At 56.9% G+C, this 46767-nt stretch carries 44 protein-coding genes and 1 tRNA gene; 21 read left to right on the top strand and 24 right to left on the bottom strand.

Annotation, left to right across the window (positions count from 1 at the left end):
- The 4 genes from recG to ACEQWH_RS10680 form a co-directional block, all read right to left on the bottom strand.
- On the bottom strand, nucleotides 1–1679 hold a 1679-nt coding region (gene recG / locus ACEQWH_RS10695; RefSeq protein WP_370230630.1), incomplete at its 3' end, for an ATP-dependent DNA helicase RecG.
- A complete protein-coding gene (ligA, locus tag ACEQWH_RS10690; protein WP_370230628.1) occupies nucleotides 1676–3802 on the bottom strand; it encodes an NAD-dependent DNA ligase LigA in 2127 nt (708 codons plus the stop codon). The genes recG and ligA, both read right to left, overlap by 4 nt.
- Before the next feature lie 71 nt (nucleotides 3803–3873).
- A complete protein-coding gene (gene ctrA, locus ACEQWH_RS10685) occupies nucleotides 3874–4593 on the bottom strand; it encodes a response regulator transcription factor CtrA (RefSeq protein WP_370230625.1) in 720 nt (239 codons plus the stop codon).
- A gap of 104 nt (nucleotides 4594–4697) precedes the next feature.
- The gene (locus tag ACEQWH_RS10680) at nucleotides 4698–4976 is read right to left on the bottom strand and encodes a DUF1153 domain-containing protein (RefSeq protein WP_370230623.1); all 279 of its coding nucleotides are present in this window, start codon (nucleotides 4974–4976) and stop codon (nucleotides 4698–4700) included.
- Between the two features lie 125 nt (nucleotides 4977–5101).
- Between ACEQWH_RS10680 and mnmA the strand changes: the two genes are divergently transcribed.
- Nucleotides 5102–6244 (top strand): tRNA 2-thiouridine(34) synthase MnmA, encoded by a 1143-nt coding sequence (gene mnmA / locus ACEQWH_RS10675; protein WP_370230621.1) that lies wholly within the window; start codon nucleotides 5102–5104, stop codon nucleotides 6242–6244.
- Between the two features lie 34 nt (nucleotides 6245–6278).
- Here mnmA and lpxB read toward each other — a convergent pair whose 3' ends face one another.
- The 13 genes from lpxB to pyrH form a co-directional block, all read right to left on the bottom strand.
- Nucleotides 6279–7451, bottom strand: a complete 1173-nt coding sequence (lpxB, locus tag ACEQWH_RS10670) for a lipid-A-disaccharide synthase (protein ID WP_370230618.1) — start codon at nucleotides 7449–7451, stop codon at nucleotides 6279–6281.
- A complete protein-coding gene (locus tag ACEQWH_RS10665; RefSeq protein WP_370230615.1) occupies nucleotides 7452–8252 on the bottom strand; it encodes an LpxI family protein in 801 nt (266 codons plus the stop codon).
- A gap of 3 nt (nucleotides 8253–8255) precedes the next feature.
- Nucleotides 8256–9053, bottom strand: coding sequence for an acyl-ACP--UDP-N-acetylglucosamine O-acyltransferase (gene lpxA, locus ACEQWH_RS10660; RefSeq protein ID WP_370230614.1), 798 nt, complete (start codon nucleotides 9051–9053; stop codon nucleotides 8256–8258).
- 3 nt (nucleotides 9054–9056) lie between these two features.
- A complete protein-coding gene (gene fabZ, locus ACEQWH_RS10655) occupies nucleotides 9057–9518 on the bottom strand; it encodes a 3-hydroxyacyl-ACP dehydratase FabZ (protein ID WP_209356506.1) in 462 nt (153 codons plus the stop codon).
- Between the two features lie 195 nt (nucleotides 9519–9713).
- Nucleotides 9714–10280, bottom strand: a complete 567-nt coding sequence (locus tag ACEQWH_RS10650) for an OmpH family outer membrane protein (protein ID WP_370230611.1) — start codon at nucleotides 10278–10280, stop codon at nucleotides 9714–9716.
- A gap of 1 nt (nucleotide 10281) precedes the next feature.
- The gene (gene bamA, locus ACEQWH_RS10645) at nucleotides 10282–12486 is read right to left on the bottom strand and encodes an outer membrane protein assembly factor BamA (RefSeq protein ID WP_370230608.1); all 2205 of its coding nucleotides are present in this window, start codon (nucleotides 12484–12486) and stop codon (nucleotides 10282–10284) included.
- A 303-nt stretch (nucleotides 12487–12789) separates the two neighbouring features.
- Nucleotides 12790–12930, bottom strand: a complete 141-nt coding sequence (locus ACEQWH_RS10640; RefSeq protein ID WP_370230606.1) for a hypothetical protein — start codon at nucleotides 12928–12930, stop codon at nucleotides 12790–12792.
- A 79-nt stretch (nucleotides 12931–13009) separates the two neighbouring features.
- Nucleotides 13010–14356, bottom strand: a complete 1347-nt coding sequence (gene rseP / locus ACEQWH_RS10635; protein WP_370230603.1) for an RIP metalloprotease RseP — start codon at nucleotides 14354–14356, stop codon at nucleotides 13010–13012.
- A 3-nt stretch (nucleotides 14357–14359) separates the two neighbouring features.
- Nucleotides 14360–15532: a 1-deoxy-D-xylulose-5-phosphate reductoisomerase gene (dxr, locus tag ACEQWH_RS10630; RefSeq protein WP_370230601.1), complete on the bottom strand. Its 1173-nt coding sequence runs from the start codon at nucleotides 15530–15532 to the stop codon at nucleotides 14360–14362.
- 43 nt (nucleotides 15533–15575) lie between these two features.
- The gene (locus tag ACEQWH_RS10625) at nucleotides 15576–16334 is read right to left on the bottom strand and encodes a phosphatidate cytidylyltransferase (protein ID WP_370230599.1); all 759 of its coding nucleotides are present in this window, start codon (nucleotides 16332–16334) and stop codon (nucleotides 15576–15578) included.
- Nucleotides 16331–17056 (bottom strand): isoprenyl transferase, encoded by a 726-nt coding sequence (locus ACEQWH_RS10620; RefSeq protein WP_370230596.1) that lies wholly within the window; start codon nucleotides 17054–17056, stop codon nucleotides 16331–16333. The genes ACEQWH_RS10625 and ACEQWH_RS10620 overlap by 4 nt, the downstream gene beginning before the upstream one ends.
- A gap of 30 nt (nucleotides 17057–17086) precedes the next feature.
- The gene (gene frr, locus ACEQWH_RS10615) at nucleotides 17087–17650 is read right to left on the bottom strand and encodes a ribosome recycling factor (protein ID WP_370230593.1); all 564 of its coding nucleotides are present in this window, start codon (nucleotides 17648–17650) and stop codon (nucleotides 17087–17089) included.
- A 63-nt stretch (nucleotides 17651–17713) separates the two neighbouring features.
- Nucleotides 17714–18448, bottom strand: coding sequence for a UMP kinase (gene pyrH / locus ACEQWH_RS10610; protein ID WP_370230590.1), 735 nt, complete (start codon nucleotides 18446–18448; stop codon nucleotides 17714–17716).
- A gap of 126 nt (nucleotides 18449–18574) precedes the next feature.
- Here pyrH and miaA point away from each other — a divergent pair, with 126 nt between their 5' ends.
- From miaA to ACEQWH_RS10585, 5 genes are all read left to right on the top strand, one after another.
- Complete coding sequence (gene miaA, locus ACEQWH_RS10605; RefSeq protein WP_370230589.1) at nucleotides 18575–19462, top strand: tRNA (adenosine(37)-N6)-dimethylallyltransferase MiaA; 888 nt, start codon at nucleotides 18575–18577, stop codon at nucleotides 19460–19462.
- A gap of 122 nt (nucleotides 19463–19584) precedes the next feature.
- Nucleotides 19585–20382 carry a helix-turn-helix transcriptional regulator gene (locus ACEQWH_RS10600; protein ID WP_370230586.1) on the top strand — a complete coding sequence of 266 codons (798 nt, stop codon included), beginning with the start codon at nucleotides 19585–19587 and terminating at the stop codon, nucleotides 20380–20382.
- 350 nt (nucleotides 20383–20732) lie between these two features.
- Nucleotides 20733–21815, top strand: a complete 1083-nt coding sequence (locus ACEQWH_RS10595) for an ABC transporter permease (RefSeq protein ID WP_370230583.1) — start codon at nucleotides 20733–20735, stop codon at nucleotides 21813–21815.
- Between the two features lie 12 nt (nucleotides 21816–21827).
- Nucleotides 21828–23279: an ABC transporter permease gene (locus tag ACEQWH_RS10590; RefSeq protein ID WP_370230580.1), complete on the top strand. Its 1452-nt coding sequence runs from the start codon at nucleotides 21828–21830 to the stop codon at nucleotides 23277–23279.
- A gap of 94 nt (nucleotides 23280–23373) precedes the next feature.
- Entirely contained in the window at nucleotides 23374–25461 is a 2088-nt protein-coding gene (locus ACEQWH_RS10585) for a dipeptide ABC transporter ATP-binding protein (RefSeq protein ID WP_370230578.1), read from the top strand.
- A 64-nt stretch (nucleotides 25462–25525) separates the two neighbouring features.
- Here the strand turns inward: ACEQWH_RS10585 and ACEQWH_RS10580 are convergent, their stop codons facing one another.
- Nucleotides 25526–26098, bottom strand: a complete 573-nt coding sequence (locus tag ACEQWH_RS10580; RefSeq protein WP_370230576.1) for a lytic transglycosylase domain-containing protein — start codon at nucleotides 26096–26098, stop codon at nucleotides 25526–25528.
- 156 nt (nucleotides 26099–26254) lie between these two features.
- Here ACEQWH_RS10580 and ACEQWH_RS10575 point away from each other — a divergent pair, with 156 nt between their 5' ends.
- Together ACEQWH_RS10575 and ACEQWH_RS10570 are read left to right on the top strand one after the other, a co-directional pair.
- Nucleotides 26255–26779: a single-stranded DNA-binding protein gene (locus ACEQWH_RS10575; protein WP_370230574.1), complete on the top strand. Its 525-nt coding sequence runs from the start codon at nucleotides 26255–26257 to the stop codon at nucleotides 26777–26779.
- Between the two features lie 149 nt (nucleotides 26780–26928).
- Nucleotides 26929–27798: a PHB depolymerase family esterase gene (locus tag ACEQWH_RS10570; protein WP_370230573.1), complete on the top strand. Its 870-nt coding sequence runs from the start codon at nucleotides 26929–26931 to the stop codon at nucleotides 27796–27798.
- Here ACEQWH_RS10570 and aroB read toward each other — a convergent pair.
- Both aroB and ACEQWH_RS10560 read right to left on the bottom strand, forming a co-directional pair.
- Entirely contained in the window at nucleotides 27795–28904 is a 1110-nt protein-coding gene (aroB, locus tag ACEQWH_RS10565; protein ID WP_370230571.1) for a 3-dehydroquinate synthase, read from the bottom strand. The genes ACEQWH_RS10570 and aroB overlap by 4 nt on opposite strands.
- The gene (locus ACEQWH_RS10560) at nucleotides 28905–29441 is read right to left on the bottom strand and encodes a shikimate kinase (RefSeq protein ID WP_370230568.1); all 537 of its coding nucleotides are present in this window, start codon (nucleotides 29439–29441) and stop codon (nucleotides 28905–28907) included. It abuts the gene before it with no gap.
- Nucleotides 29442–29578: 137 nt separating this feature from the next.
- Between ACEQWH_RS10560 and ACEQWH_RS10555 the strand changes: the two genes are divergently transcribed.
- Genes ACEQWH_RS10555 through ACEQWH_RS10545 form a run of 3 tightly spaced genes read left to right on the top strand, consistent with a single transcriptional unit; the run spans nucleotide 29579 to nucleotide 32152 of the window.
- On the top strand, nucleotides 29579–29728 hold the full coding sequence (locus ACEQWH_RS10555) for a hypothetical protein (RefSeq protein WP_370230567.1): 150 nt from the start codon (nucleotides 29579–29581) through the stop codon (nucleotides 29726–29728).
- Nucleotides 29718–31232, top strand: coding sequence for a hypothetical protein (locus ACEQWH_RS10550; RefSeq protein WP_370230566.1), 1515 nt, complete (start codon nucleotides 29718–29720; stop codon nucleotides 31230–31232). The genes ACEQWH_RS10555 and ACEQWH_RS10550 overlap by 11 nt, the downstream gene beginning before the upstream one ends.
- Nucleotides 31229–32152, top strand: a complete 924-nt coding sequence (locus tag ACEQWH_RS10545; protein WP_370230564.1) for a tyrosine recombinase — start codon at nucleotides 31229–31231, stop codon at nucleotides 32150–32152. The genes ACEQWH_RS10550 and ACEQWH_RS10545 overlap by 4 nt, the downstream gene beginning before the upstream one ends.
- Nucleotides 32153–32178: 26 nt before the next feature.
- On the opposite strand, the gene ACEQWH_RS10540 is transcribed toward ACEQWH_RS10545, so the two are convergent.
- Nucleotides 32179–32979 carry a metallophosphoesterase gene (locus tag ACEQWH_RS10540; protein ID WP_370230562.1) on the bottom strand — a complete coding sequence of 267 codons (801 nt, stop codon included), beginning with the start codon at nucleotides 32977–32979 and terminating at the stop codon, nucleotides 32179–32181.
- 73 nt (nucleotides 32980–33052) lie between these two features.
- Between ACEQWH_RS10540 and ACEQWH_RS10535 the strand changes: the two genes are divergently transcribed.
- The 6 genes from ACEQWH_RS10535 to ACEQWH_RS10510 all read left to right on the top strand — a co-directional run bounded on the left by ACEQWH_RS10535 (nucleotide 33053) and on the right by ACEQWH_RS10510 (nucleotide 42166).
- On the top strand, nucleotides 33053–34363 hold the full coding sequence (locus ACEQWH_RS10535) for an HlyC/CorC family transporter (RefSeq protein ID WP_370230561.1): 1311 nt from the start codon (nucleotides 33053–33055) through the stop codon (nucleotides 34361–34363).
- 9 nt (nucleotides 34364–34372) lie between these two features.
- Complete coding sequence (locus ACEQWH_RS10530) at nucleotides 34373–34741, top strand: hypothetical protein (RefSeq protein WP_370230560.1); 369 nt, start codon at nucleotides 34373–34375, stop codon at nucleotides 34739–34741.
- Between the two features lie 132 nt (nucleotides 34742–34873).
- Entirely contained in the window at nucleotides 34874–37291 is a 2418-nt protein-coding gene (locus tag ACEQWH_RS10525) for an FAD-dependent oxidoreductase (RefSeq protein ID WP_370230557.1), read from the top strand.
- A 108-nt stretch (nucleotides 37292–37399) separates the two neighbouring features.
- Nucleotides 37400–38005, top strand: a complete 606-nt coding sequence (locus ACEQWH_RS10520; protein WP_370230556.1) for an NTP transferase domain-containing protein — start codon at nucleotides 37400–37402, stop codon at nucleotides 38003–38005.
- Between the two features lie 424 nt (nucleotides 38006–38429).
- A complete protein-coding gene (locus ACEQWH_RS10515) occupies nucleotides 38430–41030 on the top strand; it encodes a Hint domain-containing protein (protein ID WP_370230553.1) in 2601 nt (866 codons plus the stop codon).
- Between the two features lie 278 nt (nucleotides 41031–41308).
- A complete protein-coding gene (locus tag ACEQWH_RS10510; protein ID WP_370230552.1) occupies nucleotides 41309–42166 on the top strand; it encodes a polysaccharide pyruvyl transferase family protein in 858 nt (285 codons plus the stop codon).
- 87 nt (nucleotides 42167–42253) lie between these two features.
- Here ACEQWH_RS10510 and ACEQWH_RS10505 read toward each other — a convergent pair.
- A tRNA-Leu gene (locus ACEQWH_RS10505) sits at nucleotides 42254–42339 on the bottom strand.
- A gap of 126 nt (nucleotides 42340–42465) precedes the next feature.
- On the opposite strand from ACEQWH_RS10505, the gene ACEQWH_RS10500 reads away from it, so the two are divergent.
- Nucleotides 42466–43044, top strand: a complete 579-nt coding sequence (locus ACEQWH_RS10500) for a YqaA family protein (RefSeq protein ID WP_370230551.1) — start codon at nucleotides 42466–42468, stop codon at nucleotides 43042–43044.
- Between the two features lie 17 nt (nucleotides 43045–43061).
- Nucleotides 43062–43505: a disulfide bond formation protein B gene (locus ACEQWH_RS10495; RefSeq protein ID WP_370230549.1), complete on the top strand. Its 444-nt coding sequence runs from the start codon at nucleotides 43062–43064 to the stop codon at nucleotides 43503–43505.
- On the opposite strand, the gene ACEQWH_RS10490 is transcribed toward ACEQWH_RS10495, so the two are convergent.
- The gene (locus ACEQWH_RS10490) at nucleotides 43502–43924 is read right to left on the bottom strand and encodes an Lrp/AsnC family transcriptional regulator (RefSeq protein ID WP_370230547.1); all 423 of its coding nucleotides are present in this window, start codon (nucleotides 43922–43924) and stop codon (nucleotides 43502–43504) included. The two genes, ACEQWH_RS10495 and ACEQWH_RS10490, sit on opposite strands and share 4 nt — an antisense overlap.
- Before the next feature lie 116 nt (nucleotides 43925–44040).
- Between ACEQWH_RS10490 and rocF the strand changes: the two genes are divergently transcribed.
- Nucleotides 44041–44964 carry an arginase gene (rocF, locus tag ACEQWH_RS10485; protein ID WP_370230544.1) on the top strand — a complete coding sequence of 308 codons (924 nt, stop codon included), beginning with the start codon at nucleotides 44041–44043 and terminating at the stop codon, nucleotides 44962–44964.
- Nucleotides 44964–46022, top strand: a complete 1059-nt coding sequence (locus ACEQWH_RS10480) for an ornithine cyclodeaminase (protein WP_370230542.1) — start codon at nucleotides 44964–44966, stop codon at nucleotides 46020–46022. Before rocF ends, ACEQWH_RS10480 begins: the two co-directional genes overlap by 1 nt.
- Before the next feature lie 82 nt (nucleotides 46023–46104).
- On the opposite strand, the gene ACEQWH_RS10475 is transcribed toward ACEQWH_RS10480, so the two are convergent.
- Nucleotides 46105–46689 carry an HNH endonuclease gene (locus ACEQWH_RS10475; RefSeq protein ID WP_370230633.1) on the bottom strand — a complete coding sequence of 195 codons (585 nt, stop codon included), beginning with the start codon at nucleotides 46687–46689 and terminating at the stop codon, nucleotides 46105–46107.
- Between the last annotated feature and the right edge of the window lie 78 nt (nucleotides 46690–46767).

The following is a 46767-nucleotide window of genomic DNA, read 5'->3' as shown; positions in this document are numbered from 1 at the left end:
ACCATGATTGTCGCCTTGGGCACATCCACGCCGACCTCGATCACAGTCGTCGCCACAAGGATCTGCGTCTCACCGCGCTGAAAGGCCTTCATCGCCGCGTCTTTGTCAGCAGGCGACATCTGGCCATGCACAAGGCCCACGACCCCTTCGCCAAGGGTCGCGCGAAGGTGCTTGAACCGTTCTTCTGCCGCCGTCAGTTCCAGCACTTCGCTTTCATCAACCAACGGGCAGACCCAATAGGCCTGTTTGCCCTCATGGACGGCTTTACGCAGCCGCTCGACCACCTCTGGCGTGCGCTCGTCCGACACCATAACCGTTTGAATTGGCTGACGTCCTGGCGGTTTTTCGTCCAAAATAGACACATCCATATCGCCATATTGCGCAAGCGCCAAAGACCGTGGAATAGGTGTTGCCGTCATCACCAAGACGTCCGCAGCAGCCCCCTTTTTGCCCAGCTCAAGCCGTTGTCGCACGCCGAACCGGTGCTGTTCATCAACAATCGCAAGACGCAGATCCTGAAAGACGACGTCTGCCTGAAACACGGCGTGCGTGCCGACCAGAATATGAATGTCGCCCCGCGCTAAGGCCGCCAATTTTGCAGCCCTGTCTTTCCCTTTGTCACGTCCCGTCAGGATTTCAACGACGACACCCGCCTGCTCTGCCAGCGGTTGCAGCCCTTCCATGTGTTGACGCGCAAGAATCTCTGTCGGAGCCATCATGACGCCCTGCCCGCCCGCCTCGATCGCCACCAGCAACGCCATAAAAGCCACCAGCGTTTTCCCGGCACCCACGTCGCCCTGCAGCAGGCGATTCATCTTGATAGGTCGTGCCATATCATCAGAAATCTCTGAAATCGCACGTGTTTGTGCGCCAGTTGGGCGATATGGCAGCGCCTGCAAGACTTTGGACTGCAGTCGTCCATTGGCGCGGCTTTCCACCCCTTTGGCGCGGCGCGTCTGTTGCCGGGCCAAAGCGAGTGTCAGCTGATGGGCCAGAAACTCATCATAGGCCAACCGTTCTCGCGCCGCTGACGTCGCTGCCATGTCCGCCAGCCCTTGTGGGCGATGCGCGGTCGTGATGGCGTCTTTCCAATCGGGCCAGCCGGCCTTTTCCTTTTGGGTCGGATCAATCCATTCGCCCAAGTCTGGTGCCAGCCCAAGGGCCGAGGTTGCGGCCTTTGTCATGGTCTTTTGCGTGACCCCGGCGGTCAGCGGATAAACCGGTTCAAACTCGGGAATCTGCGCGGCCTCTTCAAGCGGCAGCATATGATCGGGGTGCACCATCTGCGCGACGCCATCAAACAGCTCGACACGGCCGGATACCAATCTGACAGAGCCTTCTGGCAATTGCTTTTTCAGATAGTCCCCACGCGCGTGAAAAAACACCAGCTGAAACGAAGTCTGCGCGTCCTGAACAGTCACACGATACGCACCGCTGCGATTGCGTGGGGCGCGGTGCGTGCCAATTTCCACCTCGACCGTCACAACACCCGGCAAATCCGCGCCCTGAATTGTCTCGCGCCTGCGTCTGTCGACTAAGGAATAAGGCAATGAAAACAAAACATCACGCGGCTTTTCCAACGCCAGAGATGTCATGTTCTGCGCGATCTTGGGGCCTACGCCATCAAGGTTGGTCAGTGCCCCAAACAGGGGAAACAGGATCTCGGGACGGCTGCTCACAGCCCCTCGATCATGGCAAGCCACGCGTCCTCGTCTATCGTTTCAACGCCAAGATCGGATGCTTTCTTGGCTTTCGATCCCGCACCGGGGCCCGCGACCAAAAGGTCTGTCTTTTTGGACACCGAGCCCGCAACTTTCGCGCCAAGCCGTTCGGCGCGCGCCTTGGCCTCGTCCCGCGTCATCTTTTCCAGCTTGCCGGTGAAAACGACGGTTTTTCCAGCCACAGGGCTGCCATCGGCCTTAGGTTTTTCGGCGGCCTGAATGGTCAGCTGACCTATCAAGTCATCAATAACCGCCCGCTCTTTTTCCTGCGCAAAGGCCGTAACCAGTGAGCGTGCCATAGCCTCGCCAATGCCGTCCATCGCCAGCAGGTCATCCCACTCCGGGCCCTCAAAACTGGCAGCAGCCGTGACCGCGGCCTCAAAACTCTGCCAGTCGCCATAATGGTTCGCGATCAGGTTCGAGGCGGCCTCTCCGACATGGCGAATACCCAGGGCAAACAGGGCGCGGCCAAAACCGATGCTGCGTTTTTCAGTGATGGCCGCAAACAGGTTGGCGGCGCTTTGATCGCCCCATCCTTTGCGGTTCTTTAGCTTGGTCAGGTTGCTGGCATCCAGCGTCTCAAGGCGGAAAATGTCAGCGGGCGTACGTACCGGAAGATCAGGATCGTCAAAGAACATCTCGATCTGTTTGGCACCAAGCCCTTCGATATCGAATGCTTTGCGAGAGACAAAATGCTTCAGTTTTTCAATCGCTTGCGCGGGACAAATCATGCCGCCCGTACAACGCCTGACCGCGTCGCCTTCTTCGCGAACCGCCTCAGATCCGCATTCAGGACAGCGGGTCGGAAAGACGTAGGGCTGCGCATCATCGGCGCGTTTGGTCAGATCTACGTCGGCGACCTTCGGGATCACATCGCCTGCGCGATAGACCTGAACCCAGTCGCCTTCGCGAATGTCTTTGCCCGCACGGATCTGTTCACCCTTGCTGTCCAGACCGGTAATGTAGTCCTCGTTGTGCAGCGTCGCATTTGACACGACGACCCCACCGACGGTGACAGGTTTTAGACGCGCGACCGGGGAAAGCGCGCCCGTGCGTCCCACTTGAATGTCGATCGCCTCAAGCGTCGTCCAGGCCAGCTCGGCCGGGAATTTATGCGCGATGGCCCAGCGGGGCGTGGTGGACCGGAACCCCAATCTGCGCTGCAGTTCCAGATCGTCAACCTTATAGACCACCCCATCGATGTCATAACCAAGAGCTGCGCGGCGCTCTTCGATGTGGCGATAATGAGCGATCATCTCAGCGGGGCCATCGCAGAGTTTCGTCAGGTCATTGGTCACAAACCCAAGGTTCGCAAGCCGCTCGATCGCGCCCTTCTGGGTCTCGGCCAACGGCGCCGATAGATCCCCCCAGGCATAGGCAAAAAACTTCAACGGTCTGGACTTTGTGATATCTGAATCCAGTTGCCTTAACGATCCCGCCGCCGCGTTGCGCGGGTTGGCAAATGGTTTGTCCCCTTTCGCCTCTTGCGCCGCATTCAAGGCCGCAAAATCCGCATGGGCCATATAAACCTCGCCGCGCACTTCCAGAACGTCGGGCGCATCTGACAACTGTTGTGGAATGTCAGACATGGTGCGCGCATTTGCCGTCACATTCTCGCCCGTTGACCCATCACCACGGGTGGCCGCTTGCACCAGTTTTCCCGCCTCGTATCGCAATGACAGGCTTAGGCCGTCAATTTTTGGCTCTGCGGTAAAATGCAAAGGGGCGTCGGCAGAAAGACCCAGAAAGTTCCGAATCCGGCCATCAAAATCCAGCACGTCTTCATCGGTAAAGGCATTGCCCAAAGACAACATAGGAACCACGTGCTCGATTTTTGAAAATCCAGACGCGACTGGGGCACCAACTTGATCGCTGGGGCTGTCGGCCCGCTTGAGGGCAGGAAATGCCGCCTCTATCGCCGCATTTCGCTGTTTAAGAGCGTCATAATCCGCATCGGAAAGCTCCGGCGCATCGTGAGTGTGATAAGCCGCATTCGCCTGCGCCAGAACTTTGGCCAAGCGCGCCAGCTCTTCGCGCGCCTCGGCTTCTGTAAGTTGAGAGATGTCTTTGTCTGGCTGCACCGGGCCTGCTCCTGCATTTATCTTTTTGATAAATCGGGCGTCAGCCTGCGTCCAGCCAGAATACGTCCTCTCTAGGCGCGCAGGGCCATCGGTTCACTCGCCTGCGCATCCACAACCTCGGGATCGCGCAGCACATAGCCCCGCCCCCAGACCGTCTCGATATAGTTCTCGCCACCGGTGGCCACCGACAATTTCTTGCGAAGTTTGCAGATAAAGACGTCGATGATTTTCAATTCAGGCTCATCCATGCCGCCATAAAGGTGGTTCAGAAACATCTCTTTCGTCAGCGTCGTCCCTTTGCGCAGCGACAACAGCTCGAGCATTTGGTATTCCTTGCCGGTCAAATGCACGATCGCGCCGTCAACATCGGCCGTCTTGGCATCCAGATTAACGGCAACACGGCCGGTTTTGATGATGGACTGCGAATGCCCCTTGGATCGACGAATGATCGCGTGAATGCGCGCCACCAGCTCTTCGCGATGGAAAGGTTTGGTCAGATAGTCATCCGCGCCAAATCCAAATCCCTTCAGCTTGCTGTCCGTGTCATCCGCGCCTGACAGAATGAGGATCGGCGTTTCAACCCGTGCACGACGAATCTGGCGTAGCACCTCATGGCCCGCCATATCCGGAAGACCCAGATCCAGAAGGATCAGATCGTAGTCATAGAGCTTAGCCAGATCGATGCCCTCTTCGCCCAGATCGGTGCAATAGACGTTCAGATTGGCGTGGCTGAGCATCATTTCGATGCTTTTTGTCGTTGTCGGGTCGTCTTCGACCAACAGAATACGCATAAAAAACTACTCCAAAAAAATGGGAACTCACTACGGTCAGCGACCTAAGAGTCGAAAAAACAAGTTAATTTCAAATTAACAGTGCGAAACTATTACAAATACGCCTAAAGAGCGCGGAATTTTTGAAGCGCTGTCGTCTTGAGCGCCTCTTCGCCGTGGGAATGAATCGCGGCTGACCACTGCATAAACTCTTCATTGCTAAGATGATAGCGGGCCAGCGCCTCTTCTTTGCTGATCAACCCATAGGCCACCCCGCGCACCACAGCAGCCTTGCGCGAGGCCACCCAACGCGTCGTGCCCTTTGGCGGCAAATCTGCTTGTGAAAACACTTTGCCGTTGGGCAACTTAACCGTCCGATGACCGTTCACTTTTTTCAGAAACATGATCCCACCTCTTTTGTCCAACGACAGAATGTGGAAAACGCACTTAACGCCGCATGAAGCGACCCCTTGAGAGTATCTAGGATTTTCCTATATTCCTTTCTTTCTTGCCCTCTACGGAGCCTAAAATGGACGTCACAACCGATCATCCGGTCAACTCACTTGGCTTTGCAAAACCGCCCGCGGAAACGCGTGTGGTTGTTGCCATGTCGGGCGGCGTGGACAGTTCCGTGGTCGCCGCGAAACTGGCCGACGAAGGCTATGACGTCGTGGGCGTGACGCTCCAGCTTTATGACCACGGGGCAGCGCTTGCCAAAAAAGGCGCCTGCTGTGCGGGGATCGACATTCATGACGCGCGCCGCGTGGCCGAAGAAAAGGGCTTTCCGCATTACGTACTGGACTACGAGAACATCTTTCAAGATGCGGTAATCGACGAGTTCGCAGACAGCTATCTGGCAGGCGCGACGCCGGTGCCCTGTATCCGCTGCAACGAACGGGTCAAATTCAAAGACCTGCTGGAAACCGCCAAGGATCTGGACGCGGACTGTATGGCCACCGGCCACTACATCCAGCGCAAAATGGGCGCCAACGGAGCCGAACTGCATTCGGCCGCAGACGCGCGCCGCGATCAAAGTTATTTCCTGTTCTCAACCACGCCGGAACAGCTGGACTATCTGCGGTTTCCGCTTGGCCATTTGCCGGACAAGGACGCCACGCGCGCTTTGGCCTCGGAATATGGGCTGGCCGTCGCGGATAAACCCGACAGTCAGGACATCTGTTTTGTACCCAACGGGGACTATGCCTCGGTGATCGAAAAACTGCGCCCGGGTGCTGCGGAACCGGGCGAGATCGTGGATCACACCGGACGCGTTCTGGGCCAGCACAACGGCGTTATTCACTACACCATCGGTCAACGACGCGGGCTTGGCATTGGTGGGCTGGAAGAGCCGCTTTATGTTGTCAAACTGGACGTGGATGCAAAGCAAGTGATCGTTGGGCCGAAATCCATGCTGGCGACCCGCGTGGTGCCTGTGCGTGAAATCAACTGGCTTGGCGACAAACCTCTGACGTCGCAAAGCGAATGGCATCTTTCGGTTAAGGTGCGATCCACGCGCCCCCCTCGCGAGGCCATTTTGCGCCCGCTGAGTGACACAACCGCCGAGGTCGAGCTTTTGACGCCAGAAGAAGGCGTTTCACCGGGACAAGCCTGTGTGTTTTACGAAAGCGAAGGAAGCCGCATTTTTGGCGGTGGATGGATCTGGAAAAGCTGAGGCCGCAGGCCATTAGCCACCTAGTTAAACGACCTTAAGCCGTACGACCGCCAAGCCCATCCAGAACGGCCCTCGCCGCGCGCAGCCCTGGATCTTCCTCGCCGCGCCCAAGGCGTGACATGGTCAGATCCAGCGCATCGGCCTGCTCTTTTGGTGCGTCCAAAAGCGCGAGCATCGCTTGTGTGATCGCGGCGGGGTCACAGTTTTCGGCGATAAACTCTGGCACTACGCGGGTCTCACTGACCAGATTGACCAACGTAACCGTGTCAATCCGCAGCATCCGCTTGAAAATCTGCCGTGACAGCCAACTGACGTCATATGCGATGACCATCGGCGTGCCGGCTGCTGCCAGCTCGAGCGACACGGTTCCCGAGGCTGCAAGTGCTGCATCTGCGGCCTGAAATCCGGCCCGCTTGCGCATCATCGCTTCGTGCGAGGACAGGCCTGTAGGTTCAATCAATGTCGGTGGCATGGCCATGTCTTTGACCAGATCGCGCACCAGCTCCACCACTGGCCCTGCGGCGGGCAGAACAAAACGCAGCTCTGGGCGCAGCTGCCGCATACGTTCCATCACGTCGATGAAAATCGGCAATAGGCGCGTCACCTCGGACCGTCGGCTGCCGGGCAAAACCAGCACCACTGGATCCTCGCTCACGCCCGCTAACCCGTCGCGAAGCTGCGCAACGGCCTCATCTGGTGCCAACGCCTCGTTCACCACCGGATGCCCAACGAAATCGCATCGCATGCCCTCCGCTTCCATATAGGGCGGCTCAAAGGGCAACAGCGCGAGAACATGGTCAATGTGCTGCGCCATCTTTACCGCGCGTTTCGGACGCCAGGCCCAGACGGACGGCGCTACATAATGCACCGTTCTGATGTCACTGCGCTCGCGCACCAATTTGGCAACGCGCAGGCAAAAGTCAGGACTGTCGATCGTGATCAGAACGTCAGGTTGCCACTCAAGAACCGCCTCCGCACATTCGCGAATGCGGCGCTTCAGATGGAAGTACTTCGGCAAGACTTCGGCGATGCCCATGACCGAGAGTTCATTCATCGGGAACTGGCTGGATAGGCCGGCCTCGGCCATCAAAGGCCCGCCAACGCCGCGAAACTCGATCTTATCGTCAGAAAGCGTCTGCAAGCCAGCCATCAGCGCGGCCCCAAGACGGTCGCCTGACAGCTCTCCGGCAATCAGGTAGATCTTCACCTAGATCTCCTCCACGCCATAAATGAATACCCCCAAGGACGCCGCCAGTCCAAGCGTACGAATGCGGTCTAGGATCAAGACACGTCCTGCGGCAAGCGCGATGCCCGCAAGGCCAGCCTCGGCGACCTTACGCACCGTGTCCGGCCCAATGGCAGGCATATCCACGCGCAAATCCTGCCCCGCTTTGGGAGCTTTGACAAACGTGCCAGCAACACGGTGCAAATGCGCAGGCGTCCGCGCCACAAAGTCCAGCATCGCATCCGTGCCTTGCAGGGTTTCAATCCCCAGGCATAGCCCCGAAGCAACCACACACCCCTGCCCCAGATCCAAAGGCGCAAGCTGGGTCAGAATCTCTTGACCACGCAGGGCGTCTGCAAGGTTCTGATCATTCGGCGTAGGCCCAGTTATCAGCCCCGCAGAGGCCTTTGACTCAGGCACCAGATCATGCGCTGCGCGGATGGTCAGCCCCTGTTCCTCAAACAAGGTCAAGATCAAGCGCAGAAGCTGGTCGTCCCCCTGTTGAAACGCCGCCATAAGCCGAGGCGCTGTTTCCGCCACAAAGGGGTCAAAGGCGCCCGGATCCAGATCAGGGCGTGACATACCACCGGCAAAGGCGACCTCGCTCACCCCCTGAGCCTTTAGATCGTCAAACAGCCCGCCCAGTTTTTCAAACCTGTGATCTTGCGTGTCCTGCAGATCGTGCGGCATGCCAGCCAATGTCACCAGCAAAGCATCTGGATACGCCTGTGACAGCTCGACCGGCAGAGCACCAGAGCCTGAAATGATCGCAAGACGCCCCATGACTTAGCTCGGCGTCAGGAAAGACCGGTCGCTGTTGCCCAGAACGAACTCGACAATGTCCTTCACATAGGGGCTGTCGGCCTCATCCCCCAAACGCTTGCTGCGCTCCATGAAAGATCCTTCGCCCTGCGCCAGCATTTGAAAGGCTGCGCGCAATGCAGTGATGTCTTCGCGGGCAACGCCAGACCGTTTCAGACCGACCAAGTTCAGCCCGTCCAACTGTCCGCGCGGACCCTGTACCAGACCGTATGGAATGACATCATTGGTCACCATCGTCAGCGCACCAATGATCGCGCCTTTGCCGATGCGCACAAACTGATGCACACCAGACAGCCCGCCAACGATCACATGATCCTCAATCACGCAATGGCCCGCGACCGCGACGGAATTCACCAAAATCACATGATTGCCGATCTGTGCATCATGCGCCACGTGGCAGCCGTGCATAAACAGACCATCGTCGCCGACCTTGGTCACGCCACCGCCACCCTCGGTGCCACTGTTCATTGTGACGCCCTCGCGGATGCGGTTGCGCTTGCCGATGATCAGCTTTGACGCCTCGCCCTTAAACTTCAGATCCTGAGGGATCTCGCCGATCACAGAGAACGGAAAGATCACCGTCTCTTCGCCAATTTCCGTATCGCCGGTGACGACCACATGCGATTTTAGGACCACGCCCGCCTTCAAGACCACTTTAGGACCAATCAAGCAAAACGGCCCAATCTCACACCCATCAGCGACGACCGCACCCTCTTCGATGACGGCCGAGGGGTGAATGCTGGCGTTTGAGGAAATCGTCATCAATCAGGCTTTCGGCATTTCCATCATCGCGGTGAACTCGGCCTCGGCGGCCATCTCACCCTCGACTTCGGCAACGCCTGCGAACTTCCAAACCTTGCCACCGGGTTTGCCGCGCGTGGTTTGAAGCTTCATCTCAAGCACATCGCCAGGCACAACCATGCGGCGGAACTTGCACTTGTCGATGGCCATGAAATAGACCTGCATGTTCTTGTCTTCCAGACCAAGTTCCGTGCCCACCATGATCGCAGCGGTCTGCGCCATCGCCTCGATAATGGTCACGCCAGGCATAATCGGGTTGCCCGGGAAGTGGCCCTGAAAATGCGGCTCGTTCATCGTGACATTTTTGATGCCTTTGGCAGATTGATAGCCATCGATATCAACCACTTTGTCGACCAGCAAAAACGGGTAGCGATGTGGGATAAGACGTTGGATCAGATGGATATCGGCGCTTTTGAGCTCTGTCATGGTATTCCTACGAGTTCGTCGTTGCGATCTCGACCACCCTGTAAAGGGCAACCGTTTGAACCGAAGTGTCAGCTTGAAAGGAAACGCCTAAAAGATCATTAGGTTCCAAGTGTTTCCGGCCAAACTTTTACTCAAGTTTTCATGAAATTCTTTAGCAACCCGACCGTGCCAGAGCAAGTCACAGGTTGTTTCGCACTATTGCTGCACCTCTTGCGTGCCATCGCCCAGAATGCGGTTGGCTTGGAAAAGCGCGCGCTCTGTTACGTCAAGAACATCGCGCACCGCAAAAGCTGATCTGCGTTCCAGGATGATCAGAGCATTGGATTCCACAAGGATCTGCTCAAAGACCGGGTTAAGAGAAAGGAGGAACCGTCGACGTTCTTCTTCGGCGACTTGAACGATCTCTCGTTGTTTGCTGATCTGCGTCTCGCGTGCCTCTTGCGCCTTGGCATCAAAGGCATCGGCGGCAGCACGAAAATCCTCAGATGGCATGGTCTTGCGCTGCTCTGTCAGCACGCGCTCTTCTTCTTCGAGCTCTGCAGCGACACGTTCATTCTCATCTTGCAATGCGGCCTCCGCCGCACGGCGATCCCGTTCGACGCGCAAGCCAAAATCGGACTCCGCATACAAGCGATCTGACTGAATCACCAAAATTGGGCTTGTCACAACCCGTGGCAGATCCGTCGCGTCTTGAGCTGAACTGGAAATGGCGGCCCCCAAAAGGACCGCCACGGCACAGATAAATCTGCGAAATTGAAGCACCTTAGAACTCTGTCCGGATAGACAGGTTAAAGGTTTGCTCTTTGTCAAAGGACTGCTTTTGCAGCGCTTTTGAGAAGTTAAAGCGCAGCGGTCCGATTGGGGTATCCCAGAAGATCGAGACACCAATCGACTGGCGCAGAGCGAAGTCATTGCCAACGACATTGGTCAAACTGCCATCGGTATTCCACAAGGAACCGATGTCATAGAACAGACCACCGGAAATTCCGTATTCCTCTGGCAAACCGATTGGGAACTCGGCGTCAAAGCGCGCAACTGCGAAATACTTGCCGCCCAAACCATCGTCCGCCGTGCCAGTCTGATCCCGTGGGCCAATACCCAATGGCTCAAACCCGCGAAGTTGCGACGAGTTCAGAGCAAACCGGTTGTGCACCCGCGTGTCATTGTTTGGCGCGATAATTGCCCCGCCCTCTAGGGTTGCGCGCAGCGTCACATCTCCGTTTAGGATTTTGCGCTGTGCAACCGTGCGAACGGTTGTTTCGAGGTATTCGATATCGCCAGAAATACCGTGGAAGTCCTGAGACAGTTCCAACAGAACACCAGCGTCTGGGTTAAGACCACCAATACGGGAGTCGTATTGATAGGTGTAACCTACACCGGTGCTAGCTTGAATCCCGAGAGCGGCCTCGGCATCAATCACGGATCCTGCCACGGCCGACGCAGCCGGCACTGTCATTTCAACGCTGTCATACGAGAACCGCAATTGAACCGTGCTGCGCTCGCCTAGCTGGAAACCAATGAACGGTTCAAATGTCCCAACCGTGCTGGTGTAGCGCGCCTCGCTGATCGACACATCCTGATACGCAAGCGAGAAGCCCACGGATACATTCCGTCCGAGGAAGCGTGGCTCTGTAAAGGACAGCTGATAGTTGTTCACATCCGGAGAGGTCGACAGATCCACTGCAATCTCTTGACCACGGCCAAGGAAGTTACGTTCTCTGAAGCCTGCGACAAGACCGAACCCGCTGTCCGTGGAATATGTCCCGCCAAAGCTCAGCGAGCCCGTGTTTTGCTCTTCGACATCCACGTCGACGATCACCTGGTCAGGGCGAGACCCTTCGCGCGCGTTCACGTTCGAGGTTGCAAAGAACCCGAGCGCGCGAATGCGCTCAGCCGCTTCGCGGATTTCGCGTGGGTTGAAAGGGTCGCCTTCGACAACATTGAACTGCTGACGCACAACACGGTCCAGTGTCGTGGTGTTGCCTTCGATATCGATGCGCTCGATGAAGATGCGAGGACCGCGATCAACAACGAATTCCACATTCAGGCTCAGGTCACGATCGTTGCGCGTGATGCGCGGCTCGATGCGGACAAAGTCCAGACCTTGACGGGTCGCCAGACGCTCCATCCGGGCGATCGATGTCTCGACCAAGGACGGGGAATAGACAACGCCAGAGCGGATTTTCAGCGCGTTCTGATATTCTTCGGCATCTACGTCATCCAGATTAGAGACAGTCGTGATCTCGCCAAAGGTGAACTGCTGCCCCTCTTCCACGTTAAACGTGATGAAATAGCCGTCGCGTTCGCTGGCAAGTTCCGCGTTCACGGCTGTGACGCGGAAATCCACGAAGCCGCGGGACTGATAGAAATCGCGCAGAACCTGTTTGTCGAACTCGATCCGATCTTCGATCAGCGTGTCGCTGCGGAAGAACTGGCGCAGCAGACCTGCCTGTTTGGTTGCCAACACACGGCGCAGACGGCGGTCGCTGAATTGACGGTTGCCTACAAAGCCAAGACGTTCGATTTCGGCCAAAGACCCTTCGAAAATTTCGAAAACCAGATCAACACGGTTGTCAGAGCGGCGGATGATGCGCGGCGTCACACGTGCAGCAATACGCCCCTGCTGGGCATAGGCCTCTGCAATTGAGATCGCGTCATTCTCGGCGGTTGTCGGGTTAAACACACGCCGAGGCTGGGAGTTGATCGCTTGGGTCAAGGCATCGTCTTTCAGACGACGATTGCCTTCAAAACTGATGACGTTGATCGTCGGGTATTCGACAACGGTAATCAGCAGGCTGTTGCCGCGTGGAGTGAACTCGACGCTCTCAAACAGACCAGAGGCCAGAATGTTCTGATAGGCCGCATTCAGGTCGCCGCCGGTCAAAGTTTCGCCCCTGGCGATTCCCGCATAGCCGATGATCGCACTGTCATCGATGCGGTTGTTGCCTTCGATAGAGATGGAATTCAAAGTGATGCTCTGCGCATTTGAAACGCTTGGCAGCAGCACAAAAGCAATTGAAATCAAAAAAGAAATCGCGAAAATAACGCGTCGTGCCAATGAAAATTGGACCGCCATAGAGGGCGTTTTCCCTCCGTAATTACTGTTCATAAACCCTCATCCCGACAGACATTCCCAGTTCATTTCTGAGTACTTGGTCAAAGGGACAATGTCAAAACCGCAATGGGGAATGTTTCCACAATTGGCACAGAAGCACCACGTGGCGCAGATTGCCTAAGCCCTCCGCGCCGTCAAAGATCTGAAAAGGTCGGCTTAGTGCCAGAAAAACCCTTGCGATCCAACATAGTGCCACATGCTGAGGCACACGAGCATAACCGCAGGAAACAGGAACCGTTCCCAGTTCACAGCCCAAAGGACGCCAAGTGCTTGATATCCGTTGTTGATCGTCTGCATGGTTTCACTCGCTTTTGCTTATGAAACCTTCTTGCCCGCTAAATGGGGCAAGAATTGGGCGGGCTTTCGAAAATTTTACTTAAGGGCAGAATAAATCGTTCGTCAGGCCAAACAGCATAAGGCTGAGAACGATGGCCAGACCAATCGACATCAGGACGCGCGCGACCCTGTCGCTTGGTGGACGGCCACTGACGGCCTCATAGGCGTGAAACATCAGATGCCCACCGTCCAGTACCGGGATCGGGAACAGGTTCAACAGACCGATGGCAGTGGACAGAACCGCGATGAACCAGATGAAGTTATCCGCACCCTGGCTGGCCATGGCACCAGATGTCTGAGCGATACCGACAGGCCCTGAGAGGTTACAGCTCGAGATTGCGCCGGTAATCATGTGATAAAGGCCTGAAATCGACCCTTCGATGATGCGCCCGGTCTGGGAAACGGCGACCGAGAACGCCTCGCCTACCCCCGGAGTTTCCCGGGCAGGATCAAACGCAACACCGCCTGCAATGCCAATGCGCCATTGGGTTTGGAACCCGCCTTCGGCCAAAGGCTCATCAACCCGACGCGGCACCAGCACAAACTCCAGCATCTCGCCATCGCGCCACACGTCCAGCATGAGGGGCTGGCCATTGCCGCCTTCTACGGCTTCTTTCAGATCCCGAAACGCATAAACGTTTTCGCCGTTGATCGCCGTGATGACATCGCCAGAGGCCATCCCAATATCAATCGCTGCCCCGCGTGCTGCCAGCTCAACAACCAGCGGAGGATAGAAATACGGGCCAGTGACAACTTGTTCGCCGCCATCCCGCAGAACCGTGTAATCAAGATACGGCGTGCGCGGCAATGCCTCTAGGAAGGTCTCGGACGCTTCCGCATCAGAGCCGTCTGGAAAGGGCATGCCTTCGATGGCCAGAACCTCGTCGCCGGCCTCAAGCGTATAGGCCGCATTCGGCAGGGCCCGCAGATCGCCAACGACCAGTTTCTCACCGACGACGCCTTGGGTCAGGATCACGCCGGCAAAAATCAGGATCGACAGAATGAAATTGAAAATCGGCCCCGCCGCAACCGTTGCTGAGCGGGCCCAAAGGGGTGCGCCATGCATGGTGGAACGCAATTCTTCGGGCGAGAGCGAAGAAATCACCTCACCGTTCGGACCGGACGCCGCATTCGCGTCCCCCTTAAAGCGCACATATCCGCCCAACGGGATCGCGGCGATCTGCCATTTGGTGCCGCGCTTGTCGAATGTAGAATAGAGAACCGGCCCAAAGCCTAGCGAAAACACGTCAGCATGGATGCCTGACCAGCGGCCCACGATGTAGTGGCCATATTCATGGATTGCGACGATGATCGACAGGGCGATGATAAAGAAAACAACGGCCCAAAGGCTTGAACCGAAAGTAGGCAGAAGTGTCGTCAGGTCCAAAGTCTATCCTTTACGCGTCGCGATGATGTCTTGCGCGGTCTCCCGTGCGAGATGGTCCGTTTGCTTGACCGTATCAAGGGTCATTTCGGCATTAATAAGGCAACTGTCCGCGGCCAGTTTGTTCAAAGTCGCCTCTACCACACTCGCCATATCCAGAAAACCAATCTGATGGTCGATAAAGGCATCCAAGGCCTTTTCTTTTGCAGCGTTAAACACACATCCCGCCATTCCGCCGATGTCCATCACATCCCAAGCCAGTCGCAACGCAGGATAACGGTCGGGATTGGGGGCCTTGAACGTCAGCTGGCCGATCTTTGCCAGATCCAACCGTTCGACAGGCAGATCTTTGCGCTGAGGATAGTGCAGCGCAAAACCAATGGCGTGTCGCATATCGGGCGGGCCAACATGCGCCATCAGCGCGCCGTCGTTGAACCCCACCAGAGCATGAACCAGCGACTCTGGGTGTACCAGCACTTCGATTTGACGCGGCGCTACACCAAAGAACTCTTTGGTTTCAATAACCTCTAGCGCTTTGTTGAACATAGAAGCCGAATCGATGGTGATCCGCTGCCCCATGTCCCAATTCGGATGTTTGGCCGCTTGCTCCGGCGTGGCTTTGGCCATATCCGCCAGCGGCCAGTCCCGAAATGCGCCGCCCGAGGCGGTGATCGTGATACGTTCCACGGCCGTGATATCTTCGCCAATCAAGCCCTGAAAGACTGCAGAATGCTCGCTATCCACAGGCAAGATCCTAGCCCCATGCCGCGCGGCCGTGCGGTGCACCAGATCCCCTGCCGTGACCAGACTTTCCTTATTGGCCAAGGCCAGCGTTGCCCCCGTCGACATCGCAATAAGCCCGGGTTCAAGCCCGGCAGCCCCTACAATCGCGGACATCACCCAATCTGCTGGACGTGACGCGGCCTCTGAAATGGCTGAGGCCCCTGCTGCGGCTTCGATCCCTGTGCCAGAAAGCGCCGCGCGCAAATCCTCTAGCCGTTCAGGATAGGCCGTGACTGCAACTTCGGCATTCAGATCAATCGCATCATGCGCCAGCTGGGGGACGTTTGCGCCGCCAGTCAAAGCAACAACGCGATACGCAGCTCGATCGCGGCGGATCAAATCCAGCGTGTTTTGCCCGATAGACCCGGTCGCACCAAAAATGGAAACGCGTCGCATAGAACCCCTCATCCCAGTCGCGGGTTGCTTAGCCTGTCTCGGCCTACAAGCCAAGCGTCAGCAAAGCGATCAACACAACCAGATTGGCAGCAATCAGCCCATCAAAGCGATCAAGCAGCCCGCCATGGCCCGGGATCAGGTTCGAGCTGTCTTTGACACCACAGCGGCGTTTGATCGCGCTTTCGGCAATATCACCCAACTGGCTCGCAAAGGACATGAAGGCGCTGATGATCGCCAACTCGTCTCCGCCCATGGCAGCCCCGACCACTGCGGCTGCAATCCATCCAGCGATAGTCCCCGCCCATGTCTTTTTCGGGCTGATGCTGGGCCAGAATTTCTTGCCGCCAATGGCTTTGCCCGCGAAATAGCCGGCAACATCGGTCGCCACCACAACACAGATCAGCCAGACCACCAAAAACACGCCCTGCGCCGCAAAGAGCAATAACAGCCCAAATCCCGAAAGCGTTATCAAGCTGGCATAGAGCGCAAAGATCAGTCGGTCTTTGTGGGCAAAGGCCGCCCCGACAAGACCCGGCACTAAAGCTGCGAGCAAAGGCAAATCATCGCCAGTGACCACACCCGCAAACAGGACGACGCCGGCAAGGATGGCCACGACCGAAGCCAGCCAAGGCTTGTCTGGCACGATCATCCGAGACAACTCCCAAGTCATCCCGGCCACAACAAGTGTGATCAACCCAACATAGGCCAGACCGCCCGTAAGGATTGCCCCTGCCCCGATCCCCAACATAACAATTGCGGACATGATACGTGTGGGCAGGTCTCCCCACTTACCAGTGGTCATGCAGGCACCGCGCCAAACCGCCGGTTGCGCGCACCGTATTTCGCAATCACTTTGCAAAATTCGTCGCGCGAGAAATCGGGCCAAAGCGTGTCGACAAATTCATACTCGGAATAGGCAGACTGCCAGAGCAGAAAGTTGGATATCCGCGCTTCGCCCGAGGTTCGAATGACCAGATCCGGATCCGGCAAAACATGCGTATCCAGATAAGAAGACAGCGTGTCCTCGTTCACTGTGGTTGCGTCCAGCTTACCGGCCGCTACATCCAGTGCCAGTTGATGCGTTGCGCGCGCCACCTCGTCGCGGCCGCCATAGTTAATCGCGATGGTCAGATTGACGACGGTATTGTCCTTGGTCAGCTCTTCCAGCTCGTCCATCAGGCCTTGCAGCTTTTTGTCCAGCCGCAAACGGTCCCCGATAAAGCGCACGCAGACGCCTTCGTCCAAAAGCGCTTTTGCTTCGCGTTTGATGTACTGTCGAAACAAGGTCATCAGTCCAGCAACTTCGGACTGTGTGCGTTTCCAGTTTTCAGTCGAAAACGCGTAGACGGTCAAATATTCGATATCTAAGTCTTTGCACGCGCGCACAATTTCTTTCACGCGCCGCGCTCCGGCGTGGTGCCCAAACAGTCGCGGTCGCCCGCGCCCTTGGGCCCATCGACCGTTGCCATCCATAATAATGGCAACGTGATCGGGGGTGTCCTGGTCCGGCGAGTCTTTGGCCATAATTGCCTACTCTTTCAATGTGCCTAACGGCTATACCTGCATGATTTCTTCTTGTTTGATCACCAGCGCTTCATCGACCTTCTTGATATAGTCGTCGGTCATTTCCTGCACTTCGCCTTCCCAAAGTTTCTGGTCGTCTTCCGACATCCCGTCACCTTTGGCCTTCTTGATCTGATCCATACCGTCGCGCCGCACGTTGCGGATCGAAACCCGCGCGTTCTCGGCGTATTGGCCTGCGACCTTTCCCAGCTCACGACGACGTTCTTCGTTCAGCTCTGGGATCGGCAGCATGATGATTGTACCATTAAGTTGCGGGTTGATCCCAAGTCCGGATTCCCGGATCGCCTTTTCAACTTTGCCAACCAGCGATTTGTCCCAGACGTTGATTGTCACCATCCGTGGCTCAGGCACATTGACCGTGCCAACCTGATTGATCGGCGTCATCGAGCCATAGGCGTCAACCTGAACAGGCTCTAGCATCGAGGCCGAAGCGCGGCCTGTGCGCAATGACGCGAATTCTGTTTTCAGGTTGCTCATCGCGCCTTCCATGCGGCGGGTCAGATCGTCGGTGTCGAGTTCAAAATCATCGGACATGCGAATTCTCTTGCTTTTGGGGAGGTCGATGCCGTCCCGGTGGTTTCTGCCATCTTACGAGGTTTAGCTGACCTTTGTATAGGTGCCTTGGCCTGCCATGATGCCTTTAAACCCGCCCGGCTCGTCCAATCCAAAGACGATCAACGGCAGGTTGTTGTCACGCGCAAGCGCGATTGCCGAGGCATCCATGACTCGCAGACGCTTGGACAGCACATCATCATAGCTGATCTCGTCATAGCGCACCGCGTCGTCATGCTCGGCCGGATCTTTGTCGTAAACGCCGTCCACACCGTTTTTTCCCATCAGGATCGCTTCGCAGGCCATTTCATTGGCGCGCAACGTCGCTGCGGTGTCTGTGGTGAAATACGGGTTGCCGGTGCCTGCTGCGAAAATACAGACACGTTTCTTTTCAAGGTGACGGACTGCGCGGCGGCGAATGTAAGGCTCGGCCACCTCGTCCATGCGGATCGCTGAAATCACCCGCGTGAACACGCCAAGCTCTTCGAGCGCGCTTTGCATCCCAAGCGCATTCATCACGGTCGCCAGCATGCCCATATAGTCCGCCGTCGTCCGTTCCATACCCTGCGCAGACCCCGATAGTCCGCGAAAGATATTGCCGCCACCGATCACCAGGCAAATCTCGACGCCCAGATCGTGGACTGCTTTTACTTCCTGAGCAATTCTTTGGACTGTCGGAGGATGAAGGCCGAACCCCTGATCTCCCATCAGGGCTTCCCCAGATATCTTAAGCATTACGCGTTTATAAGTGGCTTCGGATTCGGGGGTTGCCTCGCTCATGTTGCACTCCGTTCACGCAAACATTTAAATTGTGCGCAAGATGTCGGAAAAGCGGCGCAGGTTCAATGCGCGATGTCAGAGAATCTGACGCTTTGACCAGAAAAGACAGCAAAGGGCCGCCAAGCAGTGTTCGATCCAAGCAAATACCCTGCCGACAAGCACGTTCTGATCGCCGGCCCCACCGCCAGCGGCAAATCAGCTTTGGCGTTAGAGATCGCGACGCGACAAGGCGGCGTGGTCGTTAACGCAGATGCATTGCAGATTTATGACAATTGGCCAATTCTGTCTGCCCGCCCCAGCGCCGCTGACGAGGCAGCCGCGCCACATGCGCTCTATGGGCATGTTTCGGGCGATCAGAGCTATTCCGTCGGCCATTGGTTGCGCGATGTGGCCCCGCTTTTGAAAAAAGATCGCGCAATCATCGTGGGCGGCACAGGGTTGTATTTTACTGCCCTCACAGAAGGTCTGGCAGAAATCCCAGCTACCCCTGCCGATGTGAGAGACCTAGCGAACCGGCGAGTCAGCACCGAAGGCCTCAAAGCCCTGCGCGCCGAACTGGACGACGAAACCCTGCGCAGGATAGACACCCTAAATCCGATGCGCGTGCAGCGTGCCTGGGAAGTTCAGCACATGACCGGAAAGCCAATCTGGCAATGGCAGGACGACACACCGCCCCCATTACTTAATAAAGAACAATACGTTACGGCACTCATGGACGCGGACAAAAACTGGCTGAACACCCGCATTGAGACGCGATTTGATATGATGCTGCAAGCAGGAGCTCTGGACGAGGCCCGCGCGAATCTCAACAGCTGGTCTCCAGAGGCGCCAAGCGCCAAGACTATTGGCGCATCGGAACTAATCCAGCATGTTCAGGATGAATTGTCTCTGGATCGTGTACGAGAAAAAGTAACAATCTTAACGCGCCAATACGCAAAGCGGCAGCGCACCTGGTTCCGAAGCCGTATGTCTCATTGGGAAAAACTGCATTTGCCTATCCTTACGGGTAGGTAATTCATCAAATTAAAACTTTTTTTTAAAATCCGCTGCCGTAAGCTGCTCCGCGTGGGACGGGCTGATTGTAACAAATCGAACAATTTGTTTGGTCGGTCAAAAAAGAAAGGGGACGCGTAGGGATGACGCAACCGGTCGAAGTGTTGACGCTGGCTCAATTGGGGCAATCTGCATCGTGGATGTTGGAACTGATGCACCCGCAGCAAGGCGGCCTGTTGATCTGGACCACACGTGGCCAGGGTGTCGTCAATCTACATGGGCACCGTCGCGGCTTTAGCACCTATCACGCCATCTATGTTCCAAACGACCAACTCTGGTCGATTGAACTGGGACGCGGCGCGTTGGGACTTGCGGTTGCCATCAAAGATGCCGAAGCCGCAAACTTCCCCGATCGTTGCCAACAGCTGCGCATTATGGAGCCGCAGGCCCAGAGTGAACTCACCGCCTTGATCGACGACATGCGCCGCGAAATTGAAAAAGACCGCCCCTTGCAAGGCGAGGTTCTGCAGGCGCATGCGCAATTGCTGTCGATCTGGCTGCGTCGCGAGATGCGCGAGCAATACGAACCCAAACGTCCCAAAGCGGCCGAGCGTCTGGTGGAACGGTTCCACGACCTTGCGGCAGAACGCTATAACGAAGGCCACTCGATGGCCGATTTCGCACAGATGCTGGATGTCACCCCAACCCACCTTGCGCGGGTCTGTCGGCAGACCAGCGGAATCACCGCAGCAGACGTCCTGTCCCAATGCGTGCTGCACAAAGCGCGTATGGAATTGGAAAATAGCGAGAAATCGATCAAATCCATCGCCGAATCGTTGGGATTCGGCAGCGCCGCCTATTTCACGCGCTTTATTCAGCAGCACTGCGGCACGACGCCAAGCAATTTGCGCAACAATATAAGACACTTACAAGCAGCGTAAGCTCTGAACACCCTTTCCAAGGCCTGTCCAAACTCGCGGACAGTTTTCGACATGGATGTCGTTTTTCGGCCGATTATGACGATCCAGTCCATTGACGGGCGGCGTTTTATCGGGCCGAATAGATCTACCTAAACGAAAGACTGTGGCGGATGGTGCACCCAAAATGCACCCGGAGTCGCGGCGAAACGAAAGCACTAGAGCCATCAACGGCCGGGGAGAAAATCATGTTCAATCCAGTCTTTCTGGGAGACCGCGTGCCTGCGGCCCCGGGTGTGCCCTCTATTCGTCTTCGCCAAATGGTTAACCAGTAACCTAAACAAGTTTTTCGGTAACGGCGAAGCGGAGAAGATATGGGACTTTTCATTTTAAGACGGTTTGGCGTGATGCTGCTTACAGCACTCTGCCTGACCTATATCGTGTTCTTCATGACGAACCTCTATCCAAACCTGGAAAAGCTCGCGAAGACGCAGGGCAACTTCCGGATGACAGATGAGGCCGTTGCGAGTTTCCTCGAAGATCGCGGCTATCTACAATCAACACCTCGGAAGTATATGGAATGGGTCGGTCTGGCACCGGGCTATCTGACAGAAAAAGACGGTGTGCCCCTTGGGAAATGCGTGCGGCCCGGTATGGAAACCGCAGATGTTCCCAACTACTGCGGCATTCTGCAGGGTGACTGGGGCTGGTCAACGGTGTCCAAAGCGCCGGTGGCAGATGTTCTTGGCACACGGCTTGCAAATACTGGCTATCTGATGTGGTGGGTTATGATCCTGATGGTGCCGTCGGCCCTGATTATCGGGGTGCTCGCCGGGATGCGCGAGGGCAGCAAACTGGACCGCAGCCTGTCGACAGTTTCGATCCTGTCCACGGCGACGCCGGAATATGTCTCGGGTGTTATCTTTATCGTCTTCCTTGCGTCCTCTCGGTATGGTCTCAGCCCCTGGCTGAACGAAATCGGGCTGATTGAAAGCAAAACGCTCTTTAAAGGCACGGCGGCAAAGGCGATGGAAGAGCCGACCTTTGCGAACTTCTTCCTGCCGGTTCTGACAATCGCGCTTTATGGCATGGGCTATATCGCTCGGATGACACGGGCTTCGATGGCCGAGGTCATGACCGCGCAATATATTCGGACAGCGCGCCTGAAAGGTGTGAACTTCCGCAACGTGGTTCTGAAGCACGCCCTGCGCAACGCGCTGATTGCACCGTTCACAGTCATCATGCTGCAGGTGCCATGGCTTTTGAACGGCGTGGTTATCGTTGAAAACCTCTTTAACTACAAAGGGTTTGGCTGGCAGCTGGTGAATGCTGCGGGCAACAACGACATCGACGTTCTGCTGGCGGTTTCGGTCGTATCGGTGGTCGTGGTTCTGTTAACGCAGCTGATCTCAGACATCGGCTACGTCTATCTCAACCCACGTATTCGCATTTCTTAAGGAGGCCTGATTATGGAACCATTAACCTGGACAGGCCCTTTCGGAGCCTTTTTAGATCCGATCTTCACCGTCGTACTGGTGGTCTTTTTGATCCTGATCGTCGTGCAAGTAATCGGCGCCTATACGTTGCCTGCGGTTAACGATCGCATTCTGGCAGACGGCACGATCATTCGTGACCGTGGACCCAACGCGATGATTGGCAGCGCGGTGCGCTATGCGCTGCTCGCCTTTCTGGCAATCATTGTCGTCTATATTGTGGCGGGCATGTTCACGCCGCTGGGCACAGTCGGAATTGTAGGCGCCTTGGCAGCCCAGCTGTCACCGGTCTGGATTTCGCTGTTGGCGACATTCCTTGTGTCGATCGTCTACAAGCGCAAACTTGGTCTTTACGGCAAGCTGTTTGACAGCACCGTCGGCATGATCGGGTTCGGCATTGTGATGTTCTGGGTCTATACGGCGGTGTTTGCCGGCGTGTTTGACATGATCACGACACATGACGAACTGGCGCAGGTCTCTGGCATGAAGAACAAAGGCCCGGGCACACCGCTGAGCGGCATCGATGAAGGTGACTACCCCTACTATCTTCTCGGGGGCGATAACCTTGCACGCGACGTCTTTAGCCGTGTGGTCGAAGGCAGCTGGATCGTGATCACCATCGCACCGCCAGCAACGCTGTTTGCCTTTATGGTTGGCATCACGCTGGGCTTGCCCGCAGGCTATTTCGGTGGCCGTCTGGACACGTTCCTGTCGTTCCTTGCGAACCTGGTTCTGGCCTTCCCTGTGATCCTGCTGTTCTATCTGCTGGTGACCCCAGAGATCGTACAGATCGGCGTGCCGAACTATCTGGCGGTTGTGCTGTTTATCTTCCCGATCATCTTTGTGGCGGTTCTGCTGAACTCGCGGTTCTATACGCGGCCACGTCTGCGCACCCCGCTGCTGATCTCGGTGGTTGGGATGATGTTCTGGTTCTATCTCTGTCTGGTCTCTGCCAAGGGCTCGGTCATTGATGTCCTGCCAACAACGCTGGATCTGTTTGACATCTCGTCAGGCTTCCTCGTGGTATTCGTCTCGGTCGCTTTCGTGAACTCGATCACCGTGTTCCGGATTGTGCGTGGCCTGGCACTGGACATTCAGACGCGGGACTATGTGGCAGCGGCTCAGACACGCGGCGAAGGTCCGTGGTACATCATGCTTTGGGAGATCCTGCCCAACGCACGTGGCCCGCTGATCGTCGATTTCTGTCTGCGGATTGGGTACACCACCATTCTCTTGGGCACCTTGGGCTTCTTTGGTCTGGGTCTGCCACCAGAGAGCCCGGACTGGGGTACCACCATCAACGACGGTCGTAAGCTGATGCAGCTTTATGTGCATCCGGTTCTGCCGCCTGCGTTCGCTTTGCTGACGCTGGTTCTGGGTCTGAACCTGCTGGCCGATGGTCTGCGCGAAGAAAGCCTGCGCGACTGATGATGAATTGGTTCGGGGGCCAGCCCCCGGACCCCCGAGATATTTAGAGCAAGAGAAAGGCCCTTGGCCTGAGGCTCTAACCAGGGAGACAAAAATGAGTAAGATGGAAGACTATGACGGTCCAATTCTAGAGATCGACAAGCTGTCGATTTCCTTCTTCACCCGTCTGCGCGAAATTCCTGCGGTTATGGACTTTTCGGTCACCGTGCAACCCGGTGAGGCGGTTGGCCTTGTTGGGGAATCCGGCTGCGGTAAATCCACTGTCGCTTTGGGTGTCATGCAGGACTTGGGCAAGAACGGGCGCATCGTTGGCGGCTCGATCAAGTTCAAGGGTCGTGACCTGAGCGAGATGAGCGATGAAGAACTGCGCGATGTGCGTGGCAATGAAATCGCGATGATCTATCAGGAACCGATGGCCTCGCTGAACCCGGCGATGAAGATCGGCAAACAGCTGATGGAAGTTCCGATGATCCACGAGGGTGTGTCGGAGAAAGAAGCTTATGAACGGGCTTTGGAAGTGGTCACAGATGTGCGCCTGCCTGACCCTGAGCGGATGCTGAATTCTTTCCCGCACCAGTTGTCCGGTGGTCAGCAGCAGCGGATCGTCATTGCGATGGCGCTGATGTCCAAACCGGCACTGTTGATTTTGGACGAGCCGACGACCGCGCTTGACGTAACAGTTGAGGCCGCAGTTGTGGAGCTGGTGAAGGATCTGGGTAAGAAATACGGCACCTCGATGCTGTTTATTTCGCACAACCTTGGTCTGGTTCTGGAAACCTGTGACCGGCTTTGTGTGATGTATTCCGGTGAAGCGGTTGAGCGTGGCTCTATCGAAGACGTCTTTGACAAGATGCAGCACCCTTATACACAGGCACTCTTCCGCTCGATCCCACTGCCGGGTGCAGATAAGGAAAGCCGTCCTCTGGTGGCGATCCCGGGCAACTTCCCCCTGCCCCACGAGCGGCCTCCGGGCTGTAACTTTGGCCCACGCTGTAACTATTTTGAGGAAGGTCGCTGTGACGCGCAGGATATCCTCATGGAAGACGTTGAGGGCCATGATCGCCATTCCACGCGGTGTCTGAAGTTCAAAGAGATCGACTGGGCCGCGCCGCCAGAAGTGGGTGAGCAAAAGGCCAAGGCAGAGCCTGGCAATGTGGTTCTGAAGATGGACAACCTCAAGAAATATTATGAGGTTGCGGCATCTGCGCTGTTTGGCGGCGGCAACAAGAAGGTTGTGAAAGCCAACGAAACCCTCAGTTTCGAGGCGCGTGAATCTGAAACCCTCGCAATTGTGGGCGAATCCGGCTGTGGTAAGTCGACCTTTGCGAAAGTTCTGATGGGGCTTGAGACGGCCACGGACGGCCAGATTCTGCTGGACAATCGCAACATCGAAAGCACCGCGATCGAGGATCGCGACACAGGCACCGTTGCCGATGTTCAGATGGTGTTCCAAAACCCGTTTGATACGCTAAACCCCTCTATGTCTGTCGGGCGCCAGATCATCCGCGCGCTAGAGATCTTTAAGATCGGTGACTCTGAGGCGGAACGCCGCGAGCGTATGCTCGAGCTGCTGGATCTGGTGAAGCTGCCACGTGCCTTTGCGGACCGTATGCCGCGTCAGCTGTCTGGTGGTCAGAAACAGCGGGTCGGTATTGCGCGCGCCTTTGCGGGCGGTGCGCGGATCGTGGTTGCTGACGAGCCGGTCTCGGCGCTTGATGTGTCGGTGCAGGCGGCGGTGACAGACCTGTTGATGGACATTCAGCGCGAGAACAAAACCACGCTGCTGTTTATCTCGCACGATCTGTCGATTGTACGCTATCTGTCTGACCGCGTGATGGTGATGTATCTTGGGCATGTGGTGGAACTGGGAACGACCGATCAGGTCTTTAACCCACCCTATCACCCCTACACCGAAGCGCTCTTGTCTGCGGTTCCGATTGCCGACACCAGCGTCGAGAAAGAGCACATCGTGCTTGAGGGCGAGATTCCATCGGCCATGAGCCCGCCTCCGGGCTGCCCGTTCCAGACACGGTGCCGCTGGAAATCCGAGGTTCCAGGTGGCTTGTGTGACACGGAAATTCCACCGGTTCAGACCATGGCCAATGGGCATCAGGTGAAGTGTCACCTGGCCGAGGACGTGCTGGAGCGCATGAAGCCGGTGATCAAGATCGCGGCCGAATAACGCTGCTGTCTAAGACATGTTTGAAACCGCCGCCTGATCTCAGCGCGGCGGTTTTCTTTTGCGCCTAGCTGCCCCAGATCGCTTTTACGTAATCCTGAGTTTCCCGATACGGAGGCACGCCGCCATGACGCGCAACCGCTTCTGGGCCGGCATTATAGGCAGCCAGGGCCAAACGCCAGGAATTGAAACGACGGTATTGCTGATACAGATACCGCGCCCCACCCTCCAGGTTCTCGGCAGGATCCAACGCATCCACGCGCAGCAATTTCGCGGTGTCTGGCATCAACTGAGCCAACCCCAGCGCACCTTTGGGCGACACCGCATTGGCATTCCATCCGCTTTCCTGTTGCACCAGTCGCAAGAAAAGATCTACGGGCACATTATGCGTCAACGCCGCATCGCGCGCCATCTCAAGGTAGGGACCGGTGTAATCCCCGCGGAAAGGCTGCGCACCCCATTTGCTGGGGGTGTAGACCGGCTGTGGTTGCAGTCGGACCGAGTCGCGATATTGCTCGGCTGCGCGGTTGTCTAAAACCTTAAGCTGCGCCGCAGACAGACCATTTTTATGACCACCCGCAAACGCTGGGCCGGCCAGCAGGCCGATGCCGAGTGTTGCCAAAGCTATGGTGCGTCTCATGGTCATCGACCTAACATAGCGCGTCTTAACCAAATTTGAATAAGATGCGCTGAAAATCCGAAAGACTTATCCACAGCGGTGCGTTTTTGCTGGCCTTCTGGGGCCACGAATGGTGTAAGCTACGCTGACTGAACAAGGGCTCAAAGGGGCAAGAACATGGCCGGATCTCTGAACAAAGTAATGCTGATCGGCAATCTGGGCCGCGATCCAGAGGTGCGCAATTTCCAGAATGGTGGAAAGGTCTGCAACCTGCGGATTGCGACGTCTGAAACGTGGAAAGACCGCAACACAGGCGAGCGCAGAGAGAAGACAGAATGGCATTCCGTCGCAATCTTTAACGAAGGCCTCGTGCGTGTGGCAGAGCAATTCCTGCGCAAAGGCTCCAAGGTTTACATCGAAGGCCAGCTGCAAACCCGCAAGTGGCAGGATCAAAGCGGACAGGATCGCTATTCTACCGAAGTCGTCCTGCAAGGCTTTGGCTCGACGCTCACGATGCTGGATGGTCGCGGCGAAGGCGGCGGCGGTGGTGGCTTTGGCGGCGGTGGTCAAGGCGGCGGCTATAGCGGCGGTGGCGGCTATGACAGTGGCGGTGGCTATGACCAAGGCGGCGGAAGCTTTGGTGGCGGCGGCGGCGGACAAAGCGCGCCAAGCCGTGATCTTGATGATGAAATCCCGTTCTAATGGCGTCACCTGCTTTTTAGTCACGCACGTGGCTAACGTGATAAGGCCCCTCTGAAAGCAGAGGGGCTTTTTTCTTGGCTTGTGCTTTTTTCTTGGCTTGTGCTTTGGCCTTAAGTGCTTGGTAAGTTGGCCGCGCTAAGACTGCGGTCATGACACGTATTCTGGTTCTGATTTGGGTAATTTTGTCGACGTCGCAACTGGTTGCGGGCGGCGTCCACGAGGGCAGATCCTTTCACCACGACGGTGCCGAGCGTGTCTATTTCCTGCATGTTCCCAAAGGCTTGCCTGACAATGCGCCGCTCTTGGTGGCCCTGCACGGGCTGGGCGGCGACGCGGGGCGCTTGCGTTACGGGCTGGGGTTTAACGAACTTGCGGATCAATATGGGTTCGCGGTTCTGTATCCTCAGGGCGCGCGGCTGGCTTCGGGCAGCAGGCATTGGAATCCGGGATTTGATTTTTCGCAGGTTGACGACTTCGGGTTTCTGACCGGCCTGATCGCCCATGTGGCTGCGGCCAACGATCTGAATGCCGAAAAGGTCTATGTTCTCGGCATTTCGAACGGCGGCTATATGGCCTATCACCTGGCCTGCCGTGGGGCCAATGTTGCAGGCATCGCCAGTGTCATAGGCATGATTGGCGGACGCGATTGGCAGAACTGTAACCCGCGCAGGCAGGTGCGCCTGTTGCATATCCACGGCCGCGATGATCCGGTTATTCGATTTCAGGGGATTCCAAAGTGGTCAAATGGCTGGGGCGGACAGGCCTCTGTGCCCGACGTGGTGGCGCAATGGGCGACCCAGTTGCAGGATGTCGAAAGGCACGACGGCACCAACGCGCTTGGCGGGCTTGATGATCCAGCCAGCCTTCAGATCACCTCTTTTGAGGATAGCCAAGGTCAGCCGCAGGTCGCCCTGATTGCGATCGACGGGTTTGGCCATGACTGGCCGTTCACCTTCAACACCGGACTGGATACAGCCACGACGATCGTCGAGTTCTTTTTCGGTGAAAAACCGCCCTAGCCCGGCAAACCGTCGCGGATCACCTGCACTACGGCGTCGCGCGGAACATCCGCGGTCACAAACGCCTGCCCGATTCCCCGTGCCAGAACGAAACGCAGCTGACCGTCGACGACCTTTTTGTCCTGTCCCATCAGATCAACAAGCGCCTCTGCAGACGGCAATGCACCAGGAATATCCGAAAGATCGGTTTTCATGCCCATCTCTTTCAGATGCGCGCGCACCCGGCTGGGATCCTCTTGAGAGCACAGCCCCAGCCTTGCAGACAGTTCAAACGCCAGCGCGCATCCGATGGCGACGCCTTCGCCATGCAGCAAACGATCAGAATAGCCCGTCGCCGCCTCTAACGCGTGACAGAAAGTGTGACCCAGGTTCAAAAGCGCGCGGTCCCCCTGTTCGGTCTCATCGCGCATGACAATCTCGGCCTTCAATTCGCATGATCGCTTCACGGCATAAATGCGCGAGGCTTCATCGCCCGCCGCAAGCTTGGGGCCGTTCGCTTCCAACCACGCGAAAAAGTCTGCATCGCCCAACAGGCCGTACTTCACGACCTCGCCATATCCGGCAAGAAAGTCTCGCGACTCCAATGCTTTAAGCACATCGACATCCGCCAGAACCAACGACGGTTGATGAAAAGCCCCAATCAGGTTCTTGCCCTGCGGCGCATTGATGCCCGTCTTGCCCCCGACAGAGCTGTCGACCTGCGCCAGCAAAGACGTTGGGATCTGAACAAAACCAACACCGCGCCGCAAGGACGCCGCTGCAAAGCCTGTCAAATCGCCAATAACTCCGCCGCCAAAGGCAATCACCAGATCCTTGCGTTCCACTTTTTGCGCAAGCAGCCACTCGACCGTGCGTTCAAAATGCGGCCAGCTTTTGGTGGCCTCACCCGCCGGCAGAACCAAAGCCTCAGACTCAATACCCGTCGCCGCGAGCCCGCTTTGCAAGGTTGCAAGATGCAGCGCGGCCACGTTTTCGTCGGTCACGATCATCATCCGCTTGCGGTTGCTGATCTGACCAATCAGGGCACCCGCCTGCGCCAAAAGGCCCGGGCCAATCAGAATATCATACTCACGGCCCTCAAGACCGACATGCACGGTTTGCATCACTTACCCCTCAAGTACATCTGGCCGCTGTCCAAGCGCGTCGATGACGCGGTCGGCCATGTCTTCGATGGCGAAATCCGGGTTCGCCTTAACCGAAAGCTCTGCCAGCTCATAGACGGGCACTCGCGTGTTATAAATCTCGGTCAATGTCGCCAACGGGTCTGGCGTCCGCAGCAAAGGACGCGTGTCTTTGTGGCGCACGCGCTCCCACAACAGGTCCAGATCCGCATCCAGCCACAGGGCAACGCCCTTTTCAGAAATCGTATCGCGGTTGCCTTCTGCCAGAAACGCCCCGCCGCCGGTCGACAAGACGCAAATCTCGTTTTCCAGAAGCCGGTCAATCACTTGCGCCTCTTTCTTACGAAAAAAAGCCTCGCCATCGCGGGCAAAAATCTCGGCGATGGTCATATTGGACGCGGCTTCGATTTCGGCGTCAGAATCAAGGAACGGCACACCGAGTTTCGCGGCCACGGCACGGCCGACGGCTGTTTTGCCAGCGCCCATCATGCCGACCATCACCACCGTTTTCTTGAGTTTCATGCTGCCCATCCAAAATGTTCGGAAATTTCCGCGCCAAAACCGGCCAATTTTCGCCATTTCGCATTGAATGACGTGATATTCGCAAAAAGGCCAGATATATATTAGAAAAAAGCAGGCACTAGAATGTGAGGGCGGTCATGGGTCGACTCATCAAAGCAATATTCTTCCTCGTGGTGTTTCTGGCGATTGGGCTGGTGAGCTACGCCTATATCGGTCCGATCTTTGGCGCCGACTTCAGCGCGCCACAGGAAGAAGTCAGGCAGTCGGTCACATTGGATGGCAGTTAAACGCCCCTTACTGGCTTTGATCGCGGCGCTTTGTGCGGGATCCGCCAGTGCGCAGGATCCGCTCTCGGCGATTGACTGGCTGCAGACCACGCCTACCGTTGCTTTGGACGTGGCGCCTTTTGTCGACGAGCCGCCTGTCAACGCAGGCGTTTCTACCCCTGAAATCACCGTCAGCCCGCTGGAGAACGCAGGCCGAGATGCTGTCGGGCTATTGCCAAGCTCTGTCACCGGATTGCCGAACGCGCTGTGGCAGGAAAGTCAGGCCCTGGCCCTGGCGGACCAAATCACGACACTGCGTGTCGAGAGCTCGCCCGCGATGCAGGCGCTGCTTTATACGCTGCTGCTTGCCGAGGCGAACCCGCCTCAAGACGCAGGTCAGGCGGATGCGTTGTTGTTGGCGCGCGTGGACAAGCTGGTCTCGCTTGGGGCAATTGAACAGGCGAACGCATTGCTGGAACGTGCTGGTCCTGACACTGAAACGCTGTTTCAGCGTTGGTTTGATGTGACCTTACTTTTGGGTGAAGAACAGCGCGCCTGCGAGGCGCTAAACCCTGCCCCGCATTTGTCACCCTCATATGCCGCCCGTGTGTTTTGTCTGGCCCGTGCCGGAGACTGGACCGCGGCCGCCTTGACGTTGGAAACAGCAAATCTGTTGGGTCTTTTGACTTTGGAAGAAGACGCACTGTTGTTGCGCTTCTTGGATCCGGAGATTTCTGAGGCCGAACCGATTTTGGTGCCGCCGAACGATCCAACCCCCCTCACCTTTCGCCTGTATGAGGCGATTGGCGAGCCTTTGCCCACAACCAGCCTGCCGCGCCCCTTTGCCCATGCCGATCTGCGGACCACATCGGGCTGGAAAGCCCAGCTTGAGGCAGCAGAGCGGTTGGCAAGTGTCGGTGCCCTGCCCGAGAACCGGCTGTTGGGGATCTATACAGAGCGCGCGCCTGCGGCCTCAGGCATGATCTGGGACCGGGTCGATGCGCTGCAAGCGTTTGACGAAGCAATTCAATCAAGCCAGCTGGACCGGATCAGCGACACGCTGTCCCCTGCCTGGAGTGCTGCACAGCAAGCGCGCGTCGAAGTGCCGTTTGCGCGCATTTACGGCCCGCAACTCGCCAGCCTGAACCTGAACGGGGTCGCGCAGGTTCTGGCCCGTGAAGTGCAGCTTTTGTCCCCATCCTATGAGGTCTCTGCCAAATCCGGGCCGCGCGATTTCTTGGCAGGTCTCGCGATGGGCTTGCCACCGCGTCGCGGCCAAACCGCCGAGGAACAGGCCGTTGCCGACGCCTTTAACGGTGCAGGCGTGCCGCAGCCCTTCAGTCACAAATTGGCCCGCGGTCAATTGGGCGAGGTCATCCTGTCTGCGATGGCGCTTTATGAACAAGGGCTTGCGGGCGACTTGCGGGCACTGACCGAGGCGCTCGCGACCTTCCGCGCGCTTGGCCTTGAGGATACCGCGCGGCAGGCTGCGCTTCAGGTCCTGCTGCTGGAACGGCGCACATGAGCCTGCAATGGATCTCGACTTTTCTTGAGGCGCAGGCCGCCGAATTGGGAGCCGCCACAAATACGCAAATGGCATATGCGCGCGATCTGCGGGATTTTTCTGACTGGCTGAGCGGACATGGCACTGCGTTTGAAGCCGTCAGTCGGGACGTGATCGAAGACTATCTTGTCTTTTGTGACGCTCAGGGGTTGGCCAAATCCACCCGCGCGCGGCGGTTGTCGGCGATCAAGCAATTGTACCGGTTCGCCTTTGAAGAAGGCTGGATGGACACCAATCCTGCCATCCAGATCCGTGGCCCCGGACGCGACAAGCGGCTGCCCAAAACACTCGAAGTTGTCGAGGTAGATCGTCTGATTGCCGCTGCCGAAGCTTCGGGCCGCAACCCATTGGAAAACCTTCGAAACATCTGCTTGATGCAACTGCTATATGCGACGGGGATGCGGGTCAGCGAATTGGTGTCTCTGCCGGTCAGTGCAGCACGAGGCGATCCGCGCATGCTGCTTATTCTTGGCAAAGGCGGCAAAGAGCGGATGGTGCCCCTGTCCAGCGACGCCCGTGACGCATTGGCGGCTTGGCTGAAAGAACGCGACCTTGAGGAAGACAAAAAGCAGTCCAAAGGCCTGCCCGCGTCCAAGTTTCTGTTCCCAAGTCGCGGAAAACTGGGGCACATCACCCGTCACAGGTTTTATGCCCTGATCAAAGAGCTTGCGGTCGCAGGCGGGGTCAGCCCGGCCAAAGTCACGCCGCACACGTTGCGACATGCTTTTGCGACCCATCTTTTGGCCAACGGCGCGGATCTAAGGTCTATTCAAGTGCTGCTCGGCCATGCCGATGTCGCGACAACGGAAATATACACCCATGTGTTGGATGAGCGGCTGAAAGAGCTGGTTCTGGATCACCATCCTCTGGCCAAGGACTAATTGTCCGGCCCTGAAAGATGCAAAGCTTAGTGACGCAGAGCTTTTGGCAACACATCTTCTGATGGCCAAACGCCTGTCTCGATCGCCAAATGATACCCCTGCACAAGCCCAACGTCCTGCATGCGCGCTTTGGCAGCAGCCACATCATAGCCCAGCGTGCACAGCTCTGCTTTGCCACCAGACAGGATCGCAAAGCGGACATCGCCCTTCCCGTCGTGCGGCGGCATGCCAATGACGCCTGCGTTGATCCACGTCACGCCGGCCACGTCTCGGATGAATGGAATGCCAGAATGCCCAGCAATCACGCCGTCCACCTTCCCCACATGGGCCTCAAGCGCCGCGATTTCCTCTGCAAAGACAGCCTCATCTGACACAGACCAGATAAACCGCGCGATGTCTGTCACGCCACCGTGCAATGCCGCAAACCGCTTTCCGCCTTGGGAAAAAACAATGATATCAGCACATTGCCCCATAAATCTGCGCTGATCATCGCGTACTTCGGCATTTGCATGCGCGTACCATCCGGCTGACAGTAGATCGCAGGTCGTGCCGCTTTCAAACCCGCAGCCGCAATCCAAGGCGCCCGCGGCCAGTTGTTTTTCGCAATTGCCCGCAACAACGGGAATTCCCGCCTCGATGATCAGATCCGTGGTGGCGGCAGGGTCGCCGCAATAGGCCACGATATCGCCTGTGCACAGCATATGCTCGGCATCAATCCCGCGATGCGCCGCCTCGATCAACAAGGCCTCTGTCGCCTGGAGATTGGAATACGGTCCGCCAAACAGCAGCATATCCTGTTGTATCTCACCGAGGTCTTTGACTTTCATCCCTAAAGCTTTCCCTTGAACCACAGCCCGCGCGTGCCCATAACACAGAGCAGATAAAGGGATAGCGTACACAATGGAAATCACAACTCCGGTATTGGATTCAGCCTTTTGGATCATGGCAGGCGGCATTGCTGTTTTGCTCATGATGTCGGCGTTTTTCTCCGGCAGTGAAACCGCCTTGACCGCCGCGTCGCGTGGGAAATTGCGCACCCAGGCCGACAAGGGCAATCGCGGCGCAACCCGGGCTTTGAAGATCACCGAAGACAGCGAACGTCTGATCGGATCGGTTCTGCTGGGCAACAATCTGGTCAATATTCTGGCGACCTCTTTGGCCACCAGCCTTCTGACGCAGGCTTTTGGTGACAGCGGCGTGGCCTTGGCCACTTTGGTTATGACGCTGCTGGTTCTGATCTTTGCCGAGGTGCTGCCCAAAACTTATGCCATCACCGCACCTGAAAGTGCGGCCTCTCGGGTTTCGGGTATTATTCAGGTGGTTGTGGTTGTCTTCGCGCCCGTTGTCTCGGCTGTGCGCCTGTTGGTGCGCGGGGTGTTGCGCATCTTTGGGGTGCGCACGGATCCCGACAGCCAAATCCTTGCCGTGCGCGAGGAAATCGCCGGAGCTCTGCAACTGGGACACTCGGAAGGTATCGTTGAAAAAGAAGATCGCGACCGTATTCTTGGCGCGCTGGATCTGGCCGAACGCACAGTCGAAGAGATCATGCTGCACCGTTCGGGCATTGAAATGATCAATGCCGACGACGCGCCGGCGGACATTCTAAGTCAGTGTCTAGAAAGCAACCACACACGTCTGCCTGTCTTTAAGGACGATCCGGAAAACATTGTCGGCGTCGTCCACGCCAAAGACCTTCTGCGCGCCATGCACGCCCATATCGCAGACAGCGATGGCACGCCGAACCTGTCAAACTTCAGCCTGTCCGAAGTTGCCAAGACCCCCTATTTCGTACCCGACACCACGTCGCTGGACGATCAGATGCGGCAGTTCCTGAAGCGGCGCAGTCACTTTGCGCTGGTTGTGGACGAATATGGCGCGCTGCGTGGCTTGATCACACTGGAAGATATTCTGGAAGAGATCGTCGGCGAAATCACCGATGAATTCGACCCCGCGGCAGAACATCCGATCCGCCAATCCGAGGACGGTCAGTTCCTGATCGACGGCGCCATGACGATCCGCGATCTGAACCGCGCCAGCGATTGGAACCTGCCTGACGAAGAGGCCAATACCGTCGCCGGATTGGTCATCCACGAGGCGCAAACGATTCCGGTGGTGGGTCAGGTCTTTGCCTTTCACGGCTTTCGGTTTGAGGTGGTGGCCCGCAAAGACAACCGCATTACCCGTCTGAAAGTGCGCCCGTTACAAAAATAGAGCCCCCCAATGGACGAAGACCTTTCGACATTCAGCACGGACGATAGACAGAAAATCGACCGTGCTGCGCGTCGGAATGTGGCGTCTGAATGCAGGCTGATCCTAAGTGCGGGCTTTGCTTTGCTGATGGTGTTCACCTTCTTTTTTGCCAAGGTCACCTTTTTGCCGATTGCCGCGGCGCTTGATGTCCGTCCATTCTTTGTTTGGATCGCGCTGTCTGCGGGCGTGGCCGCGGTTTGGGCGTTTGTGCATTACGCCGTCTTTGCCCCGCGGATTGCACGCGCAAAGGCACTGAGCGCCGCGTTCCTGCACGCCCACGAACAAAAAGAGCGCGAGGCGAATTTGGCAAAGCTGAAGGCGCTTCGGGAAAAATTATAGGTCCGCGTTCAACGACGCCATAGTCCCCCACGGCCGCCAAAACACTTTTGCGACACTTTGCGTCGCATTCAAAGCAGCGCGTTCCCCGAACACACAGAAAACTGAAGGCAACTTCTAAATCTGGAGCCCCCTATGAAAACCACCACGCGCGTTTGCGTCATCGGCGGCGGAGTCGTCGGCTGTTCTGTATTGTACCACCTGACAAAGCTGGGTTGGTCGGATGTCATGCTTTTGGAACGCTCTGAGCTGACCTCAGGGTCAACCTGGCACGCGGCCGGTGGCTTTCATACGCTCAACGGCGACACCAATATGGCGGCGCTTCAGGGCTATACAATCAAGCTTTACAAAGAGCTCGAAGAGATCACCGGCATGTCCTGCGGCCTGCACCACGTGGGTGGTGTCACGCTGGCGGACAACCAAGATCGCTTTGACATGTTGGTTGCAGAACGCGCAAAGCACCGCTTCATGGGGCTCGAGACCGAAATCGTCGGTCCGGAAGAGATCAAGAAGATCGCGCCTGTTACCAATATCGACGGCATTCTCGGCGCGCTTTACGATCCGTTGGACGGCCACCTCGACCCGTCGGGCACGACCCACGCCTATGCAAAGGCCGCACGTATGGGCGGCGCGACGATCGAAACGCACACCAAAGTTCTGGAGACCAACCAACGCGCAGACGGCACGTGGGACGTGGTGACAAACAAAGGCACGGTGCACGCCGAACATATTGTCAATGCAGGCGGCCTCTGGGCGCGCGAAGTCGGCGCGATGGCCGGGATCTACTTCCCACTGCACCCGATGGAGCACCAATACATCGTGACCGACGACGTGCCGCTGATCAAAGACATGATGGCCGACGGCATCGAGCACCCTCATGTGATGGACCCGGCTGGCGAAAGTTATTTGCGACAAGAGGGCAAAGGGCTCTGCATCGGCTTTTATGAACAGCCTTGCCGCCCCTGGGCAGTCGACGGCACCCCGTGGGATTTCGGACACGAGCTGCTGCCGGACGACTTTGACAAGATCGAGGACAGTATCGAATTTGCCTATAAACGCTTCCCTGCACTGGCAGAAAGCGGCGTCAAATCTGTGATCCACGGGCCCTTTACCTTTGCGCCAGATGGCAACCCTCTCGTGGGCCCGGTGCCTGGCGTGCGCAATTATTGGTCGGCCTGTGCGGTGATGGCAGGCTTCTCGCAAGGTGGCGGCGTCGGCCTGATGCTGGCGCAGTGGATGGTTGATGGCGAATGCGAACGTGACACATCCGCGATGGATTGCGCACGGTACGGCGACTGGATCACCCCGGGATACACCCGCCCGAAAGTTATCGAGAACTATCAGAAACGCTTCTCTGTCGCCTATCCAAACGAAGAACTTCCGGCCGCGCGTCCGTTCCGCACAACGCCGATGTATGACATCTTTTCCGACATGGGCGCAGTCTGGGGCCATCAATACGGCCTCGAGGTTTCGAACTACTTTGCGCAGGGCGACGAGCCGCGCTTTGAAACCCCTTCCTTCCGACGTTCGAACGCGTTTGACGCCACCGCGCGCGAGGTGAAGGCCGTGCGCGAAGCCGTTGGAATCAATGAGGTTCATAACTTTGGCAAATACCTTGTCAAAGGCGATGGCGCGCGCGCGTGGCTGGACCGGATCATGGCCGGACGGGTGCCGCAACCTGGCCGCCTAAGCCTGACGCCCATGTTGTCGCCCAAAGGTCGACTGATCGGTGATTTCACCATTTCCTGCCTCATCGAGACAGAATTCCAGCTGACCGCAAGCTATGGCTCGCAAGCCTATCACATGCGCTGGTTCCTACAGAACATGGACGACGGTGTGACAATCGAAAATGTCTCGGACACGCGCAACGGCTTCCAGATCGCAGGCCCCAAGGCGCGCGACGTTCTGCAGGCCTGCACCCGGCAGGACATCAGCGACATGCGGTTCATGGACGTGCGCCGCGTGACGGTCGGCATGGTTGACTGCTTGATCCAACGCGTCAGCTATACCGGCGATCTGGGATACGAAATCTATTGCGACCTGCCCTCGCAACGCGCCCTTTGGTCTGTCTTGTGGGAGGCCGGTCAGCCCCATGGCATGAAGCCCTTCGGCATGCGCGCGATGATGTCGCTGCGACTGGACAAATCCTTCGGCTCTTGGCTGAGCGAGTTCTCACCGGACTACACCGCCGCAGAAACCGGATTGGATCGCTTTATCTCGTTCAAAAAGAACGTTGATTTCATTGGCCGCGCCGCCGCTGAATCCCAAAAAGCGCAAGGGCCCGCGCGCAAGCTGTGCACCTTCGAGGTTGATGCCGATAATGCCGACGTCAATGCCTATGAACCCATCTGGGTGGATGACAAGGTTGTCGGCTTTTGCACCTCTGGCGGCTATTCGCATTACGCAGGCAAATCCATTGCCATCGGCTTTTTGCCCGTCGAAATGATCCAGCCTGACATCAAAGCAGAAATCGAAATTTTGGGATCGCGTCGTAAGGCCTCGCTGTTGACCGAGGTTCTGTTTGACGCAGACGGCGCACGCATGCGCGGTTAGGCTTAGGTGTTGGTCAGACGCTCTGGCCAAACCAACGCCAGTTTGCCATGACTTAAGCGACCAGAGGCACTAAGTGTGCCTTTGGTCCTGGCTCAAAGGTGGCGTGCAATGTTGGCAATACTTATCCTGGCAGCGGGCCGATCTTCGCGGATGCGAGGCCGTGACAAGCTGTTAGAGCCGGTACAGGGCAAAGCTTTGCTTGAACTGGTTGCAAGACGTGCCTTATCGACCGGCATTGAGGTCTTTGTCGCCCTGCCACCGCAGGGGAACGCGCGTCGTGACGTTCTGCCCAAAGACGTAACGCCGATCGAGGTTCGCAATGCCCACCTTGGCATGGGCACATCGATTGCCACCAGCGTCCAACACATGCCCGAAACCATCAGCGCATTGATGATCCTGCCTGCAGATATGCCAGAGCTGACAGAAGACGATCTGGCGACCATGCGTACTGCTCAAAATGAAAATCCCGACGCAATATTGCGCGCCATGTCAGGCGACAGGCCGGGACATCCGGTTGTCTTTCCAAAGCGTTGTTTTAACGCGCTAAATGGGCTTTCGGGGGATGAAGGTGCGCGACACGTTATACGGGGCGACGAGCGCGCAGTCATACACGTGGCGCTGCCTGCGCAACATGCGCTCACGGATTTGGACACGCCTGAAGACTGGGCTGCATGGCGTGCAAAACAGAAAAAAGATAAGCTAGACGGTCTTTAGACGACGGACCTGAGAAAAAGCAGACGGGCGCAGCACGCTTGCCGCCGCAAGTGATGGGCGGTCGATCATTGGCGATTGGATCTGAATATCCTCGCAAATGTCTGTAAAAATATTGTCTGCCACGGACTCATATGCCACGGCGGGCTTAGGCCTTTGGTTAATAACACGAATTCTCATAAAAGAGCCTTGTTCTGCAGTGCTCGGCATCTGCTTCTGCAGCATGCGCCCGTTGGATCTAGCCGTAGAACAGGGCGCAAATTGGACCAAATCGGGAAGAATTGTGGCAACGGCCAAATCGTTACCTTTCCCTGAAATCATGCGATAAATACCGGAATTCTTTCACAGTCCCGCCTCATTTCAACGTCACACGTTTAGCGAGAATAAGTGCGCTTGAAGCGCCAAATTGATTTGAGGACATAAGAGCATGCCAGTCGTGAATACCCTTGATTGGTCCACCGCCAGCGCCAACGGAACCTATCATATAGGCGCCGCAGGCGACGAGATCGGCGTTACAGTTTCTACAACGACCAATATTAATGGTCGCACTGCCGCCGTGGGCACACGCGGCACCCCCAGCGAAGAGGCCCTGTATGTTTCTGGCCTGCAAGAGCCGGTTACAACAGACATCAGTTTTGACTCTCCCACCGCCAACGTCAGCTTCGAGCTTTTTGACGTCGATCAGGGCGGCGGCTGGGACGATATGGTCACCGTCATCGCCTATGACGCCGAGGGCAATCCCATCGAAGTTCAATTTTCGGACCTAGACGGGCTGCACACGGTGACAGGATCGGCGGTGGATGCAGACGGCGCGGCCAGCTCGGGCGTCGAAACCACGGGCGCCGACGATTCCGTGACGGTCACAATCGCAGGCCCCGTCTCGCGCATCGAGATCATTTTTGACAACGGCGAATCCGCGTCGAACACCGGTGTGATTGGCCTCAGCGACATCACATTCTCGCCCGCCCCAGATGGGATCGTCGAGGGCGACGATACGGCCAACGTGATCGATACGGCCTATGTTCTGGACCCCGAAGGCGACATGGTCACCGACTCAGATACCGTCATTCACGCAGGCGGCGGTGATGATTCCGTCCATTCCGGCGAAGGCAATGACAACATCCTGGGTGGCGCGGGCAATGACACGATCAATGCAGACGGCGGCAACGATACAATTGACGGCGGCACTGGCAACGACAGCATCGAAGCTGGTTTTGGCGACGACACGATTCTGGGCGGCGAAGGCGACGACACCGCCAACGGTCACTATGGCGACGACATTCTGGACGGCGGTTTGGGCAATGACTCGATCCGCGGCTCTTGGGGCAACGATACGCTCTATTCCGGCGGCACAGGCGAAGGTGACGACTTTATCTGGGGTGGCTGGGGCGATGACCGCATCATCATGGAAGAGGGCTTTGGCAACGACACGATTCTGGGTGACACCGAAGATGAGGTCGATGGCGACACGCTTGATCTGACGCGAGTGACCAGCGATCTGACCATCGACATGACGCACAGTGCATCCGGCACCGGCACCGTCAGCGATGGCACCAGCACAGCCAACTACACTGACATTGAACATATCGAACTTGGCGCGGGAACCGACACGATCGTTCTGGCCGACGGCTCTGGCAGCGACAGGGTGACCGGGTTCACAGCTCCAACCGACAATGGCGATGGCAGCTATAGCGCTGGCGATTTGTTGAATGTCTCGGCCCTGACCAGCGACGGCGGCGGCACGCCCGTCACCTACGAAGACGTCAGCGTAACATCTGACGGCGACGGCAACGCGGTTCTGACATTCCCCGGCGGTGAATCCCTAACCTTAGTGGGGGTTGCGGCGACTGATATCTCTTCTCCCGAAGCGCTCATGGCCATGGGCTTCCCTGCCCCACCCGACGGCATCATCAGCGGCACCGAGAACGACGATCTGATCAATTATGCCTTTGTCGATCACGACGGAGACGCCACGGATTCAAACGACGCCCGTCTGCCGGGCTTCACCGGAGATGACGACTATATTCTGGCTGGCGCCGGAAATGACACGGTCGATGCAGGCAACGGCAACGACTCGGTCATGGGTGGCATCGGCAATGACGGCCTCTATGGTGAAGCAGGCAACGACACGCTCTTTGGCGAAGAAGGCGAAGACGTTCTGATCGGCGCGGCCGGCAACGACGTGCTGGATGGCGGCGCGGGCGCTGATTTCATGGATGGCGGTGCTGACCGCGACCTGTTTGTGAACGTCTCAGCGGGCGATGAAATCGTTGGCGGGGAAACCGGCGACGATTATGACACGCTGGATCTGACCGGCGCAGGTCCGCTATCGATCAGCTATAACGAAGGCACCTCCGAGGACGGCCGCGTCAATTTCCTGGACGAAGACGGCAATATCACCGGTACTCTGGAATTCAGTGGCATCGAACACATCGTGCCCTGCTTTACCCCCGGCACCATGATCGCGACGGTCAATGGCATGCGAGAGGTTCAAGACCTTCAGGTCGGCGATCAGATCTTTACCCGCGATCACGGCGTTCAAGAAATCCGCTGGCTCGGCCACAAAACCGTAACGCAAGACACACTTGCCGAGGCCAGCTTCCTCGCGCCCATTCTTATTCGAAAAGGCGCACTTGGAAATGATCTGCCGGACCGTGACATGCACCTCAGCCCGAACCACCGGGTCATGGTGTCAGCCCCGGATCTGGAAATGATGTTCGGTCAGTCCGAGGTCCTTGTCGCCGCAAAGCACCTTACCCGCATGAAGGGCATTTCGCGCGCGCGACCTGATGAAGTGACCTATATCCACCTGATGTTTGACCGACACGAGATCATCTGGTCCGACGGCATCTGGTCAGAGAGCTTTCAGCCCGGCGCAATGGCACTGGCAGGTCTTGAAACCGCACAACGCGATGAAATCTTTGCGCTCTTTCCTGAACTGGCCACGAAGAAATCCACCGCCTATCGCGCCGCACGTCGCATCCTGCGCCGCCACGAGGCCGCTTTGCTGCCCAGAGGACAGGGATAAACGCACAGTAAGCCATCTAGATGGCTTTCTGAAATCGCTAAATTCGGCGAGCGTGTAACATACTCAAAAACTATGGTGTCAAAATGAGTGATCTCGTGTCTAATCATGAGCATGCCGCACTATAGTACTCGTTATCTCGTCGCACATGTTACCTGTTTGAGCCGACATCATTGGGCCAAATGTCCCCCACGCCCGGAAACTCATGGCCGCAACGCCAGCAGCAAAAACCTCGCAATAGTTAACTGTGCCATTGCGAACGAACTCAGGGCGTGTTTGTGATGACCGAGAGAGACCCAATCCCCCGGATCAACCACTATTTCTGGAATGCCTATAACTCGAACTTCGGCGACGCCTTAGGCGCTGATATTGTTGCACATTTCAGCGGTGGGCAGGTACGACCCATCGATCTGAACCGCGAGCGTAGCTTCGTCAAACATGCGCGCGACAAAGGGCTCTTTGGACTTGGGTCAATTTTCGTGTTCGTTGAAGATCACGATATCGTTTGGGGAACCGGCGTAAATCTTCGATGGCCGCCCTACAAACTCAAGACAGGCCCTGATATCCGGGCCGTGCGCGGGCCACTTACCGCCGATCATCTGAGGCGCGAAATCGGCATAGATTGCCCGAGCGTCTTTGGCGACCCTGCGCAGCTGCTTCACCGCCTGATCGATATTCCACCGCATCAGCCCGTGCGACGCTTTGGGTTAATCCCACATTACCGAGACATTCCTGTAGTGCCCAAAGCCTTAAAGGAAATAGCGACACACAAAGGTTGGCGCGGTATCGATGCACTTAGGCGAAACAACACGATCTATCCGTTTCGACCTTGGCGCGAAATTGTTGAATTCATTGCAGGATGCGAGATGGTCATATCAAGTTCCTTGCATGGATTGATCGTTGCCGAACAACTTGGTGTTCCAGCTGTTTGGTGGCGTTCGGACCACCTGCCAAGCACCCGCACCGAGCATAGCTTCAAATATAACGACTACTACGCGGCAACAGATCGCGACTTGGACAACTGGAGCACTTCACTTGGACAGGCCCTTCAAAGCACCAGCGGATTTCAAAAATATTCTTTTGATTCAAAGGCCTTAGAAGAGGCTTTTCCACACGAGCTTTTCTCGCAGACATGTTAGGTTGGCAGGCCAACAATAGGAATTGCAGCCATCACGGCAAGATAACCAGAAACCTCTGGAGATCTTTACAAACATTTGCGGAAAAATTGGTACCCAAGGCCGGACTCGAACCGGCACGCCCGCAAAGGCGGGGGATTTTGAATCCCCTGCGTCTACCATTCCGCCACTTGGGCACGCTTGATGGGTCTAGCGAAGCCACGAGGCGAGGTCCAGAGCGAAAACGCATCGGATCGGTGCAAATTTTACTTGCACTTAAACTCTAAAGACCGCAGGCAAGGATTGGGTAATCAGGAGCAGCTATGCTGAAGCCTTTGTATGATTGGACCATGCGGTTGGCAGAACATCCGCGTGCGTTGTGGGTTCTGGCGATCATCAGTTTCGTCGAAAGCTCTGTTTTCCCAATTCCACCGGATGTTCTGATGATTCCCCTGATTCTGGCCACGCCGCACCGCGCTTGGCTGATTGCCCTCGTGGCCACGGTGTCCTCGGTTCTGGGTGGATTGCTGGGCTATGCGATTGGCGCCTTTGCATTTGAACAGATCGGTCAGCCGATCCTCGAAGCGCTTGGCAAGCTGGACCGCATCGAAGAGTTCAACGTCAAGTTTAACGAGGCCGGGTTCTGGGCAGTCCTGGGCGCGGGCATCACGCCGTTCCCCTATAAAGTCATCACCATCATGTCGGGCTGGACGGGCATGCCGCTGGCCACCTTCATCGTCACATCAATTATCGCGCGTGGGCTGCGATTCTTTATCGTGGCAACGCTGCTCTGGAAATTTGGCGCGCCGGTGCGTGACTTTATCGAGCGTCGCTTAGGGCTTGTTTTCACGGCCTTTTTCGTGCTTTTGATCGGTGGATTTCTGGCCCTGAGGTTTTTCTGATGCCGACGCAAAAGACCATGACACTGCTACTTACATTGGCCTCTGCTGCCATGCTGATCGGCGCTTGGACATTTCAGTATTTCGGCTATGCGCCCTGCAAGATGTGCTATTGGCAGCGCTATCCACATATGGCTGCTGTCGCCATCGGTGCGCTCGCCTATGCCCTTGGACAACGCGTGTTGGCCTGGCTGGGTGCCTTGGCCATGTTCGCGACATCCGGGATCGGCGTCTATCACTCTGGTGTGGAACGCAAACTCTGGGAAGGCCCTAACAGTTGTACGTCGTCAGGCATTGAGGGGCTGTCATCCGAGGATCTGTTTGATCAGATCATGAATGCGCCCTTGGTGCGCTGCGACGAAATCCCTTGGCAACTGCTTGGGTTTACCATGGCGAACCTTAACGCCATTTTCTCGCTGATCTTTGCGATCCTGTGGATTCGGGTCGCTCTGGGCCGCGACTAAGACTGTTTGCGCGTGTTCAGCAGCAAATTGGTTTCCGAGGTCGACACCCCCTCAAACCGGCGGATGTCGATCAGGATCTGATCCAGTTCCTCAAGCGTATTTGTGCCCAGCTCTACGATCAGATCCCAGCGCCCGTTGGTGGTGTGAATATTGCGCACGGCGGCAATACCACCAAGCTTGCGTACGATCCGGTCGATCCCCCTGCCCTCGATTCCGATCATCATCAAGGCGCGCACCGGGTCTCGCTGAGCGTCTTTCAGAACGACCGTAAACCCAACGATATCGCCCCTAGTTTGCAGGCGCTCGACCCTTTGCCGCACGGTGGTGCGTGATACTCCAAGGGTGATTGCCAGATCCGACAGGGACGCGCGCGCATTGTGGCGCAGCTCTGAAATGAGGCTTTGGTCCAGATCGTCCATTTTGGCACCCTTTGGTTTCGATTTGACCAAGTTACTTTCTTTTTGTGCAAAATACCACCTCAAACCCTGCACAGATTGAGGAGATACTGCGCACAAACCTATCCTACGAGACTTCAATGACACCAAAGAACTGCATCCTGATCGGAGCCCCCATCGACAGTGGTAAACGTCGGCGTGGTTGCCTTATGGGGCCAGATGCCCTGCGCACGGCTGGTCTGGTGGAAAGCCTGGCCGACCTTGGCCATTCCGTTGTGGATCGCGGGAATGTCACACCCGATATCCCTGCCCTGCAAGCACCCGCCGAAAAACTGCACCAATGGGCTGAAAACATTGGCTGGACGCGCGCATTGTCGGACGCATCCGAGGCCGCACTGAAAGACGGGCTACCGATTTTCATGGGCGGCGATCACTCGATGGCCTCGGGCACTGTACGCGGTGCGGCCCTGCATGCTCGCTCGGTAGAGCGGCCGCTGTTTGTGCTCTGGCTGGATGCGCACAGCGACTATCACACCCCACAAACGACAGACTCTGGCAACCTGCACGGCACGCCGGTCGCCTATTTCACGGGCCGCGAGGGGTTTGACGGCTATCCCGAGGTCAGCGCCCCGGTGCCGCAGGACAATATCTGCATGATCGGACTGCGCTCTGTCGATTCAATGGAGCGCGAAGCATTGCAGGCCGGTAATATCACCTGTCACGACATGCGGCAGATCGACGAAACCGGCATCGCCAAACCTCTGGCTGCATTCCTGGACAAAGTCGCGGCGCAAGACGGCATGTTGCATGTGTCTTTAGACGTTGATTTTCTGGATCCAGATGTCGCCCCGGCCGTCGGTACGACGGTTCCTGGCGGGGCGACGGTGCGTGAAGCCCATCTGGTGATGGAAATGCTGCATGACAGTGGCCTCGTGACATCGCTCGACCTTGTTGAATTGAACCCTTTTCTTGATGACCGCGGCAAGACCGCAAAGCTGCTGGTCGATCTGGCGGCCTCGGCACTTGGCCGCCGTGTCTTTGACCGCCCAACTCGGAGTTTCTGATGACGACCCCCTCTGAAAAAGCCCTCGTCCCTTTTGTGTCTGTCGACAATATGATGCGTCTGGTCAATCACGTCGGCATTCCTGACCTGCTGCGCGAGCTGACCGCCTATATCGAGGAAGATTTCCGTCGGTGGGAGTTGTTTGACAAAACCCCGCGTGTGGCAAGCCATTCGGACGTGGGTGTGATCGAGTTGATGCCCACCAGCGACGGCGAGGCCTATGGGTTTAAATATGTGAATGGCCACCCCAAAAACACCTCGGAAGGCCTGCAAACGGTGACGGCATTTGGCCTGCTGGCGGATGTGTATACGGGCTATCCGGTGCTGTTGACCGAAATGACGATCCTGACTGCGCTGCGCACTGCTGCGACTTCAGCAATGGCCGCTAAGCTATTGGCACCAAAGGGTGCAACGACCATGGCAATGATCGGAAACGGCGCGCAATCCGAGTTCCAATGCATCGCGATGCAGGCGATTGTCGGGATCGATACGGTCAAGCTCTATGACATCGATCCCAAGGCGACCGAAAAATGCGCCGCCAACCTGCAAGGCACCGGCCTGACAGTGATCAAATGCAGCTCGCCCGAGGCCGCGATCCAAGGCGCTCAGATCCTGTCGACCTGCACCGCCGATAAGCAATACGCCACCGTTCTTAGCGACAACATGGTGGGCGAAGGCGTGCACATCAATGCAATCGGCGGTGACTGTCCTGGCAAAACGGAACTGGCGGCCGGCATTCTCGCGCGCTCGGATGTCTTTGTGGAATTCCCGCCCCAAACCCGCATCGAAGGCGAGATCCAACAGATGCCCGAGGATTTTGAGGTCACAGAACTGTGGCAGGTTCTAAACGGCACAAAAACCGGGCGTCGCGATCCCAAGCAAATCACCTTGTTTGACTCCGTCGGTTTTGCGATCGAGGACTTCTCCGCCCTTCGGTTCATTCGCGACAAGGTTAAGGGGACGGATTTCTATCTGGATCTCGATATGCTGGCCGACCCTGATGACCCACGCGATCTGTTCGGCATGGTTGGGCGCGCGCAGGAAAACACGCACGGATAACCCATTTGTTCTGTGCCGCTGAGGGGTGAGGCATGGAACTGCGCGGGCGGGCCACTCTTGCAAGGCCCGCTCGCACACTTACCTAGGCATCCAGCTCAGCATCCCAGTACAGGAAGTCCATCCAGCTATCATGCAGGTAATTGGGCGGAAACTTCCGCCCCATATTGCGAAGCTCTTCGGCGCTCGGCTGCCGTGGCGGTTTGTTCAGGTGCATATTGGCCCGTCGCAGGCTCTTTGAGCCTTTCTTCAGGTTGCAACTGGAACAGGCTGCCACAACGTTCTGCCAGCTGGTCACCCCACCCGCTGCGCGCGGGACCACGTGATCAAACGTCAGATCCCCGGTCGCTCCGCAATACTGACAGGAAAATTCGTCCCGCAAAAAAAGATTAAAGCGCGTGAAGGCCACGCGCTTTACCGGTTTGACATAATCTCTGAGGACGACAACAGAGGGGATCCTAATCTCGGTACTAGGACTGTGCACCCACGCGTCGTATTCCGCGACAATGTCCACCCTGTCCATATAGACGGCTTTGATCGCGTCCTGCCAAGGCCACAGGCTAAGCGGGTAATATGACAGCGGACGGTAATCCGCATTCAGAACCAATGCAGGGTGTTGTTTTAGCCCGCTGGGCTTGTGTACAAAGTCTGTCCTGAAATCGCCGTCCATGGGGATCGCGCCCTCCGCCATTTGCCTGAGTTCAGCATCTGGACGGGGGACACCCGTCCCTGCTCTTATAACTACTAT

Source organism: Cognatishimia sp., from assembly GCF_964229375.1.
In the GTDB taxonomy this organism is placed as follows: domain Bacteria; phylum Pseudomonadota; class Alphaproteobacteria; order Rhodobacterales; family Rhodobacteraceae; genus Cognatishimia.
Note: the sequence above shows the minus strand (reverse complement) of the source record. Positions and strands in the feature narration are given on the sequence as shown.

What these genes read in the sequence shown, in the direction of transcription:
- ACEQWH_RS10510 (WP_370230552.1), top strand. Translation starts at nt 41,309, where the DNA reads ATGACCGAGAGAGACCCAATCCCCCGGATCAACCACTATTTCTGGAAT.
- ACEQWH_RS10640 (WP_370230606.1), bottom strand. Translation starts at nt 12,930, where the DNA reads ATGCAGACGATCAACAACGGATATCAAGCACTTGGCGTCCTTTGGGCT.
- dxr (WP_370230601.1), bottom strand. Translation starts at nt 15,532, where the DNA reads ATGCGACGCGTTTCCATTTTTGGTGCGACCGGGTCTATCGGGCAAAAC.
- ACEQWH_RS10680 (WP_370230623.1), bottom strand. Translation starts at nt 4,976, where the DNA reads ATGTTTCTGAAAAAAGTGAACGGTCATCGGACGGTTAAGTTGCCCAAC.
- pyrH (WP_370230590.1), bottom strand. Translation starts at nt 18,448, where the DNA reads ATGAGCGAGGCAACCCCCGAATCCGAAGCCACTTATAAACGCGTAATG.
- ACEQWH_RS10585 (WP_370230578.1), top strand. Translation starts at nt 23,374, where the DNA reads ATGAGTAAGATGGAAGACTATGACGGTCCAATTCTAGAGATCGACAAG.
- rocF (WP_370230544.1), top strand. Translation starts at nt 44,041, where the DNA reads ATGACACCAAAGAACTGCATCCTGATCGGAGCCCCCATCGACAGTGGT.
- ACEQWH_RS10535 (WP_370230561.1), top strand. Translation starts at nt 33,053, where the DNA reads ATGGAAATCACAACTCCGGTATTGGATTCAGCCTTTTGGATCATGGCA.
- ACEQWH_RS10545 (WP_370230564.1), top strand. Translation starts at nt 31,229, where the DNA reads ATGAGCCTGCAATGGATCTCGACTTTTCTTGAGGCGCAGGCCGCCGAA.
- ACEQWH_RS10600 (WP_370230586.1), top strand. Translation starts at nt 19,585, where the DNA reads ATGACGCAACCGGTCGAAGTGTTGACGCTGGCTCAATTGGGGCAATCT.
- ACEQWH_RS10540 (WP_370230562.1), bottom strand. Translation starts at nt 32,979, where the DNA reads ATGAAAGTCAAAGACCTCGGTGAGATACAACAGGATATGCTGCTGTTT.
- ACEQWH_RS10580 (WP_370230576.1), bottom strand. Translation starts at nt 26,098, where the DNA reads ATGAGACGCACCATAGCTTTGGCAACACTCGGCATCGGCCTGCTGGCC.
- ACEQWH_RS10560 (WP_370230568.1), bottom strand. Translation starts at nt 29,441, where the DNA reads ATGAAACTCAAGAAAACGGTGGTGATGGTCGGCATGATGGGCGCTGGC.
- ACEQWH_RS10515 (WP_370230553.1), top strand. Translation starts at nt 38,430, where the DNA reads ATGCCAGTCGTGAATACCCTTGATTGGTCCACCGCCAGCGCCAACGGA.
- ACEQWH_RS10495 (WP_370230549.1), top strand. Translation starts at nt 43,062, where the DNA reads ATGACACTGCTACTTACATTGGCCTCTGCTGCCATGCTGATCGGCGCT.
- ACEQWH_RS10590 (WP_370230580.1), top strand. Translation starts at nt 21,828, where the DNA reads ATGGAACCATTAACCTGGACAGGCCCTTTCGGAGCCTTTTTAGATCCG.
- ACEQWH_RS10625 (WP_370230599.1), bottom strand. Translation starts at nt 16,334, where the DNA reads ATGACCACTGGTAAGTGGGGAGACCTGCCCACACGTATCATGTCCGCA.
- ACEQWH_RS10475 (WP_370230633.1), bottom strand. Translation starts at nt 46,689, where the DNA reads ATGGACGGCGATTTCAGGACAGACTTTGTACACAAGCCCAGCGGGCTA.
- ctrA (WP_370230625.1), bottom strand. Translation starts at nt 4,593, where the DNA reads ATGCGTATTCTGTTGGTCGAAGACGACCCGACAACGACAAAAAGCATC.
- ACEQWH_RS10500 (WP_370230551.1), top strand. Translation starts at nt 42,466, where the DNA reads ATGCTGAAGCCTTTGTATGATTGGACCATGCGGTTGGCAGAACATCCG.
- lpxA (WP_370230614.1), bottom strand. Translation starts at nt 9,053, where the DNA reads ATGACGATTTCCTCAAACGCCAGCATTCACCCCTCGGCCGTCATCGAA.
- ACEQWH_RS10480 (WP_370230542.1), top strand. Translation starts at nt 44,964, where the DNA reads ATGACGACCCCCTCTGAAAAAGCCCTCGTCCCTTTTGTGTCTGTCGAC.
- ACEQWH_RS10490 (WP_370230547.1), bottom strand. Translation starts at nt 43,924, where the DNA reads ATGGACGATCTGGACCAAAGCCTCATTTCAGAGCTGCGCCACAATGCG.
- ACEQWH_RS10570 (WP_370230573.1), top strand. Translation starts at nt 26,929, where the DNA reads ATGACACGTATTCTGGTTCTGATTTGGGTAATTTTGTCGACGTCGCAA.
- ACEQWH_RS10620 (WP_370230596.1), bottom strand. Translation starts at nt 17,056, where the DNA reads ATGGCCAAAGACTCGCCGGACCAGGACACCCCCGATCACGTTGCCATT.
- ACEQWH_RS10520 (WP_370230556.1), top strand. Translation starts at nt 37,400, where the DNA reads ATGTTGGCAATACTTATCCTGGCAGCGGGCCGATCTTCGCGGATGCGA.
- frr (WP_370230593.1), bottom strand. Translation starts at nt 17,650, where the DNA reads ATGTCCGATGATTTTGAACTCGACACCGACGATCTGACCCGCCGCATG.
- mnmA (WP_370230621.1), top strand. Translation starts at nt 5,102, where the DNA reads ATGGACGTCACAACCGATCATCCGGTCAACTCACTTGGCTTTGCAAAA.
- ACEQWH_RS10530 (WP_370230560.1), top strand. Translation starts at nt 34,373, where the DNA reads ATGGACGAAGACCTTTCGACATTCAGCACGGACGATAGACAGAAAATC.
- ACEQWH_RS10665 (WP_370230615.1), bottom strand. Translation starts at nt 8,252, where the DNA reads ATGGGGCGTCTTGCGATCATTTCAGGCTCTGGTGCTCTGCCGGTCGAG.
- ACEQWH_RS10525 (WP_370230557.1), top strand. Translation starts at nt 34,874, where the DNA reads ATGAAAACCACCACGCGCGTTTGCGTCATCGGCGGCGGAGTCGTCGGC.
- ACEQWH_RS10575 (WP_370230574.1), top strand. Translation starts at nt 26,255, where the DNA reads ATGGCCGGATCTCTGAACAAAGTAATGCTGATCGGCAATCTGGGCCGC.
- fabZ (WP_209356506.1), bottom strand. Translation starts at nt 9,518, where the DNA reads ATGACAGAGCTCAAAAGCGCCGATATCCATCTGATCCAACGTCTTATC.
- ACEQWH_RS10555 (WP_370230567.1), top strand. Translation starts at nt 29,579, where the DNA reads ATGGGTCGACTCATCAAAGCAATATTCTTCCTCGTGGTGTTTCTGGCG.
- ACEQWH_RS10595 (WP_370230583.1), top strand. Translation starts at nt 20,733, where the DNA reads ATGGGACTTTTCATTTTAAGACGGTTTGGCGTGATGCTGCTTACAGCA.
- ACEQWH_RS10550 (WP_370230566.1), top strand. Translation starts at nt 29,718, where the DNA reads ATGGCAGTTAAACGCCCCTTACTGGCTTTGATCGCGGCGCTTTGTGCG.